Here is a 55,331-nt window from a genome sequence, read left to right as displayed (position 1 = left end):
CCCGTGATGTCGACTGCTATCGCCGGCTCGACGGACTGATGGAACTGCTCAGCCGCCGGTACGCGATGCAACTGATCTGCGTCGTCGCTGCGATCGGCCCGGCCCGCTACGGCGAGCTCGACGGCGCGTTCGAGGACGTGAGCAGGTCGCCGCTCTCGAGTCGACGACCTCGTCGATGCTGGCTCCCTCTCGCGAGCATAGTACGCGGAGATCCCGCCCCGCGTCGAGTACGACCTCACCGACGACGGTGACGAACTTCGCCGTCGGCTACAGTCGCTCCTCGAGTGGGCCGCCGACCGGGAGCAGTAGTCCCGCCTCGAGCCCGGCGGTTCGCACAGAACCCTGGTCGTTTAGTGTGCCCCGCCAGTCGGTGCATCTATGGGGCCCTCACGACCGCGACGGAGCACGGGTGGGGACTCGAGCGACGGCCTCGGAACCGAACCCGACGGCTCCCGTCCCTCCGTCACCAACCTCCTCGCAACGCTGGTTCCGCCGGCGGTCGCGCGACGTGCGATCGCCGTCTCGGTGGCGACCGACCGGGACGTCTACGAGCGCGACGACCCCGTCGAGATCACCGTCGAATTCGAGAACCGGCTCCCGATCCCCGTCGAACTGCCGACGCCCCGGCAACGCCGCTGGGGGTGGACCGTCGACGGTGAACTCGAGGCCAGCGACGAGCGCCGCTACACCCGGGAGCAGCCCGCAACGTTCGACTTCCGCGGTGGCGAGCGAAAGCGAGTGTCGGTGACGTGGAACGGCCGCCTCGAGCGGGTGCGACACGGAGACCGACGCGAGTCGGTCCTCCCGGAACCCGGCGAGTACGAGATCAGGGCGTTCGTCGCCACGCAGGGAACCGATGGCCGGCCCAGCGATTCGACGACCGTCACGCTGCGCTCGTCGATCGACTCGTGAGCGGCGGTGACGCGTCTGGCGTCGCTGTCGACGGGAAATCGGAGCGAGAGCCAACTCCCGTGAGCGGAGGAATCGAGAAGGAACGACGGCGGAGAAACCGCAACCGCGAGTAGTGGTCGCCGACTCGAGGCTTACCCGGTCAGGAAGCCACCAGGTGGAATGCGGGTCGCGGGGCGGCCGTCCTCGTCCGTCGCCTGGTCGTCCCCGAGCGCCGGCGAGTGATCGATCGTTCGTCGTGCTTTTGCGATTCGTTGCGTGCTTGCCGTGACGGTGGCGAGTATTTTACTCATACACGAGTAACAAAGCGCGCCACACGTATAAGTATTTCCGAGATGAAAGATCGTGTTACTTTGACGGCAGCGATATCGACATTCCAACGAAGCGAACGGTGTTGTTGGGCCGTCTAGTACAAAAATACGGCCAATTAGAGGACGGTGGATCTCGCGCATAGAGAGCAACAACCAAATCTACAAAAACAGACACTACCGGCACGCGGTCACCGATGGAGGTGGCAGGCGGCGGCGTGTTTCCCGGAGCCGTGCTCGGACTCGAGTTCGTAGGCCGGCCGCTCGCGGGCACAGATGCTTCGTTCGGCGAAGGCCTCGAGTAGTAACTCGGTCGCGGCTTCCCACCGCTCGACTTCGTCGTCGCGGTCCTCGCCGGCGTCGCGATCGGCGGCGACGAGGTCGATCGCCTCCTCGACGACCGATCCCGGTTCGCCTCGCGGAAGAGTGTCGTCGAAGAACTCGGCTTCGATCCGGGCTGCCGGCATCGGCTCGAACGTTCGGCGCTTGACCGCCCGCATGAACGCCCGCGTCTGTGCCCACTTCTCCTCGGACCAGTCGTACGCGTCGGGTGCGATCAGGCGTGGACACCGCGTCCGGAACCGACAGCCAGAGGGCGGATCGACCGGACTCGGTACCTCGCCCTCGAGGACGCCCCGGGGGCCGCTTTCCCGCGGATCGGGGACGGGGATCGACTCGAGCAAGGCGCGCGTGTAGGGATGCTGTGGGTTCTCGAACAGTTCCTCTTTTTCGGCCAGTTCGACGACGTGGCCGAGATACATCACCGCCACGCGGTCGCTGATGTGGCGGATCACCGAGAGGTCGTGAGCGATGAAGAGGTAGGTGAGGCCGAACTCCTCCTGGAGCTTCTCCATCGTGTTCAACACCTGCGCCTGAATGGAGACGTCCAGCGCCGAGACGGGCTCGTCACAGACGACGAAGTCGGGGTCGACCGACAGCGCCCGCGCGAGGTTGATCCGCTGGCGCTGACCGCCGGAGAAGGCGTGGGGATACCGGTTGTAGTGACGCGGGTCGAGGCCGACCTTCTCGAGGAGCTCTTTCGCCCGGGCACGTCGCCCCTCGTCGTCGAGCATGTCGTGGGCCCGCATCGGCTCCTCGATGATCTGGCCGACCTTCATTCGGGGATCGAGCGAGGACTGTGGGTCCTGGAAGATCATCTGCATGTCCGAGCGCGTCTGCCGAAGCTCCTCGCCGCCCAGATCGGCCAGGTTCTCCCCCTTGAAGTAGATATCTCCGTCCGTGGGCTCGAGCAGGCGCAGGATCGTTCGCCCGAGCGTGCTCTTGCCACAGCCGGACTCGCCGACGAGACCCAGCGTCTCGCCGGGCTGAATCTCGAGGGAGACGTCGTCGACCGCCTTCACCGTCTCGCGGTCGACGCTGACCGGCGGGAACTGGCTCGGCTCGAACTGCACGCCCGCCAACAGCCCCGACTCTTGTGAGAAGTATTTCCTGACGCCGTCGAGTTCGAGCAGCGCTTCTTCCGATTCGTAGCCGCTCTTCTCGTCCATCCGGATGTCACTACTCACGGCCCTCACCTCCGCTCTCGTCGCCGGCGGGGTTCGCCGCGAGTTCGGATCCGGCGTCGGCGGTCCGTCCGCTGTCCGCGGTCTCGACACGTCCCTTGAGGGGCGAGCTCCCCTCGTAGTCGACGTCGAAGGTGTCGTGTTTCACGCAGGCCGCCCGATGGGGCTCGCCGTCGGCGTCGGCGACCGTCTTCGCGTCGGGATGAACCCGTTTGCACACTTCCCGCGCGTCGGGACAGCGCGGGTGGAACCGACAGCCAGAGGGCGGGTCGATCGCCTCGGGCATTACGCCCTCGATCGCCTCGAGTTCCGTGACGGTCCGGTCGGGCCGAGGGATCGAATCGAGCAGGGCATCGGTGTAGGGGTGTTTCGTATCGTAGAACAGTTCGTCCACCGGCGCTTGCTCGACGATCTCGCCGAGATACATGACGTTCACCCGATCGCAGATCTCGGCGACGACGCCCAGATCGTGGGTGACCCAGATGAAACTCGTTCCGTACTTTTCCTGGAGGTCGTCGACGAGATCGAGTATCTGGCCCTCGACGGTGACGTCCAAGGCCGTCGTCGGCTCGTCGGCGATGATGAGACTGGGTTCGCAGGCCAGCGCCATCGCGATGAGCACGCGCTGGCGCATCCCGCCGGAGAACTGGTGGGGGTACTCCTCGTAGCGTTGCTCCGGATCGGGAATGCCCACCTCCCGGAGCATGTCGATCGCCTCCGCGCGGGCTTCGTCCTCCGGGAGCCCCCGGTTGAGTTCGATGAACTCCCGGAGCTGTCCGCCCACCGTGAAGACGGGGTTGAGCGACTCCATCGGATCCTGGAAGATCACCGCGATCTCGTTGCCCCGGATCCGGGTTCGGATCTCCTCGCTTGAGAGGGCGTCCTCGCGCTCGCGGAGTTCGCCGTCCGGCCCCTCCTCGAGGCCGAAGAGGGTCTCCCCCTTGTAGGTTATTTCGCCGGCGACGATCTCGCCGGGATTCTCGACGAGCCCCATGATGCTCATCGAGGCGACCGATTTGCCCGCACCGCTCTCGCCGACGAGGCCGACGATCTCGCCCTCGTAGACGTCGAACGAGATGCCGTCGACGGCGCGTACTGTACCGGCTTCCGTGAAGAACTGCGTCTTGAGGTTCTCGACGCGGAGTAGTGGTTCGGAACTCATTGTTAGTCGTCAATCCGTGGATCGAGGGCGTCTTGCAGGCCGTCACCCAGCAGGTTGAAGCCCATGATGGTGATCATGATCGCCAGTCCTGGCCAGATCGAAAGCCAGAGGTTCGAGTGCATGTAGCCATGCGAAATGTTGAGCATCTGGCCCCAGTCGGGGGTCGGCGGCTGTGCGCCGTAGCCGAGGAAGGAAAGCCCGGCGACGATGAGGATCGTCACGCCGATCTGCAGCGTCGCGTACACCAACACCGGCGCGAAACTGTTCGGAATGACGTGTCGGGCGATGATGTTACGGTCTTTCACGCCGGCTGCCCGCGCCGCCTCGATGTAGTCCATCTCGCGGATGCTCAGGACGCGACTGCGGATGATACGGGCGAAGACCGGCACGAACGTGATCCCGACACCCAGTACCGCATACCAGATGTTCGCACCGCCGACGAAGACGGTGAAGACGATGATGAGGATCAGCGGCGGAATCGAGTAAATCGTCTCGACGACCCGCATCAGTATATCGTCGGTCTTGCCGCCGTAGTAACCGGCGACGGCACCGATGATCGTCCCGCCGGAGAGGCCGACGAACGTCGAGATGAGCCCGACGAACACCGATACCTGCGTCCCGTAGACGATCCTGGTAAAGTAGTCCCGCCCGGTGTGGTCGGTCCCCAGCGGGTGCTCGAGCGTGCCGCCGGCTGGCAGCGGGTTCCACGACTGCTCGGCCAGCGGGAAGTACGGCGGCATGTGTTGGGTCCCCTCACCCGGTGGCGGAATGTACGTGGGGTGATCGAAGAAGGGCAGTAGCCGCGCGAACGCGAAATCTGACAGGAGCCCGAACGTGAGCAGAGAGAGATGGCTGTCGATCAGGGCGTAGAACGCGACGAAGAGTACGAACGCCACGACGTACAATCCCCAGCGGGCCGTCGCATCTTGTTTGACCCGTGCGAGAGTGTAGCGCCAGCCGACGCGGGCCTCTATCTCGCCTTCGTTCGCCGCCGATTCAGTGCCGCTGTCGAGTTGAGATTCACCGACTGCCATGTTTAGTCCCTCTCACCGTAGGTAACTCGTGGATCGACGTATGCATACGAGATGTCGGTAATGATGACGCCGACCACGAACAGAAAGCCGAGCATCATCGTGATACCCATCACGAGCTGGTAGTCGTTCTGTTTAATCGCTTCGATGAACAGTTGTCCCATTCCGTTGATATTGAACACCGTCTCGGTCAGCACCGCGCCCCCAATCGCCGTTGACAGATTGAGGCCAACGATGGTTATTATCGGCAGCTGAGCGACGTTGAACGCGTGCTTCCGAAGAATCGTCCGCTCGGGAACGCCGTAGGCGCGGGCCAGTTTGACGTACTCGCCCTGGAGCGACTCGATCATCTGCGTGCGCTCGACGCGCATGATCGTCGCCATCTGCAACGTCCCCAGCGCGATCATCGGCAACAGCAGGTGTCTGGCCGTCTCGTAGTATAACTCGAGATGGCTATCGATCCCTGGATAGGAACTGGGCGGTCGCCACGGGTAGTACAGCCCGCTCGAGGGCAACCAGCCGAGTTTGACCGCGAAGATGAGGATCAGGACGATCCCGATCCAGAACGACGGGGTGCTGACGCCGACGAGCGCGGTGATTCGCGAGGCGTGATCGGTCGGTTCGTTGCGTCGATTGGCAGCCACGACCCCGAGTGGGATCGCCGTCACCAGCGCGAACGCGTACGCCGATAGGACGAGCAGGAGCGTCGGCCCGAGTCGATCCATCATCAGGGCGGAGACCGGCCGCTGGTAGTGGATACTCTGTCCGAGGTCTCCCTCCAGTAGACCTGCCATGTACGTCACGTACCGTTCGTGTAACGGCCTGTCGAGTCCGTATCGCCGCTCGATTGATCTGACTAGCTCTTCGCTGTGTTCCTGTCCCTGAAGCATGAGGCTGACCGGATCGCCCGGGCCCAGGTTCGCGAGCAGGAACGTGATGACGGAGATCCCGATCAGGACGGGGATCGCCTGCAAGAGTCTGTATACAGTGTATTTGAGTAGTTTCATTGATCCGCGAGTCCGTCTGTTCTCTCGTCGATATCGTACTAATTCACCGTCACTGTAACCGAGTCGGCGGCGACGTTCTTTCCTCGCCGACTCCGTGTCACACTGATTCCGTCGATTTCACTCCACGGATACGTTCGTGTAGTCCGCGACGAGAGTCGGGTTCCTCGTCACCTCCGGGTGAGCCTGAAGATCCTGAACGTAGTCGCGGGATGCCATCGTGTTGTCCTGAGTGAACGCGGGTAACGCGGGCAGTTCCTCGACGATCTCCCGAATGATGGGCTCGTAGAGGTCGTAGCGTTCCTCCTGGTCGGCCGAGTTCCGCGCGTCGGCGATTGCTTCGTGGAAACCGTCGCTGCCCTCGTAGAAGTGCCCCTGATTGAGTTCCTCCTGGCTCTCGTGGAAGAGCGAGTAGAGGTAGAAGTCCGGATCGGGACCGCCGGTCCAGCCCAGCAGGTACATCTGGTAGTCGTCGGCGTTCCCGGTCGTGTACGTATCGACCAGCGTCGCGAAGTCGAGGACCTGGACATCGGCCCCGTAGCCGATCTCGTCCAGCCGGGTGGCGATCCGTTCGGCCAACTGGGCGCGGATCCCCTCCGGCGTGATGATCGTCGGCGTGAAGTCGTCCGGTGCGTGTTCGTCGAGCAGCGACTGTGCCTGATCGGGATCGTACTCCGGCAGCATGTCCTGATACTCGTCCTCCGGGAACTCCCAGACATCGTTGACGACCGGCGGAATCGGGCTGTACATCGGGGAGTTCACGTTCGCCCCGTTGGACTCGATGAAGTCGGACATCGAGAACGAGTGGGCGATGGCCCGTCGCACCTCGGGGTTCGTCGTCGGCCCCTCGTTACAATTAAACGCCATGTACATGAACGTCGGACTCTCCGCCGAGTGGAGATTGACGCCGTCCTCGCTCTCGAGGACGTCCCAGTCGTCGTTGGGAATGCCCGCGATGACATCGGTGTTCGATGCCCGAATGTCGGAGACCCGACCCGCCGGATCCTCGTGCGCCTCGAAGCGGACTCGCTCGAGGTTCGGATCGAGGTCGCCCCAGTAGTCGTCGTATCGCTGGATCTCGACGTACTCGTTCTCCTGGAGTTCGACGAACTCGTACGGACCGGAACCGATTGGGTTCGTGTTAAATTCGTCGCGGTCGTCCGTTCGGACGCTCTTCGGAACGACCGTCACGCCCATCGTCTGTAGTTCGAACGGGCCGTACGGATCTTCCCCGAGGTCGACCTGCAGCTGGTAGTCGTCGATGACCTCGGCGCTCTCGATCATGTCGTACTCGGAGGCGTTCTCGGTCTCTTCCTCGACGGGTGCAGTAAAAGAGTGAGCGACGTCTTCGGCGGTCACGTCGTCGCCGTTGTGGAACTCGGCTGCTTCTTCGATCTCGAAGATGTATCGCGTCCCATCGCGCTCAACGGTCGGCTCGCCCGTCGCGAGGTTTGGCTGGAGAGTGAGTTTGTCGTCGAACTCGTAGAGCCCGTCGAAGACGTGCTGAATTACCTGAAAGCTGTAGGCGTCGTTCGAAATTACCGGGTCGAAGTTCTCCTCTCTGGCCTGTTCCTGCGTAAAGTGGAACGTTTCTCCGTCGCCGTTTCCGGACCCACCGATACACCCTGCGATCGCCGCCGCGGAGACGGCCGCTCCTGAAGCGAGTAGTCGTCGTCTGGTAATGTCATCCGCGCTTCGTGGCATACCATGACAAATGCTTGATGGTAGGTATTATAGCTTTTGGTATATACTGAATTATGATGCCTATATCGATTCGAAGATGTCGAAAAAAGCGTTTGCCGACCATACTTGTCCTCTCGACTCGGCTTTTGCCCATTGATGGAGAGATCTGGCTGGTAATCGGTACCTATCGATCGGCCTGCCCCTCAGTGACTGATTTGGCCGGCTCCCGCATCGGAAGACGCTCGACGGTCACGCGTTCGAACGTCGCCCCGTTCGGTTTCGCCACCGACGTATCGGAGCCGGTGACCGTCACTGCCTACCTAACCGCACGACAACGTTGCGATCCGCGTGTCAATCGTTTCGGTGGCTCCGATCGCTATACGGCCACTCACCGCCGGAGGACGAGCCGTCGCCGCAACCGACCGCAGGGCTTTTTCTGCCGGCCGACACAGTAGCGTAGTATGAACTATCGAGCCGTCGAAACCACGGGTGAGTACGTCGCCCGCCTCGAGACCGGTGCGGACTGGCGAGCCGAGATCGAGTCGCTCGCGGACGCGGTCGAGGCCGACGCCGCATGGTTTACCGCCCTCGGCGCGGTTCAGGACGCCGAATGCTGGTTCTACGATCAGGAGGCCTGCGAGTACTATCCGATCGAGTTCGACGAGCCACTCGAGGTCGCCAGCTGCGTCGGCAACGTTTCGCGGCTCGAGGTCTCCGAGTCACACTCGGAGGACAGCGAGACGGAGTCTCGCCAGTGGGACCGCTTCGCCCATACCCACGCGGTCCTCTCGGACGAGGAGGGAACCGCCTACGCGGGCCACCTGAACGCGGCGACGGTCTGGGCGGGCGAGGTCCACATGCGCGTTTTCGAGGACCCCCTCGAGCGCGAGTACGACGAGACCACCGAACTGGATCTCTGGCTCTAACATGCGCCCGGAAGACGAACAGTACTTCGAGGGGCTCGAGGCGCAACTCGACGAGGCCTTCGACGTCGCCCAACGGGCCAAAGCACGGGGTGGGGATCCCAAACCGGCGGTCGAGATTCCGGTCGCCAAGGACATGGCCGACCGCGTCGAGAACATTCTGGGGATCGACGGCGTCGCCGAGCGGGTCCGCGAACTCGAAGGCCAGATGAGCAGGGAAGAGGCGGCCCTCGAACTCGCGGAGGACTTCGCCGAGGGGCGCGTCGGCGACTACGAGACGAAAGCGGGCAAGGTCGAAGGTGCCGTCCGCACGGCGGTCGCCCTGCTGACCGAGGGCGTCGTCGCCGCACCCATCGAGGGGATCGACAAGGTCGAGATCCTCGAGAACGACGACGGGACGGAGTTCGTCAACGTCTATTATGCCGGCCCGATCCGCTCGGCCGGCGGGACCGCACAGGCCCTCTCCGTACTCGTGGCCGACTACACGCGCGCGCTCGTCGGGATCGAACAGTACAACGCCCGCGGTGAGGAGGTCGAACGCTACGCCGAGGAGATCGCCCTCTACGACAAGGAGACCGGCCTCCAGTACACGCCGAAAGCCAAGGAGGCGAAATTCATCGCCAAACACCTCCCGATCATGTTGGACGGGGAGGCCACCGGCGACGAGGAGGTCTCGGGCTTCCGTGACTTGGAGCGGGTCGACACCAACAGCGCCCGCGGCGGGATGTGTCTCGTCCTCGGGGAGGGGATCGCGCTGAAGGCCCCGAAGATCCAGCGCTACACCCGGAACCTGGACGAGGTCGACTGGCCGTGGCTCCAGGACCTCATCGACGGCAACTACTCCGACGACGAGGGGGAGACCGGCGACGACGGATCCGATGGCGACGCTGACGAGGCAGAGGCGGCCGAGAGCGACGCCGATGCGGAGGCCGACGACGACTCCGCCACTGACGAATCCGAGGGACCGCCCCGCGTCGACACCTCCGAGAAGTTCCTCCGGGACCTGATCGCCGGCCGGCCGGTCTTCTCCCATCCCTGTGCCCACGGTGGCTTTCGGCTGCGCTACGGTCGCGCACGCAATCACGGCTTCGCGACCGCCGGCGTCCACCCCGCCGCGATGCACCTGGTCGACGACTTCCTCGCGACCGGCACCCAGATCAAGACCGAACGCCCCGGCAAGGCCGCCGGCGTCGTCCCCGTCGACTCCATCGAGGGGCCGACGGTCAAACTGGCAAACGGCGACGTCCGCCGGATCGACGACCCCGAGGACGCCCTCGAGATCAGAAACGGCGTCGAGGCGATCCTCGATCTCGGCGAGTACCTGGTCAACTACGGCGAGTTCGTCGAGAACAACCACCCGCTCGCGCCCGCCTCCTACACCTACGAGTGGTGGGTGCAGGATCTCGAGGCCGCCGGCGTGGACGTACAAGCCCTCGAGGACGACCCCCGGATCGACCTCGAGTTCCCCGACCCCGAGGAGGCCGTCGAGTGGGCCGTCGAGTACGACGCCCCCCTCCATCCCGAGTATACCTACCTCTGGCACGATCTCTCCGTCGACGCCTTCTGCGACCTCGCGGCGGCGGTCGCCGAGGGCCGGGTCGAACGCGACGGCGACGGCAGCGTGAACGGGAACGGGGACGACAGCATCCTCGTCCTCGCGTCCGACGACGCCGTCGCCGACGCCCTCGAGACGATCGTCATCGAACACCGCCAGCGTCCCGACGACGACCGCATCGAGATCGACGACTGGCGGCCGTTCGTCCGCTCGGTCGGCTGCGAGCCCCGGCAGGCCGTCGCCGACGGCGCGGCGCTCGAGCCCGACCAGCGTCCCGAAATCGAACTCGAGCGCACCTGGAGCGACGGCGACCTCTCCGAGCGCGCCCGCACGTGGGGTCACGAGACCGAAGGCGACAACGCCATCGAGGCGGTCACCGAGGTCGCGCCGTTCCGGGTCCGCGAGCGCGCGCCGACGCGGATCGGCAACCGCATGGGCCGGCCGGAGAAATCGGAGAGCCGCGATCTGAGCCCGGCGGTCCACACGCTGTTCCCGATCGGCGAAGCCGGCGGCACGCAGCGCAACGTCGCCGACGCCGCCAAACACGCCGAGACGATGTCCGACACCCCCGGCGTCGTCGAACTCGAGGTCGGCCGCCAGCGCTGTGACAGCTGCGGCACCGAGACGTTCAAGAACCGCTGTCCGGACTGCGACGACCGCACCACGCCGGACTACCGCTGTCCCGACTGCGACCAGCGGCTCGAGCCCGACGAGGCCGGCCGCGTCGAGTGCGACCACTGCGAGCGCGAGGGCACCTGCGTCGAGACCCGCGAGATCGACGTCAACGACGAGTTCCGCAGCGCCCTCGAGTCGGTCGGCGAACGCGAGAACGCCTTCGAGATCCTCAAGGGCGTCAAGGGGCTGTCCTCGCAGAACAAGGTCCCCGAACCCATCGAGAAGGGAATCCTGCGGGCCAAACACGACGTCTCCGCGTTCAAGGACGGCACCGTCCGCTACGACATGACCGACCTCCCCGTGACCTCGGTCCGGGCCAGCGAACTCGACGTCGACGTCGGCCAGATCCAGGCGCTGGGCTACGAGGAGGATATCCACGGCGAACCGCTGACCCACGAGGACCAGCTGGTCGAACTCAAAGTCCAGGACATCGTCCTCTCCGACGGTGCGGCCGAGCACATGCTCCAGACGGCCGACTTCATCGACGACCTCTTGGAGCAGTACTACGGGCTCGAGTCCTTTTATGAGTTCGAGGACCGCCAGGACCTGGTCGGCGAACTCGTCTTCGGGATGGCACCCCACACCTCTGCCGCAACTGTCGGGAGAGTGATTGGTTTCACGAGCGCCGCGGTTGGGTACGCTCATCCGTACTTTCATGCGGCTAAACGACGGAACTGCTTCCATCCAGAGACGAAACTCTGGTCCCAGAACCACAACGGTGAATGGGGTTACGAATCGATCGAAACGATCGTCGAAGAGCGCTTGACTGATCCCGAAGAAGACGATTTCGGAACGCTCGTTCAGGACGTCGACGGACTCAGCGTCCCATCAGTCACTGCCGATGGAACGCCCGTCGAACGGTCCGTTGAAACCGTTTCGAAACATCCGGCCCCCGATCATCTCGTTCGGGTCGAAACACGGAGTGGTCGAACGCTAACCGTAACTCAGGATCACACGTTCCGTCGATGGACGCCGACAGGCTTGGAGTCCGTCGACGCTCGCGAACTTTCGGCTGGCGACGAACTCCCGAGTCCGAAATCGATCGACTTCGAGGGGACGACGAAATCGATCGATCTACTGAAAGCGTTTCTCGAGGCGGATGCCATTCCGAACGACTCGCTCGTTATCCGCGGGCTGGGCTCCGAACAAATCAAGGATTTACTCGACGACGCAACGCCGAATCAGGCGTATCTCAAACCCGTTGCGGAACGACTGGAAGTTTCTCAGTCGACGGTCTACAACTGGGTCAGCCGAGACAGTGTTCCAGTCGGTCCGCTTCTCGCTTTCTTCGACGCTGCGGAACTACGTGACCGCATTCCGGACGACGTTACCCTCGGGATGAAACGCGACACCGCAGCCGTCGAACGACAGTTCGAGATCGACGATTCCGTCGCGACGCTGCTCGGATACTACGCTTCCGAAGGTTTCACTCGTCGTGAAGGCGGATCGTTCTATCAGACGACGATCTGTACGCCCGACAGAGCGGCTCGAGACGACATCATCGATGCGTTCACCGACGCACTCTCGATCGACGCGTTCGAAGAGAACGAGTGGAAGGTAACCGTCTCGAGCCGTCTCGTCTCAGCGCTGTTCGCCGACGTGCTCGACCTCGGTGCGACCGCGGAAACGAAGCGGATTCCGGATTCCGTTCTCGATAGCTCTCGCTCCCAGCTGCGCGCGTTCTTGGCCGCGTACTTCAGCGGAGACGGGAGTACGTCGAGCGAACGAATCGAGGTTCGAGCACACACGATCAGTGACGAACTCGCCACTGACCTCGTTGCTGCGTTGAAACGTTTCGGTATCGCAGCGAAAACCTATCGCGAAAGGCGGCGTCCGTCCACCGGAGCCGTTGCTGAGTTCTACGGTGACGACGAACTAGTCCCCGAATTCGGATCGTGGATTCTCAAGATCACGTCCGAGAACGCCGCTCGGTTCGCTGAACGTATCGGGTTCCATCTTGAACGGAAACAGGAGACGATCACCAACGTCCTCGAGACGACCGAACTCCGCTCGCAGCGCCTTTTCGCTGACGGCGGCGATACGTGGCTCGACGAAGTCGTTTCCGTCGAAATCGTCGAGAGTGACATCGAATACACCTACTGTCTCACTGTCGAGGAGACGAATACACTGGTTGCCAACGATCTGTACGTCGGTCAGTGCGACGGCGACGAGGACTGCGTCATGCTCCTCCTCGACGGCTTGCTCAACTTCAGCAAGACGTTCCTGCCGGACCAGCGCGGCGGGAAGATGGACGCACCGCTGGTGATGTCCTCCCGGATCGATCCCTCCGAGATCGACGACGAGGCCCACAATATGGACGTCGTCTCGCAGTATCCCCGCGAGTTCTACCTCGCGACCCGCGAGCAGGCCGATCCCGAGGACGTCGACGTCGAAATCGCCGAAGAGAACCTCGGCACCGACCTCGAGTACACCGGCTTCGACCACACCCACGACACCACCGACATCGCGATGGGCCCCGACCTCTCGGCGTACAAGACGCTGGGGTCGATGATGGACAAGATGGACGCCCAGCTCGAGCTCTCGCGCAAGCTCGAGGCGGTCGACGAGACCGACGTCGCCGAGCGAGTCATCGAGTATCACTTCCTGCCGGACCTCATCGGGAACCTCCGGGCGTTCTCCCGACAGGAGACCCGCTGTCTCGACTGCGGCGAGAAGTTCCGCCGGATGCCCCTGACCGGCGACTGTCGGGAATGCGGCGGGCGAGTCAATCTGACCGTCCACAAAGGGTCCGTGAACAAGTACATGCAGACGGCCATCCAGGTCGCCGAGGAGTACGACTGCCGCGATTACACGAAACAACGCTTGGAAGTCCTCGAGCGCTCCCTCGAGAGTATCTTCGAAAACGACAAGAACAAGCAAAGCGGGATCGAGGATTTCATGTAACGAAATTTTGCTCTGCGTGCGGTCGCGATGCGACCGCGCTCGGCAAAATCTTCAAAAGAGCGCGTAGCGCTCTTTTGGACAGCGAGGGACCGGAGGTCCCTCGAGCAGGCGGCGCTTCGCGCCGCCGACCTCGCGGGATCTTCGATCCCGCTCAGTTTCGATCAAAAGCACCGGAAGACGCGAAGCGTCTTCCGAGTTCTCGTTCACTTCGTTCACGAGAACACTCCTCCTTCTCGCTCGCGCTGCTCGCTCACATCAGTCGTCGGCCCGCTCGCTCAGCCGGTCGCACGGCCTTCGGCCGTTCGACTTCTCGCGGCGCGTAGCGCCGCGCACGGCTTCGCTCGCGGTCGATACCTGGCAAGGGCCTGCCCTTCCCCGGGTCACACGGCTCTCGCGTTGCTCGAGCCGTGCTCTCGGCCGAGTAGAAACTGAGACGAGAGCGGAGAGATTCAATCGCTGCTGACGCGGGTCACGCCGGGCATCCCTGCCTTGGTATACTCCGGCTCCGGGGAATACTGCGGGTCCGGCAGCCACTCCCGGAGACTCTCGTTGAATCGGTCGGGGCGCTCTCGAGGCGTCCAGTGGCCACAATCTTCGATCAGGTCCAGTTCGGCGTCCGGAATGCGTTTTGCTGCTCGTTTCGACCATTCGACGGGGACGAGCGGGTCCTCCGTGCCGTGGACGAGCAGGGTCGGAACGGACAGCGACTCGAGGTCGTCGACGAAGTTCGTCGCGACGCGACCGCTAAACGACAGTTCGTTGTTCTGGAACGCCTCGAACGCCCGGATCGAGCCCGGTTCCATCAGTTTTCGCCGGGCGTCGTCGACGAAGCGGTCGGGCAACGAATCGGCGTCCGCGACGAGGTTGTCGAGGACCATTCGAACGCTCCGCGTCGAGGAACCGGCGGCGATTTTCCCGAACTGGGTCATCCCGGGGACCTGCGACAGGACCTTCCACTGGAGGGCACTGGGGAGTCGCTCTCCGAGCCCGTAGCTGTCGACGAGGGCCAGTCGGTCGACCCGGTCGGGGTTTGCGAGCGTGTACCCGAGTGCGACGCCGCCGCCCATCGAAATGCCGGCCAGCGAGACCCGCTCGAACGGGAGCGTCTCGAGGAACCCCTCGAGGACGTCGACGTACGACTCGAGGGTGTGTGCAACGTCTCCCGTGCTGTTCCCGTATTCGGGCCAGTCGATCGCGTACACGCGGTAGTCGTCCGCGAGGGCGGTGATCGTGTGTCGCCACGAGACGGTCGCGTCGTCGATCCCCGCGCCGTGACAGAGGACGACCGGCGGGCCGTCCGTCCCCGCCCGCCGGTAGGCGATCCGGCAGTCGTCGATGGTGGCGACACCGGTCCCGCTCATGATCGGACCACGGTCTCGGTGGGGCGATCCACTCCCATCGGTCCCGGCCGGCCGACTTCGCTGGGTTTCGTTCCGGCCCCGGCGATCGGCCCCGCCGCTGACCCCTCTGGCTCGAGACCGTGTGCCGTGTTGGCACTGGATGCCGATCCATGGGTGTGACAGACTATCATGGTGCGTGTCTCTATTCGGCAGGCGTATATTGTTTTCTATTACCGTGTGCCTTCTTAACAGACGAAACGCTGCTCGCTGTCACCCGATCGACTGGCAAGTCCACCGGGAGTCGCGGCTCCGGACCGACGCGGCTGGGAAAACGAAACGACGGAATACACCGGGACAGTACGGTATTTCCTCGGTTCGAGGTGGTACGGTTCCCGTTCACGAATCCCTCGCCGGCCTCTTGCACAATGCGTGCTGTGTCTTTATCGCCGTCGCCGGTGTGATTCGGCTATGGTCAAAACTGGTGAGACACCGGCGAAAGAAGGCGACGAGGAGGCCATCGAGGAGGTGGAAAAGCTCAATTTCGGGCAGACGGTCTACGACGAGGACGGCAACGAACTCGGCCGTGTCCGTGGCTTCGAACAGAGCGGGTTCTTCGTCACTACCCGTGAGGGTGCCGAGGCGATGAGCGTCGAACACGCCCGCTCGGGCCACGAGTTCGGCGAAGCCCACCTCATGTGGCGCTGTATGGAGTGTGGTGAGATGGATGCGATCGATAAGGGACTTCCCGACGAGTGCCCGAACTGCGGCACCGAGCGGGAGGATCTGATGTACTGGACCGAAGACTGAATCGGTGCCGACAGTGAGCACGCGATCGCTGGCGAGGTCTATTCATTCTATATAGCACTTGAGGATTTATCACTCGTCACAGCGGGGGTTCGAGTCGGTGGTTCTCATGGCCAAAGAACAGCAACAACTGGGATTTGGAACGCCGGTCGACACCGAGGATGGGACGAAAATCGGCCGAATTCGTGGCGTCGACGAGCACGGGCTCTCTATCACGCTCCGGGATGGAATCGAAGGAATGAGTATCGAGCACGTCCGATCGGGCCAGGCGTTCGGGGAAGCCGAACTGATGTGGCGCTGCTGGGTGTGTGGGGAGATGGGCCGACTCGACCGTGCCATTCCGAACACTTGCCCCTCCTGTGGTGCCGACAGGGAGGACCTGTACTACTGGACTGTGGATTGAGTCCGGGGACAGCCTCCTCTTCCCACCCCGACCGGCACCGTCGCGGTCGCTGCTGGGACCGCGAGGGCGGCCCTCGAGCGCTCGTGGTTCCGTCGCTCGGGGTGCCAGGGTACTACTCGATACTGTACTCGTGGCGAACCGGGGTACTGTAGTGGCAGCCGTCGGAAAGTGCAGTCATGGAGATAGTCGTCTTCGGTGCCGGCAGCCTCGGCAGTCTCGTCGGTGGCCTGCTCGCACGCGAGCACGACGTCACGCTCGTCGCTCGCGAGGCTCACGCCAGCGCCGTCCGCGAGTCGGGACTGCGACTCGAGGGCGTGGCGGACCGCCCATCGAGCGTGTTTCCGGCGGCGACGACCGACGGCACGGGTCTCGAGGCGGATCTCGCCATCGTCACGGTCAAGTCCTTCGACACCCCGGCAGCCGCCGATGCCCTCGCGACGGGGTCGTTCGACGCGGTTCTCTCCCTCCAGAACGGCATGGGAAACGAAGGGACGCTCGCGGCGCGACTCGAGGTGCCGGTGCTCGCGGGAACGGCGACCTACGGCGCGATCCTGCAGGCTCCGGGCGTCGTCGAGCGTACTGGCGTGGGGGAGATCGTCCTCGGTCCTCGAGACGGCGGTTCGTCGGCCGTCGCTGATCGCGTCGGTGAGGCCATCGTGGCTGCCGGCCTCGAGACGACCGTCGCCGACGACATGCCGCGTCGGCTGTGGGAGAAACTCGCTGTTAACGCGGGCATCAACGCGGTGACGGCCCTGACCGCGACCGAAAACGGTGCCGTCCTTGAGGACCCGGCGAACGACCTCGCGCGTGCTGCCACCCGCGAAACGGCACGGGTCGCCCGAGCCGGTCCCGTTTCCCTCTCGAACCGCGAGGCGCTGGCGGCGGTAGAAGCCGTTGCCGAAGCGACGGCTGCGAACACGTCTTCGATGCACCAGGACGTGCTGGCTGAACGGCGAACCGAAATCGACGCGATCAATGGCTACGTCGTCGATCGCGCACTCGAGGCGGGACTCGAGGTCCCGACGAATCGGACACTCACCGCGTTGATCAGGACCTGGGAACGCGGTCGCGGCCTGCGGTGAACGGGCGTCCAGCTATCGCACGGTCCCCCGGCCGATGGTTCGATCCTCCACTGACGGCGAACGACGCGGCTACTGGGGAAAAGCAAAGACGCCAGATCGGCGTTTACGCGACGAACGACGGGTTAGAACGGTGCTTCAGGCCCTTCGTTGGCTTCGCTGCCGTCGTCGTCGACGGTTTCGCCGGGGAAGGAGGGACTCATGCCGCCCATCTCTTCTTCGCCGCCGTCCATGCCGGTCGAGGCGTTGACCGTCTCGATCTCGGGGATCTCCTTGACCATTCGGCTCTTGATCGCCTGAATCGTCATCGGCGAGATCCCACAGCCACTGCAGGCCCCACCGAGGGCGATACTGACTTCGCCGCTCTCGCGATCGATGTCCTGAATCGCCGCGCTGCCGCCGTGCATCTGAATCTGTGGGAAGTTCCGTCGCAGGAAGTTCGTCACGCGTTCCTCGAGGTCGTCCCCGTCGTTCTGGGTCTCGGTGCTCATAGAAATCCCTTGGGTATCAGCCCCCCTAAACCTTCCGTCCTCCATGTTCGACTGCCGACTACCGGGGCGTGAGCGATCGACTCACTGGAACCCGAACACGCGCTGTAGTTCGGTTTCGATCTCCTCGATGTGGGTCTCCAGGATTTCCTCGAACCGGTCTTCGTCGACGAGCACGCCCGAGAGCCGACCGTACGGATCGTCGGGGAGCTCGATGCGGAACTCGCCGTCGCCCTCGTAGAAGGGCTCGCTCTCGTTCAGGACCTGCTGGTCGATCGCGTGGACGAGCTGGGAGTCGTAGCGGTCGTTCATCCGGTTGAACGCGTTCTTGTACGCCTGCTGGAGTTCGGGGAAGTAGTTGGCGTACTTGTCCTCGAACTTCTCGGGATCGAAGTTAGCCATACGCTAGTCCAACGGTAGCGGGGACAAAAGTCAGACGATCGTCCTCCTCCGTCGGGCCCACGTCCGGATCCGACCCCCGATATCCATCAAACATCTAACGTTGTAGGGGATGCCTATATAGGTGCCCGCGCTTGCAAGCGGAACCGACACCCCCGCTGTTGGCGATACCGATGTACATGATCGCAGATCAGGGTCCCATCCCGCGGGAAGCATTGCCGCCGAGATGGGGGCTTGCAGAGAACTGTAACGATCGATTCGTGTACCGATATAGGCAGCCACCGATCGAATTGATTATGGAGTGTATCGCCGCCGACTGTTCCCATCCAGGACTCGGTCTCTGTCAGTGCTGGGAGCTTCGCTACCGCTACTTCTTCTCGGATCGATCGATTACCGAGCCGATCGGCCACGTTTCCACCCAGCGGGCCGCCATCGACGGGTTGCTCGAGTGTATGCATCGCGTCCACGACACGGTCTCGGCGACCGATGGCCCCCTCAAACTCGGGGAGGTACTCGAGAACGTTTCGCTCTCGGATCTCGTTCCGAGCGGCGACTCCGATACACTGGAGTGAGTCGGCTGGGATCCGTTTACGGGTCGGCTACCGGCGGCAGCCTCGTCCTCGAAAACGCGGCGCGGCTCCTCACGTCACGTCAACGCGAGGCGACGGTCACACGCGCCGGGTCAGGTGTGTACGAACCGTCCGCTGACAGTCGCTACAGATCCCGTACAGCCGGGTCGCGCTCGAGAGCACCGGGTACTGTACGTCGAGGTCGGAATAAATAGCCGGGATCAGCGTTCGATGTCGGGTTCCGCCTCGGCCGTATCGGTTTGTTGATTCGGTAAACTGGGCTTGCCGCTCCGTAGTGAGTGCGTCGAGTCGCTCCCGATACGCCTCGAGTTGTTCGTGTTTCGCCCGCAGTGTCTCGAAGTCACACTGTAGGAGGGATCCCGCGGTGGTCGACCGCAGCCAGCCGAGGATGTCGTCGATGTCCTCGATCGCCCCTTCGAGCGTGGCCCGTTCGCTTCGAAGGGTTTCCTCCAGCAGCTCCACCTCCCGCTGTCTGGTCGTTACCTCCTCGAGGACGGCCGTTTTGAGCGCTGGGGTCCAGCCGGTTTCCGTCGTGAGGGCGACGGCGATGTCCTCGGTCAACTCCGCTGCGATCGTCTCGACGAGCGACTCGTCGTCCGCACGGTCGGCGATACTGTGGGGGCGGACCGTTTCTTCGAACGCGGCTCGAACGGTGATACACCGCTCCCCGGACGGGGTGGATCGCTGGGACTGGACCGGTGTCGCCATCGCTGTCGGCGTCGATCCGGTCGGCCGCTGTCGGTGCCCTCCGATGGGACTCTCCGCTGGCACCTCCTGTACGCGCCGCTTGAACGTCTCGAAGGCGTCGCCTCGATCCGCAACCGCGTCCTGTTCCGCCTGGAGACACTCGAGTGCGCGGTGGACCGCAGTCGATCCGGTCATGGCTGTCCCTCCTGTGTACAGACGAGCCCGCCCGTCGGCTCCGCGTCGCTCGTCAGGACGAACTGCCAGTCGCCGTCTCCGAGGGCGGTGACATCGGTCACGCTCAGCCGGTCCGTTGGGGCTGGCGATCGGCGCAGGATGTCGATCCCGATCGGTAGCGTCGGGAACCGCCGCTCGTTACACTCGATAGCGTACCCCCGCAGGGAGACGGTCCAGCGACCCCCGCCGGTCGTCCCGACCGAATCGTGTGCAATGCCGTACTCCCGTATCAACGACAGCGAATCCAGAAATGCGAGACTCTCCGAAACCGGATCCACCGCCGACTCGACCGGCGAGAGGTTCGCTGCTGCCGCCCCCAACAGCCGTGTTCGCTCCGCCGCAGTCAGGTGTGTCTCGAGTTCCGTTGCCATCGTCTCGAGCAACACCAGACAGAGCGTGTTCCGGTCGGTCGTCGCTTCGGCGGCGGCCAGATACGCGTCCATGATGGCTCGCTCGGCTGCCTCGTGGTCGCGGGCCGAGAGCGACTCGAAGACCGCTCCCGAGACGTCGTGGCAGAAACTGATCAGCGGTGTGTCGGTCCCGCGCTGTCGATCTCGAGAGGCCGACGGCTGTCCCGTCGGTTCCGCGATCGGCCGATCCGAATCGGCGGCAGCGCTCGTCTCCGCCCCGCCGGCTGCGTTCGTGGATCGTTCCTGACAGACGACCGGATCGTAGAACGGCAACTGTGGATCGTATCGTCTGAGTGCGGCACGGTACTGTTCGGTTGCGTGTGCGGCGTCTGCTGCGTCCGTCCGGGTCGCGAATCGCTGGCCGGCGACCGGTACCGGCCGTTCACCGGAGCGAGCACAGACCACGTAGTACTCTCCGTCGTTGCTTGCCAGCCGTTCGATGTGATGGCGGATCTCTCGAAGTGTGGTTCCGACCATGGGGTTCCTCCAGTGGAGTAGTCTCAGTCCCGCGGGGCTCACGCGGACGTGGGAAGCGTCGCCGACGGCCACGCTCCCGTCTATCGGCTCGTCCGCCCGCTGTAGGACCGATCGTCCACTCTTTAGGCGAACCTAAAAAGTCATAAACCCATCGAATTTTAGGCGAACCTAATTACCGTCTGCCCCTCGGTTGGCCTTCGTCCCGATCTCCTGTCGCAATTGTCTGCCGTGCTCCGACTCCGATGGTCGCCTCGACGCCCGGTTCGGCGGAGCAGCGGCCCCGGATACGACGTTTTGGTGGCCCCACCGGCTCGCTGGCACGAGGACGGCGGCGTCCGTGATATCCTGCGTTGGATCCGCAACCGACCCAGAGATAAATCTCATAGTGCTATATCAAACCCGCTCCGATCCGTCGTTGGCGGCCGGTAGCACAGTGTTTATGCGCGACAACGAGTTATTGGCGGTAGCGCCCACTGTCCCCGTTCCCTGGATTCCATGACCACTCAGATCCCGTTTGCAATCGACTTTCACGTCCATTCCGACGACTCCTACGATGGGCACGAACCGATCGAACTCATCCTCGAGCACGCCGCCGACATCGGCCTCGATGGGGTGGTCGTCACCGACCACGACGAGATCGACGAGTCCCGTCGGGCCGCCGACCTCGCCCCGGAGTACGGACTCGTCGGTATCCCGGGCGTCGAGGTTTCGACGCGACACGGTCACCTGCTGGCGATCGGGGTCGAAAAGCGGCCCGACCCCGGCCAGCCGTTCATGGAGACCGTCGAGATCGTCCGCGAACTGGGCGGCGTGGCGATCGTTCCACACCCGTTCCAGCGCAGTCGTCACGGGGTTCGAAAACGCTACATCGACGACGCCGACGCGATCGAGACCTACAACTCGATGGTCTTTACCGGCTACCGCAATCGGCGCGCTCGCACGTTCGCTCGGCGACGGGAGTACCCCCAGATCGGAGCCAGCGACGCACACTACCTGCCCAACGTCGGCAAGGCCTACACCGAGGTCCTCGTGACGCCCGACACGGCGAACCCGACGAAAGCCGACATCGACGGCGCGGACCTCGTCGAGGCGATCCTCGAGGGCCGAACCCAGATCCGCGGCAAGCGAACGCCGATCCGCAAGAGCGCGGTGCAGTACGGAAAGGGTGCGGTGCGGAAGACGGCCTACATGTTCACCTCCCGTGCGCCGCTCCTGCCGACGGTGCCGGCCTCGATGGATCGATCGACCTGATTCCGGCCCACTGGCTCGAGTCGATGTGCGTCGGTCGCTTTGCCCACGTCGCTCGGAGGGACTCCGCAGTCCGGGCGTCTCGAGCGCGGGTGGTTCCGACTCAGACCCGCGACTGCGGGTGATTCCGACTCCGACGGCGAGCGTGCTGCTATCGTAGAACGGAGACGTCGCCACGCCCTCCCCAACCGACTCACTCGCTGTGCTCGTTCGTCCCTCGCGCGACCGTCGAGTCGCGGTTCGCCGATCGGCGAACCGCTGACTCAGCGCGCGCCACCGCACGTCGGTTCATCGATCGCCGAGCGATAGTGAGCGGTCGTCTCCGTCGTCAGGATAGTTGCTCGCCGACGATGTCGTCGGCGTGCTCGACGAACGCTTCTTCGCTACCGTTCGGAACCGTCGCCCCCGCTGCGACGTCGTGGCCGCCGCCGTCGCCGCCGACGGCCTGGGAGGCGTCGCTCATCACGGTCGAGAGGTCGAGGCCCTGCCGGACGAGCGAGTGGGTGCCCCGCGCGGAGACCTTGACCTCCTCGTCGTTCTTTTCGGCGAAGGCGATGATGGGTTTCGAGCGGCTGATCCCGTCGTTGCCCATCGCCATTCCCGCGACGATACCGACGATGGTTTCGCGGATCTCGTCGCTCGCGTGGAACCACTGCACGTGCTCTTCTTGGGTCGTTCCCGCTCGAGTCACGAGGTCGATGCCGTTCGAGAGGTTGCGCCGGTGTTCGCGCAGGAGCTGTCGCGCGCGCTCGAGCGCGCCGTCCCGATCGCCGAGACAGACGCCCAGCCCGACGTCGGCCCGCTCGTAGCGGGCGGTCGCGTTCAACAGGGTCGAGAACTCGCTCGCGTCCCGGAGTTCGGTGCCGACGGGTTCCTCGCTGAGGACGTAGGCCGTACTCACGAGTCCGTCGATCTTCGTCGCGGGAACGCCACTCGAGACGGCCCGTCGGACGAGCGCGCTGGCGACCGTCTGTTTCTCGTCGTTCGTCAGTCCGGCCCAGCGCCGCCACTCCCCGTCGCGTTTCAACTCGAGGTCGAGTCCGTCGAGGAATCGGAGCGCGCCGTTCTCGTCGTTCGAGATGCCGGGGATGTGGACGTCGGTGGCGTACTCGAGGAGTTTGGGGAGCGGCCGGGTCTGTTTGCCATAGAGCGCGAGGTCCTTGCCCGTTTCGAGGACGCCGGCCGCGACGCCCTCCTCGACGATCCCCTCGTTCGCGCCGTGGAGTTCGCCGCCGGCGGCCTGCATGTCGCCGACGGCCCCGACGACGGCGAGGGCGGCGAGATCGCGGTTGTCGGCGCGGGCGTTCGCGGCCCCCGACGCGGTGGCGGTCCCTCCGTCGGCCGCAACCGACGGCTCCGGATCGGTGTCGGACACGTCGGCCAGCGCCCGCGCGAGGACGTAACTCGCGCCGGCACCCGAGAGTTCGGACGCGCCGTTGATGCCAACCAGAAGCGGGTTGAGGTGGAACTCGGTGTCCCGGTCGGCGGGCTGGTGGTGGTCGGCGATGACGGGCGTGAACTCGCCCGCGTCCTCGTAGTCGCCGATGCTGTCGAGTTGGCCGCTCCCGAAGTCGGTAAAGAGAACGGTCTCGTAGGCGGTCGCCGCAATCGCGGCGATCGCCTCCTCGTCGAGTTGCTTCTCGAAGACCGTCTCGAAGGGGATCCCGGCTCGTTCGAGGGCTTGCGCGGCGATCGCGGCGCTCGTGAGTCCGTCGGCGTCGATGTGTGAGGCGAGCAGCACGCGATCGGCCTCGCACAGCCGCTCGGCGCACGCTACCGCACGATCCTCGAGTTCGGGAACCGGCCCTGCCATCGAGGAATCCTGGGGCGGCTTCGGGGATAAAGGTGCGGTCACGCGGATCGGAACGAGTGCTACCGCTTTCGACGGACGGTCCCCGTCCGACCCGCCAAACCAGTCAGTAAAGCTAAGAGATAGCGACAGAGAGCATCGGTATGGAGATTCTGGTCGCTGGCGGCACCGGGTTCGTCGGCCGGGCGCTGTGTCCCGTCTTAGTCGATCGCGGGCACAGGGTCACCGCGGCGTCGCGAACGCCCGACGCGGACGGCCTTCCAGCCGCCGTCGAGACCGTCGCCGCCGACGTGACCGATCCCGACCTCGAGTCGATCGTCGACGGACACGACGCGGTCGTGAACCTCGTGGCGCTGCCCTCGCACGTGCAGCCGCGAGGACGGAGTCACGAGGCGGTTCACTTCGACGGCACCCGGCACCTCGTGGCGGCCAGCGAGCGGGCCGGGGTCGATCGATTCGTCCAGTTGAGCGGCCTGGGCGTCGAATCGGGCGTCGAGACGGCCTACTTTCGGGCGAAGCGACGGGCCGAGCGCGTCGTTCGCGACGCCGACCTCGAGTGGGTCATCTACCGGCCGTCGGTCGTGTTCGGCGACGGCTGTGCATTCGTTCCGTTCGTCGAACGGACGGTCCCGCCGCTGCTCACCCCGCTCCCGGGCGGCGGCCGGACCCGGCTCCAGCCGGTCTGGGTCGAGGACCTCGCGCCGATGCTCGCGGACGGACTCGAGGACGATCGCCACGTCGGGAACTGCTACGAGATCGGCGGTCCCGAACGGCTCACGCTCGCGGAGACGGTCACGCTGATACGGGGCGGCGGCGTCGTCGTTCCGATTCCGATGGCGCTGGCAGCCGTCCTGGCGACGGTGATCGATCCGCTCCCCTGGATCCCGTTCGGTCGCGACCAGTACCGCGTGCTCGAGGTGGACAACACCACGGCGGACAACGACGTCACGGCGTTTGGCGCTGACCCGGAGTCGCTCCAAACGCTGTCGACGTACCTGGCGACAGACGGCGACTGACCCATGACCGGACTATTCGAGCGCGAGGTCGGACCGGCGTGGCGGACGCTTCATCCCCGCGTCCGGGAGCGATACGGTCTCACGGCCGGCGAGGGACACGAAGCGGTGGGTGTCGGACGGATGACCGACCTCGCTCGACACCCCCTCGCGGTGCCGGCGCTCTGGCTCGGGACGCTCGACGACTTTCTCTTTCCCGAAGGCGGGACCGACGTCCCGTTTACGATCGTCACGGAGCCGTTCGTCGACTGCGACGGCAACGAGGCGCTCACCCTCCGTCGACGCTTCGAGACGTCGCCGCCGCGGACGTTCGTGGATACCCTACGGTGGAACCCCGCTCGAGGGTGTCTCACCGACCTGTTCGGCCACCGCGGACACGTCGCCGCCGACGTTCACGTCGATGCCGAAGACGGGGCGCTGGCGCTCTCGATCGGTACCCAGTGGCTTCGGATTGGGGGTCGGTACCTCGCGCTGCCGTCCCCGCTGTCGGTCGATGGCCGTCTCCGTGACTGGTACGACGACGAGGCCGACCGCTTTCGCGTCGCGGCGTCGATCACGAATCCGCTCCTCGGGAGGGTCTTCGGGTACGACGGTGCGTTCGAAAACGAGCTCCGACCGTCCGACGGCGACGCGACGGCGCGACCGGCTCTCGGCGGTATCGCCCTGCCGGGTGAGACCGCGTGACCGACCTCGAGCCGGCGACCCCTCGAGCCGGCGGCCCACCGGGGAGTCACCTTCCCGGCGTCGCCGGTCGGCGCGTGACCGATCTGAGTGCGGCAGCGGGCGGCGTCGTCTGGCTGGGAGTCGTCGCCGGCACGGCCGGCGGCGTGCTCTCCCTTTCCCCGCCGGCGCTGTACGTGGGGCTCGCCGCGCTCGTCCTCGTTCCCCTCGGACTCGGCGTCCTCGAGTCGCCTCGAGACGCGACTCCCCCGAGTGCACCCTATCGGGGTGCCGCCGTCGGACAGTTTCCGGCCGCCCTGGCGCTCGTCGTCGCCCTCACCGCGCCACAGGGGTCGCTCGCCGCGGTCGCACTCACCGTCCCGTGGCTCGGCGTCACCGGCACAATCGCGCTGTGTGGACTCGGCCGCCTCGTCGACCGCGGCGGCGGTCCGCTGCCCGACCTCGCGATCGACGCCGGTCTGCTGTACGTGCCGGTCGCCGCCGCGTTTCTCTGCTTGCACGCCGCGGGCGTCAGCCTCCGGTTCGCCCCGATCATCGTCCTCCTGACGGGGGTCCACTTCCACTACGCCGGGTTCGCGTTGCCGCTCGTCGTCGGCCTGACGGGGCGACATCTGGCGGGAGCGGACGGGCGGTTCCCGGCGACGGTCGCGGGACGAGCGACGGCCGGAACGACGGTCGTCGTCGTCGCCGGCATCCTCCTGATCGCGATCGGAATCACGTTCTCCCCCCTGATCGAGGTCGTCGCCGTCGTCGCCTTCACCGCCGGCGTGGTGGGGTTCGCCCTGCGAACGCTGCGTGATGTCGTCCCCACGGTGGCGCGACTCCCGGGACTGTTGCTCGCCGTCGCCGCGCTATCGCTGTGCTGGACGATGGCGCTGGCACTCGCCTTCGCGTACGCTTCGCTTCCCGGGACGGCGGTGCTCGTCACGATTCCCGAGATGATCCGCTGGCACGGGAGCGTCAACGCGTTCGGATTCGCACTGCCCGCCCTGCTCGCGTTCCGACTGCTCGAGGCGTGAGTCGCGGTGGTCGATGCGCGAGTCGTGGCGGTGCCGATTCCGGTTGTCGCTCGTCGACGACGGCCGGTGCAGCGATGACGGCGTTGTCGGTTTCGAACCGCCAGTGGGCCTCGCCCGTCTCCGGATCGAGCGCGTGGACGATACCGGCGGCGTCACCGACGTAGAGCACGCCGTCGGCGAGGGTCGGGGAGCCGTTGATCCGGCCGCGGAGCGTCGTTCGCCACCGCCGCTCGCCGGTTTCGACGTCGACCGCGTGGACGCGCATCCGCCAGTTGCCGAAGTAGACGGTGCCGTTGCGAACCGCCGGCGAGGAGGCGATGCCCCCGTCGGTCTCGTACCGCCAGCGTTCGTCGCCGTTTCGCCGGTCGACCGCGTAACATCGCCCGTCCGTCGAGCCGAACACGACGCGGTCGTCGTGGACCGCCGGCCGGCTCAGAACCCGCTCGTCGGTTCCGACACGCCACTGTCTCGCCCCATCGCGGAGATCGAGCGCGGAGAGCATGCCGTCGGTGCTTCCGACGTACCCCCGACCCTCGACCGTCGCCAGTTTCGATTTCACTTTCCCGCCGATTTCGACCGTCCACTCGACCTCGTCGGTGGCACTCGAGATGGCGTACAGCCTGCCGTCGTTGCTCCCGACGTAGACGCGGTCGCTCGCGGTCGTCGGCGGCGCGTAGATCCCGCCACTCGTCTCGACTGTCCACCGCTGGTTCCCGTCGGGCCCGATCGCGTACACACGGTGGTCGACGCCGCCGACGTACAGGGTGTCGCCGTCGATCGTCGGTGCGGACCAGACTTCGTCCCCGGTCTCGAATCGCCACCGTTCCGTGCCCTGCGCCGTCTCGAGCGCGTAGACGTGCCGATCGAGGCTGCCGACGTGGACACGGCCGTTCGCAACGGCGGGAGTCGTTGGGAGTCGACCACCGGTTTCGAACGACCACAGCTCCCGTTCGGGTTCCAGTCGTTCGCCGTCGTCGTCGCCGGTAGTGCCGAGACACCCGGCCGCGCCGCTCAAACCGATGACGATCGTGCCGAGGACGGTACGACGACCGGTCACGAATGCCGACCGATCCGTCGGCAGTAAATAAAACCTTCTCGATCGACGATTTTTCCCGGGTCGGGTGGCCCCGTGAGGGTTGGTTACCCGCTCTGACCCGGGATCGCCGCGACCGTCTCGTGAGCGAGTGCATCGAACGTGGCTTCCTCGGGCACCACGTCGACGTCGATTCCGAGCGATGCGGCAGTCTCGGCCGTCGGCTCGCCGATCGCGCCGACGGTCGCGTCCGCGAGCCCATTGAGTGCGTCCTCGCGGATCCCTCCTTGGGCGGCGGCTTCGAGGAAGTGCTCGACGGTCAGCGACGAGGTGAAACAGGCGGCGTCGAGCCCGCCTTCGGCGGCCAGTTCGGCCGACCGGCCGCTCTCCTCGGGGCGAACGAGCCGATACAGGATCGTCTCGTGGACGTACGCGCCCGCTTCCTCGAGGCCCTCGAGCAACACCGGGCTGCCGTGATCGCTCCGGGCGACCTCGACGCGTGCGCCGTCGACCCGGCTCTCTACGGCCGCGACGAGCCCGCTCGAGGTGAACTCGTTGGGGACGAGGTCGACCGCGTACCCCTCCTCGCGGAGCGCGTCGGCCGTCGCCGGGCCGATCGCACAGACGATCTCGTCGCCCGGCTCCCAGCCCGCCTCGGAGACGAGTTCCGCACCGGTCTTGCTGGTGAAGACGACGTAGTCGGCGTCGGTTCGAGGGATCGTCCCGGTCGCTTCGACCGCGAGCATCGGGTCGGGGACCGGCTGGGCTCCGAGACGCTCGAGTACGTCGACGGCTCGCTCGAGGCGGTCGTCGTCGGGGCGGAAGACGGCCACTGTGGGGGTGTCGCTCATCGCTTATCCCTCGCGTTCGTCCTCGTCGGCCGTGCCGTACTCGTTCTGGAGGAATTCGACGACCGACTCGCGGGTCCCCGCCACGTCGCCGATCACCGTCACTGCCGGGGGGTCGATCCCCACCTCGTCGCGGGCGTTGACGATGGTCTCGAGGGTTCCCGTCGCGACCTGCTGGCCGGGCCAGGTACCTCGCTCGACCAGCGCGACCGGCGTCTCGGGAGCCATCCCGGCCTCGAGCAGCGCTTTCGTGTAGTCCGGCAGTCGACCGACCCCCATCAGGACGACGATGGTGCCGCCGGTCGCGGCCAGGGCGTCCCAGTCGACCGCCGATTCTTCCTTCGTGGGGTCCTCGTGGCCCGTCACGAAGGAAACCGAGGAGGCGTGATCGCGGTGCGTGACCGGAATCCCGGCCACCGCGGGTGCGGCGATCGCCGACGTGACCGCTGGGACGACCTCGAACGGAACCTCGTGAGCCGCGAGGTACTCCGCTTCCTCGCCGCCGCGACCGAATACGAAGGAGTCCCCGCCCTTGAGCCGGACGACGGCGTTCCCCTCACGGGCGAGTTCGACCAGCCGCTCGTTGATCTCCGACTGGGGCGTGCGCTCGCCGCCGGCGCGCTTGCCGACGTCCTCGCGGCGGTCCTCGGGGAGGGTCTCGATGATCTCGGGACCGGGAAGCTTGTCGTGGAGGACGACGTCCGCGGCCTCGAGCAGCCGTTTCGCCTTGACCGTCAGGAGGTCGGGATCGCCGGGGCCGCTGCCGACGAGGTAGACGGTACCGGGTTCGGCGTCGGTATCGGATACTGACATTCGTTACTCGCTAGCTACTTCCCCTCGGGTATATTTTCCTCGGAGACGTCGTCCGCGTCCCCGTCGGCGTCCTTGCGGGCCGCCTGGATCAGCGCGTCGGCACCGCGGTCCGCGAGATCGCGCGCGAACTCGCGGGCCGCTTCCGCGTGCGTCTCGACCGGCAGATCCCGACTGCCCGTGACCGACTCCTCGCCGTCGCGGTCGAAGACGCTCACGTTCGTGTGGACGTACTCGCCCTGGACGACCGCGTAAATCCCGACCGGAGCGATACAGCCCCCGCCCAGTTCCGCGAGCACGGTCCGTTCGACGGTCGTCTCGACGCGGCTCCGCGGGTGATCGATGTGCGTCTGAATGTCGCGGGCCGTCTCCCCGTCGGGCGCGGTCACCGCGAGCGCTCCCTGTCCCGGGGCGGGAACGAACGTCGACGTCGGGAGCTCCTGATAGTCGACGTAGTGGGCGAGCCCGCTGCGCTCGAGACCCGCGCCCGCCAGCACGATCGCGTCGTACTCGGTCTCGACCTCGCGGCCGAGCGCGCCCTTCTCGAGTTCCGAGAGGTCGTCGAACCAGTCGTCGACGCTGCGGTCGTACTCGGGCTCGAAGTCGTCGTTGCCAGTGTTCCCCTTGCGCTCCTTGTCGGCTTCCGTCCGCTCCTGGTGTTCTTCCTGCATCGCGGGGGCGAGCAACTTCTCGATGCGCGTATCGACGTTCCCGCGCAGGGGCTCGACGGTGAGGTCCGGCCGCTCGGACAGCAGTTGCGCGCGCCGGCGGAGACTCGAGGTGCCGACGGTCGCACCCGAGGGCAACTCCTCGAGCGTCGCGCCGTCGGGCGTGACCAGGACGTCGCCCGGCCGGCCCCGCTCGGGAACGGCGGCGGTCACGAGTTCCGCGGGCTGTTCGGTCGGCATGTCCTTCATCGAGTGGATCGCGCCGTCGAGGTCCCCCTCGAGGACGCGCTCGTCCAGTTCGCGGACGAACGCGCCGGTCTTCCCGAGTCGGTGGATCAACTCGTCTCTGATCTGGTCCCCCGTCGTCTCCACGGTGACGAGTTCGACCTCGTACCGGCGTTCCTCCAGGGCCTCCGCTACCAGTGAGGCCTGTCGCCGGGCGAGTGTGGACCCCCTCGTCGCCAGTCGCAGCGTCCCGCGCGTTCTCATAGCCACCAGTCGGACCCTCGAGTATGAAAAGCGCACGCTTGTCCGACGCGAGCGACGCGTGAGCCGCCGACATCGTGTTGGGCTGTCACGAACCCGTTTCGGGGGCGGATCGGATCGAGTCCGACGAGGAGTCTGCTTGATGTTCACACACAATATTTTTGCAAAACGGATTCGGGATGCTACTTATATTACTTGAGTCGGATAGATCCGACCGAATGGCGGACACTCTCTACGCACGACTCGGTGGCGAAGACGCGATCACGGCGGTCGTCGACGAGTTCTACGATCGCATCATGGCGGACGAACAGGTCGCAGGCTACTTCGACGACGTCGACATGCAGAAACAGCGCGCACATCAGGCCCAGTTCATCAGTTCGGTCACCGGTGGCCCCGTCGAGTACGCCGGCGGGGAGATGGAAGCCGTCCACGCGGACATGGGCATTACGCCGGCGGACTTTCAGGCCATCGCGACCCACCTCGACGACGCGCTCGCGGAATTCGACGTCGGCGAGGACGATCGCGAGGCGGTCCTCGAGGAGATCGCGAGCTATCAGGACGCGATCGTTACGGCAGCCGATTGAGCGCGCCCGAGCGGATCAGTCGGTAGCGACCGGGGATCGGACGGCCACTCCCGCTCCGTGAAACGTGTCGGCGGACACCCCGACGGCCACGGACGGTCCCCCGTTCCTACGAGTGTTCTTCGACTAACCGTTTCCACGAACGTGTTCGCTCACTTTTCCATATCGTAGGAATACGTCCGACGTTTGACGGGGCCTTCCGTTCGAGTGGGGGCTGTCATGCAACTATCCAGGAAACAACTCGCCACGTTCCTCGCGGCGATTTTCGTCCTCAACCTCGTCGTCATGGGTGGCGGGGCGTGGCTGTCGTACGCGAACGAACCGGAGATTCCCGACACGATCGTCGGGCCGGACGGCGACACCGTCGCGACGAGCGACGACGTCCAGTCCGGGAAGACGGTGTTCCAGGAGAACGGCCTGATGAATCAGGGCTCGATTCTGGGCCACGGCAGTTACTACGACACCGACTACACCGCCAACGCGCTCGAGTTGAAGACCGAGCACATGCGCGAGTACTACGCCCAAGAGCGCCACGGCGAGGCGTACACAGCCCTCGACGCCTCGGCTCAGGCCGGGGTCGACCAGCAAGTTCGCACCGAACTCCAGTCGAGTCGGTACGAACCCGAACGGGTCGAGTACTCCGCTGCGGAGGTCTACGCTCACCAGCAGGTCCGCGAGGAGTACGTCGAACGCTACCACGAGGGCGACCGCGAGCGCGGGATCCCCGAGGGGCAGGTGCCAAGCGCCGAGGAGGCCGAGGAGTTCGCCGACTTCGCGCTGTGGACCGCCTGGATCTCCCACACCGATCGCCCGGACTCGGAGGCGTCGTTCACCAACGACTGGCCGTACTCGCCCGCCGCGGGCAACGCGGCCGGCGGTCCGGTGATGACCTGGAGCGTCATCGCGATGGTGTTGCTCGTCGCCGGTGCGGGGGCGGCGATCTGGCTCTACCAGAGCGTCGACCTCCCCGAGCCCGAAGCCGACGGCGTCTCGATCCCCCACCCGAACGAGATCGAGCTGACGCCGAGCCAGCTGTTGAGCACTCGATTCGTCCTCATCGGTGCGCTCCTCTTTGCCGCCCAGACGTTCCTCGGCGGCCTGCTGGCACACTACTACGTCGAACGGGACGGCTTCTTCGGCCTCAGCGAACTCATCGGGTTCGACATCCTCCAGTGGCTTCCCTGGTCGATCGCCCGGACCTGGCACGTCGATCTCGGCGTGCTCTGGATCGCCACGATGTGGCTCGGCGCGGGCCTGTTCCTCGCCCCGCTGCTGACCGGCCGCGAACCGCCGAAACAGGCACGCTACGTGAAGGTCCTCGTCGGTGCGTTGCTCGTCGTCGCGGTCGGCGGGCTGGCCGGCATCTGGCTCGGCATCAACAACGTCTTCGGCGATCAGCTCTGGTGGCTGCTGGGCAACGAAGGGCTGGAATACCTCGAGATCGGTCGCGTCTGGCAGTTCGGCCTGCTGGCCGGCTTCCTCGGCTGGACCGCCCTCGTGGCCCGCGGATTCAAACCGTTGCTCGACCGCGAGCCCCGCTACGGGCTCGCCCACATGATCGTCTACGCGGGCGGTTCGATCGGGCTGTTGTTCATCGCGGGCTTCCTCTACACGCCCCAGACCAACATCGTGACGACCGAGTTCTGGCGCTGGTGGGTCGTCCACATGTGGGTCGAGGGCGTCTTCGAGTTCTTCATCGTCGTCGTCATCGCGCTGACCCTCGTCTCGATGAACCTCCTCTCGAAGAAATCCGCCGAGAAGGCCGTCATCTTCCAGGCCGCCCTCGTCATGGGCAGTGGCATCATCGGCGTCTCCCACCACTACTGGTGGGTCGGCCTCCCCGAGGCCTGGCTCCCGATCGGGAGCGTCTTCTCGACGCTCGAGTTCATCCCGCTCCTCTTTATCCTCTACGAGGCGCTGGGCCAGTACCGCGCGATGGACACCGCGGGCACGGACTTCCCCTACCGGATGGCCTTCTACTTCATCGTCGCCTCGAGCGTCTGGAACTTCTTCGGGGCCGGCGTGATCGGCTTCTTCATCAACCTCCCGCTGATCAGCTACTACCAGACTGGCACCTACCTCACCGTCGCCCACGCCCACGGCGCGATGTTCGGTGCCTTCGGCCTGCTCGCGATGGGGATGGCCGTCTACATCCTCCGGCTCACCACCCGCACCGAGCGGTGGACCAGCCGGCGGCTGCGCTGGTCGTTCTGGTGTTGTAACCTCGGGCTGGCGCTGATGATCTTCCTCTCACTGCTCCCCATCGGCTTCCTCCAGCTCGAGACCGCGTTCACGCAGGGGTACGCCGCGGCTCGCAGCCTCGAGTTCTACAGCGGCGGGCTGATCCAGACGCTGTTCTGGCTCCGCATGCCCGGTGATACGCTGTTGATCCTCGGGGCAGTCCTGTTCGCCTGGGACGTCGCCGCGAAGTTGCTCTTCCAGCGAAAGGCGACTGCCGGCGAAACGAGCGGTCACGTCATCGCCGACCGGATCTTCGGCGACCGCGACGTCGTCGACCCGGTCAGCGACGACGACTGATTCCCTGTCCGCGTTTCTCGACGCTGCGAACGACCCGCGACGGAACGGCTCGGACGCAGTGGCCAGAAACGCTAACCGATTCGAACGGAGTTACCAGGTATGCGATGGCTCGAGAACACCAGTCTCCTCTCGAAAAACCGGATTCCACGGTACTTACTCGGATTCGGAACGGGGCTGGCGTTCGTTTTACTCTGCGAAATCGTTCTGGTGTTCTCGGCCGATCCGCGATCCGTCGACAAAGCGTCGTTTCTGGCAGGGGCCGTCACTACCGTTCCCTTTCTCGTCGGAATCGCGTACGCCGGCTATTGGCTCCGTTCGTCCGCGCTCTCGACCTCCCGGTATCCGCGTATCGCGGGGTGGTGTCTCGGCGGGTTGGCGGCCTTTCTGTTCATCAATCTCGTGTTGATCGTCACTATGCCGGTCGAATCCTGGACCATCGCTGCGTCGTGGATTCGGTGGGCCGTCGCCTTCGGTGCCGGAATCGGATTGCTCATCGGCTGTCTCGAAGGGCGTGCCATCGAGCGCGCCCTGACCGCCGAACGCGCTGCGCTCCGGACGGAACACCTCGAGGAGCAACGGGATTACCTCGACTATCTCAACGGGATCCTCCGCCACGAGGTGTTGAACACCGCGACGGTCATCAACGGCTACGCATCGCAGGTACTCGAAGAGGAGTCGACGCTGGACGACTGCAGTCGGGAGTGGCTCGAAATCGTCATCGACCACTCGGAGGACATGTCGACGGTGATCGACGACGTCCGCGTGCTCCTCCAGACCAGGGACGGGACGCCCCGACTCGAGCCGGTAAACGCCACGCGAGTGCTGGCCGCCGAGCTTCGCAACCTGGAGAACGAACGGGACGGGGTCGAGGTGGTGACGTCGATTCCGCCGGACGTCTTCGTTCTCGCTGACGACTTGCTCCCCCGCGTATTCGGCAACCTGCTCTCGAACGCGGTCGAGCACAACGACGCGGTGACGCCACGCATCACGGTCACGGTAGAGCCCGGGCCCGATACCGTCCGCTTCGAAATCGCGGACAACGGCTCCGGAATCCCCGAGTCGGAGATCGACTCCCTCTTCGACCGCGTCGAAAGCCGTGGAAGCACCCACGGACTGGGGCTCTACCTGGTCGACCAACTGGTCGCCCGCTACGACGGGACCGTCGAACTCGCCGAAACCGGCCCCGATGGCAGCCGTTTCGTCATCGACCTCCCGGTAGCCTCCCTCGGACGGGACGACGGGTCATCCGACGAGCGCCCGAGGGTAGCGCTCGCGTCGGAGTGAGGTCCCCTTCCAGGGGCAGCCACGCCTCGACTACAGCGCTTCCTTGTACGCCTCGAGCGTCTTCTCGACGTCTTCCTCGGTGTGGCCGTAGCTGACGAACTGACACTCGAACTGGTTCTGTGAGAGGAAGACGTCCTGATCCTTCATCCGCCCCCAGAAGATGCGCCGCCAGCGTTCGGTCTCGGCGTTTTTGACGTCGGCGGCGTTTTTCGGACAGTAGTCGTAGCGCGGACAGGTCGCGTTCTGCCGGCAGCCGGCCTCGCACTGTTCCTCGAGGGAGTCCGGGCCCTGCTCGCGGTCGTCACCGCTCGCGTCTTCCGGCGTGCGTTGCACGCCGCTTGGCCCCTCTCGAGTGAAGATCACTTTGAACATGCTGTCGGTGCCGGTGACGGTGTAGCTGGGGGCCTGATCGGCGAGGATATCCGTCAGCCCGCTTCGGAGTCGCTCGCCGAGTCCGTTGACGTGGTCGTAGACGTCGTTTGCGGCGGCGAACTGCAGGGTCTCGAGGCCGGCGGCCATCGTGACGGGGTGGCCCGAGAAGGTCCCGGCCTGGAAGACGTCGCCGGAGGGCGTGAAGTGCTCGACGATTTCGGCGCGACCGCCGATCGCGCCGACGGGGAAGCCCCCACCGATGATCTTTCCGAAGGTCGTCAGATCGGGGGTGACGCCGAACTCGCTTTGGGCACAGCCCAGCCCGCCGACGCGGAAGCCGGTGATCACTTCGTCGAAGATCAGCAGGGAGCCGTGCTCGTCGGTGATCTCCCGGAGGAACTCGTGGTAGCCGTCTTCGGGGTAGACGATGCCGTAGTTGCCCAGAATGGGTTCGGTGAGGACGGCCGCGATGTCGTCGCCGTGTTCGTCGAACACCTCGCGAATCGCGTCCTCGTCGTTGAACGGCACGGGGAGGGTGTGTTCGGCGAACGACTGCGGGATGCCGGCCGAGGACGGTCGGGGGTTCTCGGCGTCGCCCTCGACCAGCGTCGACTCCTGTGCACCGTGGTAGCCACCCTGCATGACGACGACCTTGTTCCGGCCGGTGTAGCCGCGTGCGAGCCGGACGGCCGAGACCGTCGCCTCGGTACCGGAGTTGACGAACCGGATCTTCTCGACGCTGGGAACGTGGCGGACGACGAACTCGGCGAGATCGACTTCGACCGGCGTGGGCGTGCCGTACATCGGCCCTTCGCTGGCTTTCTGCTGGATGCTGGCCTGCACCGGTTCGGGCAGGTCGTGGCCCAACAACAGCGGGCCAAGGCCCATGACCCAGTCGATGTAGCGATTCCCGTCCGCGTCGATGACGTGGCCACCCTCGCCCTTGCGGACGAAGAACGGATAGGGCTCGATCGCCGCGCGAACTGCGGAGTTGACGCCGCCGGGCATCACCGACAGCGCCCGGTCGTACAGCTCCTGTGAGTTGTCCTCGGTCATACCCGTCACTTCGAATTCGGACGGCAAAGTAGTACCGAGGTTCGACTCCGAACCGCACCGCAGCAGCCGAACGTGTGCGTCTCGAGCGTGCTCTCAGTCCCGTCTGTACCGAACACGAGATGCGGAGAACGGCGACGAAACACGTGGAACCCAGCGAGCGGTATCCGATCGAAACCGTAGCGAACTGCACTGGGCGTCGGCCGCGAACCAACGGGCCACAGCCGACGAGACGCCCGATTCGGGCGTCGAACTGCGGAGTGTCAGAGGCCGATCGCGAACGCGGGTCGCGTGAGTTAGCTCAACACCGCGGTCCGTCGGCCGGTGGACCGCGTCGGTCGACCGCGTGGGCCGAGCTTAGACGGCGTCGGGACCGGTTTTGCCGGTGCGGATCTGCGTCGCGCCCTCGACGGGCATGACGAAGATCTTGCCGTCGCCGGGTTCGCCGGTTTCGGCACCCTCGCGGATCGCGTCGACGACCTCCTGGGCCGGGATGTCCGCGACGACGCACTCGATTTTGACCTTCTGGTGGAGATCGACCGTGTACTCCTCGCCGCGCCACTGTCCCTTTTTCGCGGGCTGGGAGCCGCGACCGGAGACGTTGGTGACGGTCAGCGACGGCGCGCCGGCTTCGGCCAGCGACTGCTTGATCGCACCGAGGCGGTCGGGACGGACGATCGCGGTGACCATCTTGATCTCGCCGTCGTTCGGTTTACCGCCGTCGGTACGAATGATCTCGTCGGTGCTGCCACCGTCGGTGGCGACGTCTGGCTTCCCGAACTCGGGGTAGGTGTCGACGCCGTGTTCGGAGACGTCGAGGCCGTCGCGTTCGTGTTCCGGCGTGACGCGGGCCTGTCCGATCGCCTTGAGCGCTCCCCAGACGACGGCGGTCGCACCGATCGTCCAGGCGGCGATGACGACGACGCCGATGACCTGAGCGACGAACACGTCCACGCGAGTTCCGCTAACCCCGCTCATGTATTCGGGCGAGGCCACGATCGGGAGCAGTAGCGTCCCGAGGACCCCGGCCGACCCGTGGACGGGGAAAACCGCACAGACGTCGTCGATCTTCAGGTAGTTCTCGACGAGCCCGAAGACGATCGGGAGCTGTGCACCGGCGAGGCCGCCGACGAGGAACGCGCCCCACCAGGTGGATGCGTGCGGAATCGCGGTGATACCGACGAGGCCGGCCAGCAGGCCGTTCGCGACGTACAGCGTGTCGACTTTCCCGGTCTTGAGCCACGCGACGAGCCCAGCGCCCATCGCACCGCAGGCCATCGCGACCGTCGTGGTCATGGCGACGCGACCGAGCTGATCGCCGACGAACGCACCGTCACTGAAGATCGCCGAGGTACCGACGTTGAAGCCGTACCAGCCAAACGCCAGAATGAGCGTTCCGAGGACGGCAAACGTCAGCGAGTGACCGGGGATGACGTTCGCGGACCCGTCCTCGTTGTAGCGGTCGAGGCGCGGTCCGAGCATCCAGGCGGCAGTGAGTCCGGCGATGCCGCCCATGCCGTGGACGATCATCCCGCCGGCGAAGTCATCGAACAGGACGCCGTTGTACGAGAGGAGTCCACCTGCCCAGGTGAGTCCGGTGACGACCGGGTAGATGACCGCAGCCAGCAGGAACGTGTAGGTGACGTACGCGCGAAGCTTCGCGCGGCCGGCAACGGCTCCCGAAACGATGGTCGCCGCCGTCATGGCGAAGACCGCGCCGTACAACCAGCCGATCCAGCTGCTCGGGTCACCCATAAACGCCGGTTCGAACCCACCGCCGGCGACGACTCCCTCGATGCCGATGCCGATGAGGAAGAACACCGTCACGCCGACGCTCCAGGTCAACAGGTTCTTCGTCAACTGGTTCGCCACGTTCTTCGAGCGTACCTGCCCCGCCTCGAGCATGGCGAAGCCGGCGTGCATGAAGAAGATGAGGAACGTGACGACCAGGATCCACGTGTTGTTGATCGCCTCGATCATCATCTCGGTGTCGGCCTGCAGGAGCGTCGGGTCCATCAGGCGCTCACCTCCCCGTTCCACATACTGCTGCTCTCATCAACCAAACGATCGTCTTTTTCCAGTGCAATATCGTTCATGTTCGTCCTCCTAATCACGTTCGAGTCGATTGTCCTTGTTGCATTTAAGGATTAGCGTTGACAAACGAGTAAAATATGGCTGTAATAGGTCGGTCCGTCCAATGCTAAAGCAGGTTTAATGTGTATAAGGGCGTTGAAAATCACGTCTTTTTCGAACGACGGTTATATTTTACCCGTTTGTCAACCAGGAGCGAGTGTCGAACGGCTCGGAATCGATCAGTTTCCCCTCGAGTCGTCGCCTGAACGGGCCGTCTCGGCGCGACTGCGCTCGCGCGCGGCAGATCTTGCCACCCCGTCACGCGGGTCGGGGACGATATTGACGTTCGTCTAATCGACCGTTCCCAGCGGCAGAAAGTGGTCGGTTTCGATCCGGTGGTTCCTACGAGGGAACCGGCAGCGGTCGGTGTCGTCGCTACAGCCGCTGTGCAACGTCTTCGGCGAAGTACGTCACGATGAGATCCGCACCTGCTCGCTTGATCGACAGCAGCGACTCGAGGGCGACGTCGGCTAACTCCAGCCACCCCTTCTCGGCGGCGGCGTGGAGCATCGCGTACTCTCCGGAGACGTTGTAGGCGGCGACGGGATGATCGAACTCTCGGCGGACGTTGCTGATGACGTCGAGATACGCCAGGGCGGGTTTGACCATCATCACGTCCGCGCCCTGTTCGGCGTCGAGACGAACCTCGCGCATGGCCTCTCGCGAATTCGCGGGATCCATCTGGTAGTGCCGGCGGTTACCGAACGAGGGCGCGCCGTCGGCGGCGTCCCGGAAGGGGCCGTAGAACGCGCTCTCGTATTTCGCCGCGTAGCTCATGATCGGCACGTGTTCGAAGCCCGCGTCGTCCAGCGCCGATCGGATGACTCCGACCATGCCGTCCATCATCCCGCTCGGCGCGACCATGTCCGCACCCGCACGAGCGTGCGAGGTACTGATCTTCTCGAGTGCCGCGAGCGTCGCGTCGTTGTCGACGGTCGTCGTCGGCTCGCAGGCTGGCCCGTCCGCAGCGATCCTGTCCTCGCCGCGCAGTTCTTCCTCGAGCGGGCCGCAGTGGCCGTGGTCGGTGTACTCACAGAGGCAGACGTCCGTGATGACGTAGGCGTCGGTCTCGGCGCTGATCCGGCGGAGTGCCTCCTGAACGACGCCGTCTTCGGCCCAGGCGCGGGTGCCTTCGGAATCTTTCGATTCCGGAATTCCGAAGAGCATGACCGCCTCGACGCCCGTCTCGAGGATCTCCTCGACGCGGGCGACCGCTTCGTCGATCGGCACTCGATCGTGACCGGGCATCGACTCGATCGGCGTGCGCTCGTCGGTCGTGGCGTCGACGAACACCGGTGCGATGAGATCGGCTGGCTCGAGGCTCGTCTCGCTGACGAGGCCGCGAACCCGGTCCTGTCGAAGCCGTCGGGGCCGGTGGGTGAGATCCATACCGGTGCATTCGCCGGGAGCCGCAAAAGCACCTCGCTCGCGGGATCGTCGGTTCCAGGGTCGCTATCGAAGTCGGCCCTTGATGTCCGAGACCGTCGGCAGCCGCCGCTGGAGCCGCGTCAGCGTGAACATCCCGCGGGCGTACCACGACGTCGGTACGCCCGGCGGGGCGTCGAGCGGTCCGATTCGGGAGGTCGCGACCGTCCGGGACTCGAGATAGCGCTCGATACCCTCCGGACCGTGTCGGCGGCCGAGTCCGGAGTCGCCGAACCCGCCCATCGGCGCATCGACGGCCGCCCAGCCGGAGATGTACGCGTCGTTGACGCAGACGGTCCCACAGTCGATTTCGCGTGCGACGGCGACGCCGCGCTCCCGGTTGCCCGTCCAGACGCTCGCGTTCAGGCCGTACTCGGAGTCGTTCGCCCGCTCGATCGCCGTCCCGACGTCGGGAACCGATTCGACGGCGACGACCGGACCGAACGTCTCCTCGCAGGCGGCCGTCGCATCCGGGTCGAGGTCCGTCAGGATCGTCGGCTCGTAATAGAACGGCCCGACGTCCGGCCGGTGGGTACCGCCCGTCCGTACCGACGCGCCCCGTTCTCGCGCGTCGTCGACGTGGGTCTCGACGCGCTCGAGTTGATCGCCGTCGATCAGCGACCCGACGTCGGCCTCGAAATCGAAGCCGGTGCCCAGCGAAAGCCGCTCCGTCGCCGCGACGAACGCGTCGAGGAACGCGTCGCGTATCGACTCGGCGACGTAGATTCGTTCGGCGGCGAGACACAACTGGCCGGCGTTCGTGAAACAAGCCTGGACGGCACCGCGGGCGGCCGTTTCGACGTCGGCGTCGTCGAGGACCACCAGCGGGTTCTTCCCGCCGAGTTCGAGGGAGCAATCGATCAGGTTTCGACCAGCCTGTTCGGCGACGAGTCTGCCCGTCTCGGTGCTCCCGGTAAACGAGACGTAGTCGACCCGATCGATCAGCGCCGGGCCGACGACCGGTCCCTGACCGGTGACGACCTCGACGCAGCCGTCGGGAAGGCCGGCGCGCTCGAGCAACTCCGCGAGCGCGAGTGCGGTGTAGGGCGTCTTGTCGTCGGGTTTGAGCACGGCGGCGTTGCCGGCGACCAGCGCCGGGAGGAGGTCGGTCACCGAGAGCGTGAGCGGGTAGTTCCACGGCGAGATCGCGCCCACGACACCGACGGGCTCGTACGTCACGCGGGCGGTCGTCGCCAGCGGGAACACGCCCTGTCGCCGCTCCTCGGCGAGCGCCACAGCGCCGTGTTCGGCGTAGTACGAACTCGTCACCGCGACGTCGACGACTTCCTCGACGGCGTGGCGGCGTGATTTCCCCGTCTCGAGTTGCAGGAGGTCGAGCAGTTCCTCGCGGTGTGCGAGCACGAGGTCGCCGAACCGATCGAGGATTTCGCCGCGCTCGTCGACCGGCGTGTCGGCCCACGACGGCTGAGCCGTTCGGGCACGGTCGATGGCCCGCTCCACGTCGGCTTCGGTGCAGTCGGGAATCGATCCGATCCTGGTATCGGTCGCCGGCGCTCGAACGTCGATCGTGTCGGTGCCGTCGGTCTCGACGCGGTCGGCAAGCGTCTCGAGGCGTCCAGCGGAGAGGTTCGTCTCGGCGAACGCCCTCGGTCGCGATTCCGTCTCGAATGACATTCTGTCACATCTGTCTTGGCCCGTCCTGATACAGCTTTGCGTCGCGGAGCGCCGTCCGTCGGTCGCTCTCCGCCGACCGGTTCGACTTCGGTGGCCGTCCCGCCCGTGAGCGCTCGTCTTCGCCGCGCCGGCGGTAACTGCGTGTTCACGCCGATCGACTGCCCCGCGAACCCCTCGACGACCGGCTCGTGGAACGCGACGCGGACCGAACGACGGGCGAGTGAGTCGTTCACGGCCGTCCCGAGCCCGCGGGTTCCCGTGGCGCAGCGAGTACGCACTTTTAAGTACGCGTCTCTCATTTAATCTGCTAGCAATGGCCATAGACCCACAGTTCCACGAGAACCGCGAACAGGTCGACGAACACGAGGGCCACTCGGTCTGGGGGCCGGTCGACGAACCCGAAGAGCTCGGGATCCACGGCACGCACGTCGCCGTCGACTTCGACCTCTGTATCGCGGACGGTGCCTGCCTCGAGGACTGCCCGGTCGACGTCTTCGAGTGGGTCGACACGCCGGACCACCCCGAAAGCGAACGGAAAGCCGATCCCGCGAACGAGGCCCAGTGTATCGATTGTATGCTCTGTGTCGACGTCTGTCCGGTCGACGCCATCGACGTCGACGCCGGCAGAACGGCATAAAAGGGCGGCGCGCGGTCTTATTCGGCGCGGTCCACGTCGACTTTCTCCTTCAGGCTCTCGAGCCCGTCGGCTTCGGCGAGCTCCTGGAGGCGCTCGCGGAAGTGCTCCTCGCAGAGGCCAACTTTGAGCCCGTCGGACTCCGCCGCGAAGGCGGCCTCGCGGTCACAATAGTGGCAGTTCATACCCCTCCGTTGGGACCACGATGCATTGAACCCTCCGCTAGCGGCCAGGATTCAGATCACTCAGCCATCATCTCGTGGGTCGGCTGGTTGCCGGACGACCTCCAGAAACGACCGTGGCCGGGAAGACGCCGCGGCTCAGCACCCGTCAGGCCAACTCGAGGCGTTCGTAGTCCCTCCGGGAGAGCCCTTCGATCCCGAGCTGGTCCTCGTGAGCGTCGCTGCCGCCGGTCGCGAGCAGGCCGTGGCGTTCGATCGCGCGTTCGACGGGGGCCCGGTCGACGTCGCGTTCGTAGGGGTACTGGAGTTCCACCGCGTCGAGTTCGGCCGCCGCCGCGAGCGCGCGTTCGGGATCGGGATAGCGGAGCGGATGGGCCAGGGAGACGAGCCGACACGACTCGGCGAGGGCCGCCCGTCCGCGCTCGAACGACGGCACCTCCCGTGGCACGTAACACGGGCAGCCGGAGCCGATGAGGTGGTCGAACGCGCCCTGATAGTCGTACTCAGCTTCGGGGTGCGCGTCGATCGCTCGCGCGATGTGGGGACGCCCGAACCCGGCATCGATCGACACGTCGAGATCGATCCCGAGCCGCGATTCGACGCAGTCGACGATCGCCCGGCCGCGCTCGATGCGGTTCGCCTGAATCCCCTCGAGAATCGACTCGAGTTCCGCGCTCGGCTCGACCCCGTAGCCCAACAGATCGATCCGCTGGCTGCCGTCGGCTCCCCGCCCACCGCTCGCCTCGTCGCTGTCGATCTCGACGCGGAGCTCGAGCCCGTGGATGATGGTCAGCCCCTCGCGCTCGACGACCGGACCGTCGAAGGGCTGTAGCCGGTCGTGATCCGTCACTGCGACGACCGCGACGCCGTCGCGACGTGCGGCCTCGGGCACCGCCTCGAGTTCGAGGCTCCCGTCCGACCGCGTCGTATGGACGTGCAAGTCCGCATAAGGCATACGATACCCGAACCGTCCCGCTCCTAAAGGCGTTTCTCCGTCCGCGTTTCGGCGTCTCTAGGGTTATATTAGGTGTACTAGGTATCCAGTGCTACTAGGAAACATAGATGGACAATGTTTATAATTATCGTTCACGGAGGACCAGGTGTAATGCTGCTCAACGGCACCGGCGACGTCATCGACGACTACGAGTACCCCGCCACGACCGAGGAACTGATCGACGACCACGGGGACCGTACCCTCGAACTCCCCAACGGGTCCGAGACGGTCGGCGATGTACTCGCCCGCCTCGAGTCCGAAACCTTCGAAACCGCAGAAGACGCACGCTTTGCCGTCTACTCCGCCGTCAGCGACAAGGCCATCGGCCGCGTCGGCTACAGCGACCGCGACCCGACCCCGGTCGGCAGTCCCTACTCGCCCGACGCGGTTTCCTTCTAGGAACGAAGTTTTTTACTCTCGGGTCGGCCTCCGGCCGACCGCTCGAGCAAAAAAATTCGATTAAAAAAGGCCGAGCGCGTCGCTTCGCTCACGGGTCGTCCCTCCCCGTTCGCTTTTCCGAGGGCTTCGCTTCGCTCAGCCCTCGCACCGCTCGCGCTCGGTACAACTACTTGCACTCGACCACAGGAGGGGGCGTCACCGCTGGCATCCGCGAGCAACCGGATGCGCGACGCGAAGCGCCGCGAGTCAGGGAGCGAGCGGGCCGACGACTGATGTGAGCGAGCAGCGCGAGCGAGAAGGAGGAGTGTTCTCGTGAACGAAGTGAACGAGAGCTCGGAAGACGCGAAGCGTCTTCCGGTGCTTTTATACTAAATTTTGCCGAGGGCGCGGCTTCGCCGCGCCCGTGGTTCGAAAGGCGCTCCGCGCCTTTCGTCATCAAGCGAAACCGAAGGTTTCGCGGACAACGAGGGACCTCCGGTCCCTCGATCAGTCGGCGCGAAGCGCCGACGACCTCGCGAATTCTGGCGGGATATCCATCCCGCTGACCTCGCGGGAGCTTCGCTCCCGCTTAGCTTCGATTCGCTCAGTCACGAGAGAGCGGAACTCTCTCGAACGACAGAGCAAAATTCAGTTGAACGTGTCGATGACCGGAATGCCGACCGTCTCGAAGTCGGTCATCGCCTCGAGTTTGTCGCTGACGTCCTCGAGGCCGATCGTCTCCGAGACGACGGCTTCGGGCTCGAGTTTGCCGGTCGCGACCATGCGGAAGATCTCGTCGTAGCGGGTCGGGGGCATTCCCAGCGAGCCGATGAACTCGATCTCTTGCATGACCATCGCGTCGGTCGGCAGGTGGACCATCCCCTGTTCGTCCTGGGTCGTGAGCCCGACCTGGATGTGCTGGCCGCGGGTGCCGAGGCTCAGCACGGAGTTCTGACTGGTGGTTTCGATCCCGAGCGCGTCCATCGCGATGCCGGCCCCACCGTTCGTGATCGCCTGGACCTCGCCGGGAACGTCGTCGATCTCCTCGGCGTTGACCGTCTCGACGGCACCGAGCTCTTCGGCCTTCTCGAGTTTTTCGTCTTTCAGATCGACCGCGACGACGTTGCCTCCCAGCGCGTCGGCGATGTGGACCGCCGAGAGGCCGACGCCCCCGCAGCCGTGGATCGCCACCCAGTCGCCAGCACCGACGTCAGCGCGATGGGCCAGCGCGTGAAACGACGTCATGAAGCGACAGCCGAGTCCGGCCATGTCGACCGACGAGACGCCGTCGGGGAGTTTCACGAGGTTGTGATCGGCGACGGGGACGTGGAGTTGCTCGGCGAAGGCACCCTGTACCTCCTCGATGAATCCCAGCGGCATCACGTTCTCGCAGGTGTTCGAGTGGCCCCGCCGGCACTGCGGGCAGACCCCGTCGCCGAGGTTGAACGGTACTGCGACGTGATCGCCCTCGGCAATCCCTTCTACTTCCTCACCGACGGCGACGACGCGTCCGGCGGGCTCGTGGCCGAGAATCTGACCCGGCTGGGTCTCCAGACCGAGCCACCCCCAGTCGCCCTGCCAGCCGTGCCAGTCGCTCCGGCAGACGCCACAGGCTTCGACGTCGACGACCGCACCGTTCGGTGTCGGCTCGGGTGCGTCGACATCGTCGATCGAGAGCGGTTCGCCGTGTTCCTCGAGAACTGCTGCGCGCATGCGTAGGCTGACCATACCATACTACAAATAGTTCACACACCGTTGCAGCAGCTGATAGCGTCCCGAAACAAGACGTTGCCCGCCGCCGCGTTCCTCGAGAGTCAGTCCAGAAACGTCATCGCATCGGCCAACTCGAGTGGGACTCGTCCCTTCCGGTAGCCCTCGACGTGGCCGTTCGGTCGGGTGCGATAGACGACGGCGGGGCGGTGGCGCACGTCGGGTTGTTCGCCGCGGACGGCCGCCCAGGAGTCGTCTCGGAAACTCGAACAGTCGACGAACAGGACGGCACCGCCGCCGTGTTCGGCCAGTTGGCCGTTGGTCTTGGTCTCGGCGGTGTCGCGGACGGCGGCGACGGGGCCGGACGCGGCGCGATTTCCCGGAGGTTGTGGCCGCGTGACTTCGACGAGAGCGTTGGTACTCCCGGTTTCGGCCCGGAAGTCCAGCGAGTGACCGGTGGTCACTTCGATCTCCGGGACGACGTCGTAGCCCGCGTCCGTGAGGATCTTCGCGGCGATGAACTCGGCCATCGCGGCGCTCATTCGGACGCGGTCGACGTGATCGCTGGTCCCGAGTTTGCCCGACATAACGTGGCGGTAGTCGTCTAAAACGCCGGTCGCCAGGAACTCCTCGAAGAAACGGGTCGTTTCCCGGCGACCGGCGTCGGGAAAGCCGGCGGCGTGCTCGCGGAAGAACGCCCGGGTCGACTCCCGCCCGTCTTTCGACATGAACACGGGCAGGAAGAACCACGAGAGATGTGGATAATCGGCGAGCCAGGGGTCTTCCTCGTGGAGCGTCGCCATCAGTTCCCGTTTGGCCCACCGCGAGACGTGGTGGGGGACCGTTTGCCACCCGAACTTGTCGGTCTTCCACAGTGCGGACGGCGTTTCGGTGTTGCCCATCCAGTAGGCGTCCGAGTCGGTGCGCGCAAAGAGGGCAATATCGCCGTTTTGCATCTCGAAGCGATGGGCCTCCCAGTCGCCGCCGATCTTGAACCACGGTGTGACGGCTTGGGCACCGATATTAGACTGAAGCGGCTGGAGAATATCGTGTCGTACTCGCCCGTCGCTCCAGGACTGGGGCGAGTACCGAAAGCGAAGCGGCCGTGCCACGATCGTCTCTACGAGATGGGGGGGCATATATCGTTCGCTGCCGGGGGCTCCGAGTTCGGTTCCGTTCGTTCGGTCGTCGATTGCCGGGGTCGCACCCAGTGTGTGTGATCGACCGTTACATTAATTACTGGCACCGCCGTACCATGTCTATAGCTACCATGTCAATGGGTGCCTATGACGAAGACGAACACGAGCGCCGCGAAAAACAGGCCTCGAGGGTTGACGCCGACTTCGACGACGAGCGGACGATCTACCACGGCGAAGTCGAGTACGATTCGGGCGATTCTGCGGAGGAACTTCTCGACAAATTCGAGCAGATCAAGTCGAATTAACGGCGATCGACGACTTCTGACGTTTTCACTCGTCGTCCCTGAACCCCGATCGAGAGCGTCGCAACGACCAGAACCGCGGCGGCGTGGCCCCCGAGTGCGACGAGCAACGCGGCGTGATCGATCACTAACGGTACCAGGAGGAGCTGTACTGCCGCGAAGCCGATGTTTATCGCGTCGATACGCCGGTACTGTCGCGTCGGTCCCGGATCGAACTGGTAGACGATCGACCGCCACAGTCCGACGACGCTCGCCCACCAGCAGGTTCCGATCCGATAGACGACGTCCCAGAGCACGAGCAACGCGAGTCCGACCGCGAGTGCCGGGGGCTCGGCTCCGAACAGTTCCATCAGCAGTGACTGTCCGGGGTCGCTTCCCCGCGGATCGATCACGAACAGGTAGGTGACGAGCGTCACGAACGCCAGCACGCCGAGGACGACGTCGATACTCGAGCCGAAGAGCAACTTCCGATAGCCGTCGGGCGTCGGGAGGTCGCGAACGCCCCGGCTGAACCGGAGCATGAGCCAGCTTCCGACCGTCGCGACCACGACGGCGACCGTTCCGGGGACGACCGCAGCCCAGAGGTCGTAGACGGCTGCGACGGCGAGGATCGCGCCCTCGAAACCGAGGAACTGGACGCCGATCGCCGTCCGTCCCGAAACGTTCAGTCCCGGGACCGTCCCGAGGAGACTCTCGTAGACCCACGTTTCGCCGTACTCCGGCGACTGGGTCATTCGCCGCCTCGGTCCGACGGCGTCGCCGGTTCGGCACGATCGGACTCGGAGTCGGCCTCGAGACCGAGGGCTCGCCGGACCGCCACGTCGAACGGCGTCGGCTCGATATCGACGAGGCGCTGGAGTCGATCGTCCGTGACGACGACGCGATTGCGGACCCCGTCGATCAGCGGATAGGCGAGCCGGTTCGGGACGTCGGTGACGAGTCCGACCCAGTGTGCCGAAAGCCGCGGGCTCAGGACCGGGACGGGGAGGATGAGCGGTCGACGGCCGGTGATGATCTCGCCGGTCTCGAGCAACATCTCCCGGTACGTAATGACGTCGGGCCCACCGATCTCGTAGGTCTCGCCGGCCGTCTCCGGCCGCTCGAGGACCGCCAGACAGTACGTGACTACGTCGTCGATCGCGATCGGCTGGCAGTCGGTGTCGACCCACTGTGGCGTTATCATCACCGGAAGCCGCGTCGCGAGCTGGCGCACCAACCGAAAGCTCGCGCTGCCGTCGCCGATGATGATCGCGGCTCTGAGGACGGTCACGTCGGCGGTTCCCTCCCGGAGTATCGATTCGACCTCCCGGCGGGAGGCGAGATGACTCGAGAGGGAGTCGCCATCGCTGCCGAGCCCGCTCAGATAGATCACCCGCTCGAGGCCCGCGTCGCTCGCGGCCCGTTCGAAGTTCCGCGCCCCCCGCCGATCCCGCTCGGCGAAGTCCCCGCTTGCGCCCATCGCGTGGATCAGATAGTAAGCGACGTCGACGTCCGCCAGTCCGTCCTCGAAGCTCCCCGGCTCGAGGACGTCCCCTTCGACGACGGTGACGTCGTCCGGTGCCTCGTAGCTGTCGGCGTCTCTGACGAGGACCGTCACGTCGTGGGCCGTCTCCGTGTGGAGGTCCGTCACGAGTCGACCCCCCACGAATCCCGTTGCTCCCGTTACGAGTACGCGCATACCGTCCGTTCGGGTCGAACGATCTTAACAGTCAGCCGGATCGAGGGGTCGATCGGTGCCGTCACTCGAGGGCGTCCCAGCCCGGCGTTTCGGGTGCACCCCGATCCGTTTCGACGGCATCGGCGACGGTCGGCGAGGGGACGGCCCCGTCGGCCTCCCGATGGCGTCGATACCACTCGCGGATCGCCGGCCCGACCCACGACTCGCGTTCGGTCGTCACGTCGTCGGCTCCCTCGAGTGCCCGTTCTCTCCCCCACTCGTAGTGGTGGTCGGAGATCGCCAGCGTTCCGGGACTCGAGGCAACGGCGATCGCGATCGTCTCGGCGCGATCCCGTCGCGTGAGCGTGCCGGTCGCGGCCCGGTCGACGATCCCGTCCAGATCGCCCGGTCGCGGATGACAGAAGAGTTTCGCGCCGATCGCCTGCGAGCCGAGCAACAGGCCGTCGGGATCGTCGTGACCTGCCTCGAGCAGGCGGTCGCCACCGAACGCCGACTCGACGCGTTCGCATTCGGTCTCCTGCTCGAGTGCGAGGTTGTGTTCCGGATACGCGCGACACTCGTCGGGGTACAGGTCGCCCTCGTGGATCCGACACTGCAACGTCGTCGGATCGAGAAAGACGCAGGTCGGCAGCCACGTCGGTTCCTCGCGGCCGAACGGAGCGATGGGTTTCGGCGGCTTCCGGAGGCCCACGAAAAACGCCGGTCGGTCCGCGATGGCAGCGACGGTGTAGCCGTCGATTTCGACGCCTTCGCTCGTATCGCGGGCGTGCCAGAACCGCGGCGTCAGCGCGTCGGCCAGTCCCGCCTCGAGGAACGCCCGCACCTCCTCGCGGGTCAGCGGGACGAAGGTTCGGTCGTCGTCGAGCGGCTTCCGGGAAGCCCCCTGGCCTCCCTCTCGCCGGACGAACGGGTCGTGCGACCGCCGGCGGTCGGTTTCGTGGCCGTCCCCGCCGTCGGCGTCTCGAGTAGCGATCGACGCCGCGTCGTCCGCGATCAGTGACTGCCAGTCCATGCAACACCCCGCACAGCCCTCGCAGTGCACCTTCATGTTCGTCAGTATGACACGATCCGACATAACCGCTGTGCGGGCACTGGCCGTCGAAGGGCCACGCGGAACGAGCCACCACACCGGGAGAACGACTTTGACCGTCGGGCACCCACTCCCGCATATGTCCAAAGCCTCCTGTGACGGCTGTGGCCGAACGGTCACGGTTTCCGGCGGGATCGCCAACCTCTGGTCGTTCGGTACCGACGCCGGCACCGTCGGGACCGGGATCACCCTGGAACTCGAGGACGGAACCTCCCACCTGCTGTGTTACCCGTGTCTCGAGGTGGTTCCCGACTACCCGACCGCCGAAGACATCGAGCGGTTGGAGCAGGTCGACGAGGAGACCTCACGGGTTGGTACGCAGCGCACCGAGTGAGACGGTTTGCTCTCCCTGGGACCGCAGGGCGGTCCCGGTCCCATCGGCACTGACGGACAGGAGACCGTCTGAGCGGAAGGGGTGGGATTCGAACGCCACGAGGCGAAATGCCGCCGCGGAACCGGATGGAACCACGGTGCTCTGCCGCTGAGCGACCCTTCCTCGGTCGGTTCGACGGCGAGGTTCGTCTTTGTAATCAGTCGACTACCTACCCGTCGACCCCGATAGGATGTCGATACCGATCGGTAGCCGCCGGTTTCGCCCCCGAAACGAGGGGACGCGGCACCGTCGAGTTGCAGCGGGCGCGATGGTCCGCAGGGTTTAGGATGCGGCCGCGCCGTGAGTCGAACGGTGAATCTCGAGCGGATCTTCGAGGAGTTCCCCGCGCCGAGCTATCGCGGGACCCAACAGCAGGCCCTCCGTGACGTTCGCGACGCGTTCGCGGCCGGCAACGACGTCGTGCTCGTGCGTGCGCCGACGGGCAGTGGCAAGTCCCTGCTGGCCAGGGCCATCGCGGGCTGTGCTCGCCGCGCCGATGCGGGCGATCCCAGCGACGCGACGGGGGCGTACTATACGACGCCGCAGGTCTCCCAGCTGGACGACGTGGCGGCCGACGACCTGCTGGCCGACCTCAACGTCATCCGGGGGAAGTCCAACTACACCTGCATCCTGCCCGATGAACGCGAGACGCCGGTCAATCAGGCCCCCTGCGTGCGAGAGCGGGGGTACGACTGCTCGGTCAAACACCGGTGTCCGTACTTCTCCGATCGGGCGATCGCCTCGAACCGGGAAATCGCGGCGATGACGCTCGCGTACTTCATGCAGACCGCCGGCAGCGAGGTCTTCCGCAAACGCGACGTCGTGGTCGTCGACGAGGCCCACGGCCTCGCCGAGTGGGCCGAGATGTACGCGACCATTCAACTCGGCCCGCGAACCGTGCCGTTCTGGGACGACCTTCGCGTTCCCGAGGTGGACGGCGTCGAGCGGGCCGTACGCTACGCCGAGAGCCTCGCACAGACGTGTACGCGCCGCAAGGACGATCTGCTCGCACAGGACTCGCTCTCTCCCGCCGACGTGCGCGAACGCGACCGCTTACAGGAACTCATCGGGGAACTCGAGTGGTTCGTCTCCGATTACCGCGACCCGGGGAGCCCGACGACGTGGCTGGTCGATCAGTCCGAGCCGCGGTCCCGCGATGCCGGCGGCACTGGAGACGACGGCGACGACCCCCAGGGCGGTCCGCTGACGATCAAACCGATGAACCCCGAGAAGTACCTCCAGCACACCGTCTGGGACCGTGGTAACAAGTTCGCGCTCCTCTCGGCGACGATCCTCAACAAGGAGGCGTTCTGCCGGCAGGTCGGGCTCGAACCCGACAGCGTCGCCTTGGTCGACGTCGATCACACCTTCCCCGTCGAGAACCGGCCGCTGTACGACGTTACGCAGGGGAAGATGACCTACGAGGAGCGCGACGAAACGACGCCGAAGATCGCCCGGACGATCGTCCGGCTGATGCAACACCACCCCGACGAGAAGGGGCTGATACACGCCCACTCCTACGACATTCAGGACCGGCTGGCCGACCTCCTGACCGACTTCGGCGTCGGCGATCGGATCCGAACGCACGACCGCGACGGCCGCGACGCCGCACTCGAGGCCTGGAAGGCCGCCGACGACCCCGACGTCTTCCTCTCGGTGAAGATGGAGGAAGCCCTGGACCTCAAAGGCGACCTCTGTCGCTGGCAAGTGCTCTGTAAAGCGCCGTTTCTCAACACCGGCGACTCGCGGGTGGCCCACCGTCTCGAGGAGGGACAGTGGGCCTGGTACTACCGGACCACGCTCCGGACCGTCATGCAGGCCTGCGGGCGGGTCGTCCGCGCCCCCGACGACTACGGAGCGACGTATCTGGCGGACTCGAGTCTGGTGGATTGTTTCGAGCGCGCCCGGACTGACATGCCCGACTGGTTCGCAGCACAGGTCGACCGGATGGAACGGCCGGACCTGCCGTCGTTCGAGCCCCGAGCCGCACTCGGTGCGTCGGGGACCAGTCACCGGGCCAGTTCCGGGTCCGGAACGGCGTCGCGTCAGGGCCGAGCCAGCGAGACGGGTGCCGACGATGGCCGGCGGACCGACCGTTCGTCGTCGCGATCGAGCCGGTCCGGGCGATCCTCCCGCTCGAGTCCGCTCGCGGACGTCTGGGACACGGACGGGTGAGACGGTCCGCTACTAGAAGATCGCCGTCGCACCCCAGGCGACCATCGAGGACACCATGAGGAAGGCGAAGACGATAGCGATGATCTGACTTCTGTTCATACACGACGGGAGTTGCTCCGCGAGTATCAATGCCACGACACCGGCTTCGGGACGCGATCGCGTCGCGACGGGGCGTCTTACCCGAACCGCGCATCGACCACGACGTGTGCGACGCCCGCACTGTGGCTTTTCACCCGCCGCTTCTCGAGGACCTCGAGGTCGCGTCCGGCCGCGTGGGCCGCCGACTCGAGTCGCTCGAGGGGCCGGTCCCACAGCTGCGCTTCCGGGGTCGCCTCGTGGTAGTGGACGACGCCGCCGGGGACGAGCGCTGCGAGGGCGTCCGGGAGGTATTCGTGTGCTTCGTCGGCTCGCGTTCCGTGTGCCCCCTCGTCGCCGGTGTCGCCGTCCGAACTGCCGTAATACCCCATGACGACTCGATCGGCGTCGAGTTCGCTCGCGAGGTCGCGACAGTCGGTCATGTAGGCGTCGACGCGGTCGCCGACGTCGTTGAGCACGGCGTTCTCGAGCAGATACCGAAACGCGGTCGGGTTGATCTCCGTCGCCGTCACGTGTGCACCGGCCCGGGCCAGCGGCAGGGTGAAGTAGCCGATGCCGGCGAACATGTCGAACACGCGCTCGTCGGCGCTCCCGAGCGTTCCCATTCGGGCGCGCTCGGCCTGGTTGCCGGCCGAGAACATCACTTTCGCGGGATCGAGGCCGTATCGGGTTCCGTGCTCGGTGTGGATCGTCTCCGTATCGCTCTCTCCGGCGAGCAGTCGGGTGCGGGGCTCGCGGTAGGTCCCGGCGGCCCCGTCGTTGGCGATCCCCTCGTCGGCCAGCACGCTGTTGGCCTCGCCGTGGAGTTCGAGCAGGGCCTCACCCAGTTCCGCCTCGTCGGGACAGCCCGCGGGCACCGTCACGAGGATCACCGACCCGATCACCGCCCACGAGCCGGGTGCCGACTCGAGGTCCGCGTCGCTCCAGCCCCGCTCGGCAAGCAGGTCCTCGAGATCCGGGCTTCGGGGCTCGGGCTCGAGTTGTTTGACGACCTCGGAGACCGCCGTCTCGCTCGGCGGCTCGGTGACCGGGAGCGCGACCCGTTCCGGTCCGTCCTCGCGGGCCTTCGACCCGTCCGCGGGATTCGCTCCCCGTGAGCCCTGGGCCTCGCGGACGCGCCGCGAGTCGTCGTAGACGCCCTCGGCACGCAGCGACTCGATCGCCGTCTCCGCGCGTGATTTGGCGACGAGCACCGCGAGGGGCGCGTCCGCCGTCGCCGGTTCGAGGACGTCCTCGACCGCCCGCTCGAGGTCGTCGGACTCCCCGTCCCCCGGCTGGTCGTCGCTGTCCTCGTCAGTCATCGCTCTCGTCGGGCAAGACGTGCACTCCGGCGCGGCTCTTCAGGACGGGCACGGTCTCGGCCTCGGGGTCGAAGTAGTCCGGCCGCGAGACGGTCTTCGCGCGGAACGTCTCGGGGTCGAGTAGCTGCACGGCGTTTTCGTCCTCGACGGTGACGACCGTCGCCTCGGTCGCGTCCTCGAGGTTGCCCAGTTTCCGCGCCTCGGGCGAGTTGCCCTCCTCGTAGCTCGCCTCGTAGCGTTCCCCGGTCGTCACGCGGACCCCTTTGAGGTTACCGCGGGCGCTGCGAACGAGGACGGGGCCGCCGTCGTCGTCGGCGAGGTCGATCACGTCGCCGGGCGTGTACGGCGGCAGGCGAACGGCGAAGGTGACCCGATAGACCTCGTTGCCGTCCTCGTCCTCCGTGACGAGTGTTTCGGCGTCGTTGACGGTCCCCCCGAACTCCTCGATCATCTTGTTCGAGATCTTCTTGCCGATCTTGTTGGTCGAGACCTTGATGTTCAGGCCGTCGTCGGTTTCGCCGACTTCGGTGACGAAGGCGTTGCGGTCGCCCGTGGCTTCCATGTCCGCCACGATCCGATTCGCGATCTCTTTCGCTCGCTCGGTTTCTTCCGTGGTCGGCGTTCGATCCTCGGCGCGGATCTGGACGATGCTGGCGTAGTAGTCGCCGGCGATCCGCCCGCACCGAGTACAGGTCTGGCGGGCGATCTTGACCGGGACCGTCACCTGTTCCTCGACGGGAGTCCCGCGGACGACGCCCGTGAAGAAACAGTGCATCCGGATCGTGTTCTGGTCGACCTGTTCGGGATCGATCTGCCAGGCGACGTCCTCGACGTCGACGTGGACGCCCAGCGACTCGCTGACCTCCTCGATGGCGATGTCGGTGTAGTCCTCCGCACCGACGTCGACCCACCGGTTCCCCCGGTAGACCGCGCCACACCGGGCACAGACGCGAACGTCGATCCGATCGGGCGCGTCGACGAAGTCGAAATCCTCGAAGTAACAGGAATCACAGAGTTCGACCTCCGCGCCGGGGCGCAACGGATCGTTCGCGTCGCTCGCCGATCGCTCGGGGACGGGGTCCCCACACCGGGGACAGAACGCACGCGACTCACTCATTGGCCCCGTTTGGGATCTCACGGAGTTAAGCGACCCGTTCCACGACCCACGGGTCGGATTGCCGGTCGCGACGTCCGCGGACCCGCCCCGTTTCGAGCGTGGCCGCGGCCAGCCGACCCGGACCGGTACCCCCCGGCGGCGATCGTTCTCGGAAAGCAGTCGGGGACGGAGAGAGTCCACTACGGCTGACATCGACGTTTTATCGCCACACCTGATACTCGTCATAAATGGGGACCGAAGACGAACGATTGGACGAGCCGATCGACATCCTGCTGGTCGAACCTAACCCCGGCGACAGTCGGCTCTTCGAGGAGAATTTTACGGATGCGAAGCTGTTGAACACGATTCACGTCGTCTCCGATGGGGAATCGGCGCTCGATTTCGTCCACCAGCGAAACGAGTTCGCGAACGAACCGCGTCCGGATATCGTCCTCCTCGAGCCGCAGTTGCCCGGCAAAAGCGGGGTCGACGTCCTCTCGGAGCTGAAAAACGAACCATCGCTGGACGGGATTCCGGTCGTGGTGCTCACGAGTTCCGACGCGGGCGAACGGATCGTCCAATCCCACGGCCTCGAGGTGGACACGTACATGCGCAAGCCGGTCGAACCGAAAGAGTTCGTCGAGTTCGTCCAGTCGATCGAGGCGTTCTGGATCACGATCGTCCAGCGAGAATCCCAGTGACTGCCCACCCGATTTCGGTCGGGGCGCACTGGATCGGCTCGACTCGGCATCGGACGGCGCGCTTATATCCGAGCCGTGGGACACGACCGACAATGCTCGAGGCAGTTCGCGACCGTGCTCGTCCCTACTTCGATGACGCATCGCCGGCCCACGACTGGCACCACGTCCAGCGGGTCGAAACGCTCGCCGAGACGCTCGTCGATAGACATCCGGAATCGACCGACGAACGAGTCGTCCGACTCGCCGTTGCCCTCCAC

At 65.6% G+C, this 55,331-nt stretch carries 53 protein-coding genes and 1 tRNA gene (2 of these 54 running past the window's edge); 22 read left to right on the top strand and 32 right to left on the bottom strand.

Features of this window, described 5'->3' with window-relative positions:
* Nucleotides 1–71, bottom strand: the beginning of a protein-coding gene (locus J0X27_RS08890; protein WP_207268799.1) for a hypothetical protein. 268 nt of this gene lie to the left of the window's left edge; only the first 71 of its 339 coding nucleotides appear in the window; its start codon is at nt 69–71; its stop codon lies off the left edge, out of view.
* 139 nt (nt 72–210) lie between these two features.
* Between J0X27_RS08890 and J0X27_RS18225 the strand changes: the two genes are divergently transcribed.
* Together J0X27_RS18225 and J0X27_RS08880 are read left to right on the top strand one after the other, a co-directional pair.
* On the top strand, nt 211–309 hold the full coding sequence (locus J0X27_RS18225) for a winged helix-turn-helix transcriptional regulator (RefSeq protein ID WP_207272061.1): 99 nt from the start codon (nt 211–213) through the stop codon (nt 307–309).
* Nucleotides 310–378: 69 nt separating this feature from the next.
* The gene (locus tag J0X27_RS08880; RefSeq protein ID WP_207268798.1) at nt 379–912 is read left to right on the top strand and encodes a DUF7974 family protein; all 534 of its coding nucleotides are present in this window, start codon (nt 379–381) and stop codon (nt 910–912) included.
* 131 nt (nt 913–1,043) lie between these two features.
* On the opposite strand, the gene J0X27_RS08875 is transcribed toward J0X27_RS08880, so the two are convergent.
* From J0X27_RS08875 to J0X27_RS08850, 6 genes are all read right to left on the bottom strand, one after another.
* Nucleotides 1,044–1,202 (bottom strand): hypothetical protein, encoded by a 159-nt coding sequence (locus tag J0X27_RS08875; protein ID WP_207268797.1) that lies wholly within the window; start codon nt 1,200–1,202, stop codon nt 1,044–1,046.
* A 206-nt stretch (nt 1,203–1,408) separates the two neighbouring features.
* Entirely contained in the window at nt 1,409–2,725 is a 1,317-nt protein-coding gene (locus J0X27_RS08870; RefSeq protein ID WP_207272060.1) for an ABC transporter ATP-binding protein, read from the bottom strand.
* A gap of 10 nt (nt 2,726–2,735) precedes the next feature.
* Nucleotides 2,736–3,902 (bottom strand): ABC transporter ATP-binding protein, encoded by a 1,167-nt coding sequence (locus tag J0X27_RS08865; RefSeq protein WP_207268796.1) that lies wholly within the window; start codon nt 3,900–3,902, stop codon nt 2,736–2,738.
* 2 nt (nt 3,903–3,904) lie between these two features.
* Nucleotides 3,905–4,936, bottom strand: a complete 1,032-nt coding sequence (locus J0X27_RS08860) for an ABC transporter permease (RefSeq protein WP_207268795.1) — start codon at nt 4,934–4,936, stop codon at nt 3,905–3,907.
* A gap of 2 nt (nt 4,937–4,938) precedes the next feature.
* Nucleotides 4,939–5,940 (bottom strand): ABC transporter permease, encoded by a 1,002-nt coding sequence (locus J0X27_RS08855; protein ID WP_207268794.1) that lies wholly within the window; start codon nt 5,938–5,940, stop codon nt 4,939–4,941.
* Nucleotides 5,941–6,057: 117 nt separating this feature from the next.
* Nucleotides 6,058–7,641, bottom strand: coding sequence for an ABC transporter substrate-binding protein (locus J0X27_RS08850; RefSeq protein ID WP_207271985.1), 1,584 nt, complete (start codon nt 7,639–7,641; stop codon nt 6,058–6,060).
* Nucleotides 7,642–8,081: 440 nt separating this feature from the next.
* Between J0X27_RS08850 and J0X27_RS08845 the strand changes: the two genes are divergently transcribed.
* Both J0X27_RS08845 and polC read left to right on the top strand, forming a co-directional pair.
* Nucleotides 8,082–8,546 (top strand): PPC domain-containing DNA-binding protein, encoded by a 465-nt coding sequence (locus J0X27_RS08845; protein ID WP_207271984.1) that lies wholly within the window; start codon nt 8,082–8,084, stop codon nt 8,544–8,546.
* Between the two features lies 1 nt (nt 8,547).
* The gene (polC, locus tag J0X27_RS08840) at nt 8,548–13,677 is read left to right on the top strand and encodes a DNA polymerase II large subunit (RefSeq protein ID WP_207271983.1); all 5,130 of its coding nucleotides are present in this window, start codon (nt 8,548–8,550) and stop codon (nt 13,675–13,677) included.
* Between the two features lie 449 nt (nt 13,678–14,126).
* Here the strand turns inward: polC and J0X27_RS08835 are convergent, their stop codons facing one another.
* Complete coding sequence (locus tag J0X27_RS08835; protein ID WP_207271982.1) at nt 14,127–15,038, bottom strand: alpha/beta fold hydrolase; 912 nt, start codon at nt 15,036–15,038, stop codon at nt 14,127–14,129.
* 447 nt (nt 15,039–15,485) lie between these two features.
* On the opposite strand from J0X27_RS08835, the gene J0X27_RS08830 reads away from it, so the two are divergent.
* The 3 genes from J0X27_RS08830 (at nt 15,486) to J0X27_RS08820 (ending at nt 17,306) form a co-directional block, all read left to right on the top strand.
* Nucleotides 15,486–15,824 (top strand): DUF7130 family rubredoxin-like protein, encoded by a 339-nt coding sequence (locus tag J0X27_RS08830; protein WP_097380962.1) that lies wholly within the window; start codon nt 15,486–15,488, stop codon nt 15,822–15,824.
* Nucleotides 15,825–15,930: 106 nt separating this feature from the next.
* Entirely contained in the window at nt 15,931–16,224 is a 294-nt protein-coding gene (locus J0X27_RS08825) for a DUF7130 family rubredoxin-like protein (RefSeq protein WP_207271981.1), read from the top strand.
* Between the two features lie 176 nt (nt 16,225–16,400).
* Nucleotides 16,401–17,306 carry a ketopantoate reductase family protein gene (locus tag J0X27_RS08820; RefSeq protein ID WP_207271980.1) on the top strand — a complete coding sequence of 302 codons (906 nt, stop codon included), beginning with the start codon at nt 16,401–16,403 and terminating at the stop codon, nt 17,304–17,306.
* Between the two features lie 122 nt (nt 17,307–17,428).
* Here J0X27_RS08820 and J0X27_RS08815 read toward each other — a convergent pair whose 3' ends face one another.
* Nucleotides 17,429–17,794 carry a NifU family protein gene (locus J0X27_RS08815; protein WP_097380965.1) on the bottom strand — a complete coding sequence of 122 codons (366 nt, stop codon included), beginning with the start codon at nt 17,792–17,794 and terminating at the stop codon, nt 17,429–17,431.
* Between the two features lie 81 nt (nt 17,795–17,875).
* Complete coding sequence (locus J0X27_RS08810; protein ID WP_207271979.1) at nt 17,876–18,193, bottom strand: DUF5783 family protein; 318 nt, start codon at nt 18,191–18,193, stop codon at nt 17,876–17,878.
* Between the two features lie 176 nt (nt 18,194–18,369).
* Here J0X27_RS08810 and J0X27_RS08805 point away from each other — a divergent pair, with 176 nt between their 5' ends.
* Entirely contained in the window at nt 18,370–18,762 is a 393-nt protein-coding gene (locus J0X27_RS08805; RefSeq protein ID WP_207271978.1) for a hypothetical protein, read from the top strand.
* Nucleotides 18,763–18,858: 96 nt separating this feature from the next.
* On the opposite strand, the gene J0X27_RS08800 is transcribed toward J0X27_RS08805, so the two are convergent.
* Together J0X27_RS08800 and J0X27_RS08795 are read right to left on the bottom strand one after the other, a co-directional pair.
* The gene (locus J0X27_RS08800; protein ID WP_207271977.1) at nt 18,859–19,662 is read right to left on the bottom strand and encodes a DUF7260 family protein; all 804 of its coding nucleotides are present in this window, start codon (nt 19,660–19,662) and stop codon (nt 18,859–18,861) included.
* Nucleotides 19,659–20,588, bottom strand: coding sequence for a DUF7551 domain-containing protein (locus tag J0X27_RS08795; RefSeq protein WP_207271976.1), 930 nt, complete (start codon nt 20,586–20,588; stop codon nt 19,659–19,661). Before J0X27_RS08795 ends, J0X27_RS08800 begins: the two co-directional genes overlap by 4 nt.
* A gap of 495 nt (nt 20,589–21,083) precedes the next feature.
* Here J0X27_RS08795 and J0X27_RS08790 point away from each other — a divergent pair, with 495 nt between their 5' ends.
* The gene (locus tag J0X27_RS08790; protein ID WP_207271975.1) at nt 21,084–21,839 is read left to right on the top strand and encodes a PHP-associated domain-containing protein; all 756 of its coding nucleotides are present in this window, start codon (nt 21,084–21,086) and stop codon (nt 21,837–21,839) included.
* Nucleotides 21,840–22,164: 325 nt separating this feature from the next.
* On the opposite strand, the gene recJ is transcribed toward J0X27_RS08790, so the two are convergent.
* Nucleotides 22,165–23,649 carry a RecJ family nuclease gene (gene recJ / locus J0X27_RS08785; RefSeq protein ID WP_207271974.1) on the bottom strand — a complete coding sequence of 495 codons (1,485 nt, stop codon included), beginning with the start codon at nt 23,647–23,649 and terminating at the stop codon, nt 22,165–22,167.
* 140 nt (nt 23,650–23,789) lie between these two features.
* On the opposite strand from recJ, the gene J0X27_RS08780 reads away from it, so the two are divergent.
* The 3 genes from J0X27_RS08780 to J0X27_RS08770 are packed head-to-tail and all read left to right on the top strand — an operon-like array spanning nt 23,790 to nt 26,359.
* Complete coding sequence (locus tag J0X27_RS08780; protein WP_207271973.1) at nt 23,790–24,662, top strand: complex I NDUFA9 subunit family protein; 873 nt, start codon at nt 23,790–23,792, stop codon at nt 24,660–24,662.
* A gap of 3 nt (nt 24,663–24,665) precedes the next feature.
* Nucleotides 24,666–25,343, top strand: coding sequence for a DUF4166 domain-containing protein (locus J0X27_RS08775; protein ID WP_207271972.1), 678 nt, complete (start codon nt 24,666–24,668; stop codon nt 25,341–25,343).
* Nucleotides 25,340–26,359 (top strand): YndJ family transporter, encoded by a 1,020-nt coding sequence (locus J0X27_RS08770; protein ID WP_207271971.1) that lies wholly within the window; start codon nt 25,340–25,342, stop codon nt 26,357–26,359. The genes J0X27_RS08775 and J0X27_RS08770 overlap by 4 nt, the downstream gene beginning before the upstream one ends.
* Here the strand turns inward: J0X27_RS08770 and J0X27_RS08765 are convergent.
* The 4 genes from J0X27_RS08765 to hemC all read right to left on the bottom strand — a co-directional run bounded on the left by J0X27_RS08765 (nt 26,301) and on the right by hemC (nt 30,207).
* On the bottom strand, nt 26,301–27,416 hold the full coding sequence (locus J0X27_RS08765; RefSeq protein ID WP_207271970.1) for an outer membrane protein assembly factor BamB family protein: 1,116 nt from the start codon (nt 27,414–27,416) through the stop codon (nt 26,301–26,303). The two genes, J0X27_RS08770 and J0X27_RS08765, sit on opposite strands and share 59 nt — an antisense overlap.
* An 83-nt stretch (nt 27,417–27,499) precedes the next feature.
* On the bottom strand, nt 27,500–28,243 hold the full coding sequence (locus J0X27_RS08760) for a uroporphyrinogen-III synthase (protein WP_207271969.1): 744 nt from the start codon (nt 28,241–28,243) through the stop codon (nt 27,500–27,502).
* A 3-nt stretch (nt 28,244–28,246) separates the two neighbouring features.
* Nucleotides 28,247–29,053, bottom strand: coding sequence for a uroporphyrinogen-III C-methyltransferase (gene cobA / locus J0X27_RS08755; protein WP_207271968.1), 807 nt, complete (start codon nt 29,051–29,053; stop codon nt 28,247–28,249).
* 14 nt (nt 29,054–29,067) lie between these two features.
* Complete coding sequence (gene hemC / locus J0X27_RS08750; RefSeq protein WP_207271967.1) at nt 29,068–30,207, bottom strand: hydroxymethylbilane synthase; 1,140 nt, start codon at nt 30,205–30,207, stop codon at nt 29,068–29,070.
* A 215-nt stretch (nt 30,208–30,422) separates the two neighbouring features.
* Between hemC and J0X27_RS08745 the strand changes: the two genes are divergently transcribed.
* The 3 genes from J0X27_RS08745 (at nt 30,423) to J0X27_RS08735 (ending at nt 34,607) form a co-directional block, all read left to right on the top strand.
* Entirely contained in the window at nt 30,423–30,788 is a 366-nt protein-coding gene (locus J0X27_RS08745) for a group I truncated hemoglobin (protein WP_207271966.1), read from the top strand.
* A gap of 216 nt (nt 30,789–31,004) precedes the next feature.
* Nucleotides 31,005–33,323, top strand: a complete 2,319-nt coding sequence (locus J0X27_RS08740; protein ID WP_207271965.1) for a nitric-oxide reductase large subunit — start codon at nt 31,005–31,007, stop codon at nt 33,321–33,323.
* 99 nt (nt 33,324–33,422) lie between these two features.
* Nucleotides 33,423–34,607 carry a sensor histidine kinase gene (locus J0X27_RS08735; RefSeq protein ID WP_207271964.1) on the top strand — a complete coding sequence of 395 codons (1,185 nt, stop codon included), beginning with the start codon at nt 33,423–33,425 and terminating at the stop codon, nt 34,605–34,607.
* A gap of 30 nt (nt 34,608–34,637) precedes the next feature.
* Here the strand turns inward: J0X27_RS08735 and hemL are convergent, their stop codons facing one another.
* The 4 genes from hemL to J0X27_RS08715 all read right to left on the bottom strand — a co-directional run bounded on the left by hemL (nt 34,638) and on the right by J0X27_RS08715 (nt 41,225).
* The gene (hemL, locus tag J0X27_RS08730; protein ID WP_207271963.1) at nt 34,638–36,035 is read right to left on the bottom strand and encodes a glutamate-1-semialdehyde 2,1-aminomutase; all 1,398 of its coding nucleotides are present in this window, start codon (nt 36,033–36,035) and stop codon (nt 34,638–34,640) included.
* A 354-nt stretch (nt 36,036–36,389) separates the two neighbouring features.
* Nucleotides 36,390–38,048, bottom strand: a complete 1,659-nt coding sequence (locus tag J0X27_RS08725; RefSeq protein ID WP_207271962.1) for an ammonium transporter — start codon at nt 38,046–38,048, stop codon at nt 36,390–36,392.
* 492 nt (nt 38,049–38,540) lie between these two features.
* Nucleotides 38,541–39,554 (bottom strand): porphobilinogen synthase, encoded by a 1,014-nt coding sequence (hemB, locus tag J0X27_RS08720; RefSeq protein WP_207271961.1) that lies wholly within the window; start codon nt 39,552–39,554, stop codon nt 38,541–38,543.
* 63 nt (nt 39,555–39,617) lie between these two features.
* Nucleotides 39,618–41,225, bottom strand: a complete 1,608-nt coding sequence (locus J0X27_RS08715) for a succinic semialdehyde dehydrogenase (protein ID WP_207271960.1) — start codon at nt 41,223–41,225, stop codon at nt 39,618–39,620.
* Nucleotides 41,226–41,538: 313 nt separating this feature from the next.
* Between J0X27_RS08715 and J0X27_RS08710 the strand changes: the two genes are divergently transcribed.
* Nucleotides 41,539–41,862, top strand: coding sequence for a 4Fe-4S dicluster domain-containing protein (locus J0X27_RS08710; protein ID WP_090617821.1), 324 nt, complete (start codon nt 41,539–41,541; stop codon nt 41,860–41,862).
* Between the two features lie 17 nt (nt 41,863–41,879).
* On the opposite strand, the gene J0X27_RS08705 is transcribed toward J0X27_RS08710, so the two are convergent.
* Nucleotides 41,880–42,044 (bottom strand): DUF6757 family protein, encoded by a 165-nt coding sequence (locus J0X27_RS08705; RefSeq protein ID WP_006183007.1) that lies wholly within the window; start codon nt 42,042–42,044, stop codon nt 41,880–41,882.
* 145 nt (nt 42,045–42,189) lie between these two features.
* Nucleotides 42,190–42,996 carry a PHP domain-containing protein gene (locus J0X27_RS08700; protein ID WP_207271959.1) on the bottom strand — a complete coding sequence of 269 codons (807 nt, stop codon included), beginning with the start codon at nt 42,994–42,996 and terminating at the stop codon, nt 42,190–42,192.
* A gap of 150 nt (nt 42,997–43,146) precedes the next feature.
* Between J0X27_RS08700 and J0X27_RS08695 the strand changes: the two genes are divergently transcribed.
* Nucleotides 43,147–43,434 carry a DUF5789 family protein gene (locus tag J0X27_RS08695; protein ID WP_207271958.1) on the top strand — a complete coding sequence of 96 codons (288 nt, stop codon included), beginning with the start codon at nt 43,147–43,149 and terminating at the stop codon, nt 43,432–43,434.
* A gap of 627 nt (nt 43,435–44,061) precedes the next feature.
* Here the strand turns inward: J0X27_RS08695 and J0X27_RS08690 are convergent.
* Together J0X27_RS08690 and J0X27_RS08685 are read right to left on the bottom strand one after the other, a co-directional pair.
* On the bottom strand, nt 44,062–45,126 hold the full coding sequence (locus tag J0X27_RS08690) for a zinc-dependent alcohol dehydrogenase family protein (protein ID WP_207271957.1): 1,065 nt from the start codon (nt 45,124–45,126) through the stop codon (nt 44,062–44,064).
* A gap of 101 nt (nt 45,127–45,227) precedes the next feature.
* The gene (locus J0X27_RS08685) at nt 45,228–46,235 is read right to left on the bottom strand and encodes a DUF5784 family protein (protein WP_207271956.1); all 1,008 of its coding nucleotides are present in this window, start codon (nt 46,233–46,235) and stop codon (nt 45,228–45,230) included.
* A gap of 158 nt (nt 46,236–46,393) precedes the next feature.
* Between J0X27_RS08685 and J0X27_RS08680 the strand changes: the two genes are divergently transcribed.
* Nucleotides 46,394–46,567 (top strand): DUF5786 family protein, encoded by a 174-nt coding sequence (locus J0X27_RS08680; protein WP_224214711.1) that lies wholly within the window; start codon nt 46,394–46,396, stop codon nt 46,565–46,567.
* Here the strand turns inward: J0X27_RS08680 and J0X27_RS08675 are convergent.
* The 3 genes from J0X27_RS08675 to J0X27_RS08665 all read right to left on the bottom strand — a co-directional run bounded on the left by J0X27_RS08675 (nt 46,564) and on the right by J0X27_RS08665 (nt 49,290).
* Complete coding sequence (locus J0X27_RS08675) at nt 46,564–47,298, bottom strand: DUF7530 family protein (RefSeq protein ID WP_207271955.1); 735 nt, start codon at nt 47,296–47,298, stop codon at nt 46,564–46,566. The two genes, J0X27_RS08680 and J0X27_RS08675, sit on opposite strands and share 4 nt — an antisense overlap.
* Nucleotides 47,295–48,242, bottom strand: a complete 948-nt coding sequence (locus tag J0X27_RS08670; protein ID WP_207271954.1) for an NAD(P)H-binding protein — start codon at nt 48,240–48,242, stop codon at nt 47,295–47,297. Before J0X27_RS08670 ends, J0X27_RS08675 begins: the two co-directional genes overlap by 4 nt.
* Nucleotides 48,243–48,303: 61 nt before the next feature.
* Nucleotides 48,304–49,290, bottom strand: a complete 987-nt coding sequence (locus J0X27_RS08665) for a YkgJ family cysteine cluster protein (RefSeq protein ID WP_207271953.1) — start codon at nt 49,288–49,290, stop codon at nt 48,304–48,306.
* Between the two features lie 121 nt (nt 49,291–49,411).
* Between J0X27_RS08665 and J0X27_RS08660 the strand changes: the two genes are divergently transcribed.
* On the top strand, nt 49,412–49,666 hold the full coding sequence (locus J0X27_RS08660) for a DUF7561 family protein (protein WP_097380992.1): 255 nt from the start codon (nt 49,412–49,414) through the stop codon (nt 49,664–49,666).
* A 73-nt stretch (nt 49,667–49,739) separates the two neighbouring features.
* Here J0X27_RS08660 and J0X27_RS08655 read toward each other — a convergent pair.
* Nucleotides 49,740–49,828: transfer RNA gene (locus J0X27_RS08655), tRNA-Gly, on the bottom strand.
* Between the two features lie 189 nt (nt 49,829–50,017).
* Between J0X27_RS08655 and J0X27_RS08650 the strand changes: the two genes are divergently transcribed.
* Nucleotides 50,018–51,880: a helicase C-terminal domain-containing protein gene (locus J0X27_RS08650; protein ID WP_207271952.1), complete on the top strand. Its 1,863-nt coding sequence runs from the start codon at nt 50,018–50,020 to the stop codon at nt 51,878–51,880.
* Nucleotides 51,881–51,892: 12 nt separating this feature from the next.
* Here the strand turns inward: J0X27_RS08650 and J0X27_RS18075 are convergent, their stop codons facing one another.
* From J0X27_RS18075 to J0X27_RS08640, 3 genes are read right to left on the bottom strand one after another with little or no spacing between them, the layout of a single operon-like run.
* Complete coding sequence (locus J0X27_RS18075) at nt 51,893–52,015, bottom strand: hypothetical protein (protein WP_277410063.1); 123 nt, start codon at nt 52,013–52,015, stop codon at nt 51,893–51,895.
* 41 nt (nt 52,016–52,056) lie between these two features.
* Nucleotides 52,057–53,277, bottom strand: coding sequence for a class I SAM-dependent methyltransferase (locus J0X27_RS08645; protein WP_207271951.1), 1,221 nt, complete (start codon nt 53,275–53,277; stop codon nt 52,057–52,059).
* Nucleotides 53,270–54,394, bottom strand: a complete 1,125-nt coding sequence (locus J0X27_RS08640) for a 60S ribosomal export protein NMD3 (protein WP_207271950.1) — start codon at nt 54,392–54,394, stop codon at nt 53,270–53,272. Before J0X27_RS08640 ends, J0X27_RS08645 begins: the two co-directional genes overlap by 8 nt.
* A 227-nt stretch (nt 54,395–54,621) precedes the next feature.
* On the opposite strand from J0X27_RS08640, the gene J0X27_RS08635 reads away from it, so the two are divergent.
* Entirely contained in the window at nt 54,622–55,074 is a 453-nt protein-coding gene (locus J0X27_RS08635) for a response regulator (RefSeq protein WP_207271949.1), read from the top strand.
* Nucleotides 55,075–55,166: 92 nt separating this feature from the next.
* A protein-coding gene (locus J0X27_RS08630) for an HD domain-containing protein (RefSeq protein WP_207271948.1) crosses the window boundary here: on the top strand, nt 55,167–55,331 show its start. 468 nt of this gene lie beyond the right edge of the window; the window shows 165 of its 633 coding nt (coding positions 1–165); the start codon lies at nt 55,167–55,169; the stop codon falls past the right edge of the window.

The organism is Natrinema longum (assembly GCF_017352095.1).
Taxonomy (GTDB): Archaea; Halobacteriota; Halobacteria; order Halobacteriales; family Natrialbaceae; genus Natrinema; species Natrinema longum.
The sequence above is the reverse complement of the archived record's forward strand: the minus strand, read 5'-3'. Positions and strand labels throughout refer to the sequence as shown.

Excerpts from the sequence above, each read along its gene's own strand:
- J0X27_RS08795 (WP_207271976.1), bottom strand. The coding sequence starts at position 20,588 with ATGGTCGGAACCACACTTCGAGAGATCCGCCATCACATCGAACGGCTG.
- J0X27_RS08860 (WP_207268795.1), bottom strand. The coding sequence starts at position 4,936 with ATGGCAGTCGGTGAATCTCAACTCGACAGCGGCACTGAATCGGCGGCG.
- J0X27_RS08635 (WP_207271949.1), top strand. The coding sequence starts at position 54,622 with ATGGGGACCGAAGACGAACGATTGGACGAGCCGATCGACATCCTGCTG.
- J0X27_RS08855 (WP_207268794.1), bottom strand. The coding sequence starts at position 5,940 with ATGAAACTACTCAAATACACTGTATACAGACTCTTGCAGGCGATCCCC.
- J0X27_RS08810 (WP_207271979.1), bottom strand. The coding sequence starts at position 18,193 with ATGGCTAACTTCGATCCCGAGAAGTTCGAGGACAAGTACGCCAACTAC.
- cobA (WP_207271968.1), bottom strand. The coding sequence starts at position 29,053 with ATGTCAGTATCCGATACCGACGCCGAACCCGGTACCGTCTACCTCGTC.
- J0X27_RS08680 (WP_224214711.1), top strand. The coding sequence starts at position 46,394 with ATGTCAATGGGTGCCTATGACGAAGACGAACACGAGCGCCGCGAAAAA.
- J0X27_RS08695 (WP_207271958.1), top strand. The coding sequence starts at position 43,147 with ATGCTGCTCAACGGCACCGGCGACGTCATCGACGACTACGAGTACCCC.
- J0X27_RS08705 (WP_006183007.1), bottom strand. The coding sequence starts at position 42,044 with ATGAACTGCCACTATTGTGACCGCGAGGCCGCCTTCGCGGCGGAGTCC.
- polC (WP_207271983.1), top strand. The coding sequence starts at position 8,548 with ATGCGCCCGGAAGACGAACAGTACTTCGAGGGGCTCGAGGCGCAACTC.
- J0X27_RS08845 (WP_207271984.1), top strand. The coding sequence starts at position 8,082 with ATGAACTATCGAGCCGTCGAAACCACGGGTGAGTACGTCGCCCGCCTC.
- J0X27_RS08735 (WP_207271964.1), top strand. The coding sequence starts at position 33,423 with ATGCGATGGCTCGAGAACACCAGTCTCCTCTCGAAAAACCGGATTCCA.
- J0X27_RS08780 (WP_207271973.1), top strand. The coding sequence starts at position 23,790 with ATGGAGATTCTGGTCGCTGGCGGCACCGGGTTCGTCGGCCGGGCGCTG.
- J0X27_RS08820 (WP_207271980.1), top strand. The coding sequence starts at position 16,401 with ATGGAGATAGTCGTCTTCGGTGCCGGCAGCCTCGGCAGTCTCGTCGGT.
- J0X27_RS08690 (WP_207271957.1), bottom strand. The coding sequence starts at position 45,126 with ATGCGCGCAGCAGTTCTCGAGGAACACGGCGAACCGCTCTCGATCGAC.
- J0X27_RS08760 (WP_207271969.1), bottom strand. The coding sequence starts at position 28,243 with ATGAGCGACACCCCCACAGTGGCCGTCTTCCGCCCCGACGACGACCGC.
- J0X27_RS08790 (WP_207271975.1), top strand. The coding sequence starts at position 21,084 with ATGACCACTCAGATCCCGTTTGCAATCGACTTTCACGTCCATTCCGAC.
- J0X27_RS08830 (WP_097380962.1), top strand. The coding sequence starts at position 15,486 with ATGGTCAAAACTGGTGAGACACCGGCGAAAGAAGGCGACGAGGAGGCC.
- J0X27_RS08715 (WP_207271960.1), bottom strand. The coding sequence starts at position 41,225 with ATGTCATTCGAGACGGAATCGCGACCGAGGGCGTTCGCCGAGACGAAC.
- J0X27_RS08660 (WP_097380992.1), top strand. The coding sequence starts at position 49,412 with ATGTCCAAAGCCTCCTGTGACGGCTGTGGCCGAACGGTCACGGTTTCC.
- J0X27_RS08865 (WP_207268796.1), bottom strand. The coding sequence starts at position 3,902 with ATGAGTTCCGAACCACTACTCCGCGTCGAGAACCTCAAGACGCAGTTC.
- J0X27_RS08800 (WP_207271977.1), bottom strand. The coding sequence starts at position 19,662 with ATGACCGGATCGACTGCGGTCCACCGCGCACTCGAGTGTCTCCAGGCG.
- J0X27_RS08670 (WP_207271954.1), bottom strand. The coding sequence starts at position 48,242 with ATGCGCGTACTCGTAACGGGAGCAACGGGATTCGTGGGGGGTCGACTC.
- J0X27_RS08700 (WP_207271959.1), bottom strand. The coding sequence starts at position 42,996 with ATGCCTTATGCGGACTTGCACGTCCATACGACGCGGTCGGACGGGAGC.
- J0X27_RS08745 (WP_207271966.1), top strand. The coding sequence starts at position 30,423 with ATGGCGGACACTCTCTACGCACGACTCGGTGGCGAAGACGCGATCACG.
- J0X27_RS08835 (WP_207271982.1), bottom strand. The coding sequence starts at position 15,038 with ATGAGCGGGACCGGTGTCGCCACCATCGACGACTGCCGGATCGCCTAC.
- J0X27_RS08640 (WP_207271950.1), bottom strand. The coding sequence starts at position 54,394 with ATGAGTGAGTCGCGTGCGTTCTGTCCCCGGTGTGGGGACCCCGTCCCC.
- hemB (WP_207271961.1), bottom strand. The coding sequence starts at position 39,554 with ATGGATCTCACCCACCGGCCCCGACGGCTTCGACAGGACCGGGTTCGC.
- J0X27_RS08725 (WP_207271962.1), bottom strand. The coding sequence starts at position 38,048 with ATGGACCCGACGCTCCTGCAGGCCGACACCGAGATGATGATCGAGGCG.
- J0X27_RS08740 (WP_207271965.1), top strand. The coding sequence starts at position 31,005 with ATGCAACTATCCAGGAAACAACTCGCCACGTTCCTCGCGGCGATTTTC.
- J0X27_RS08850 (WP_207271985.1), bottom strand. The coding sequence starts at position 7,641 with ATGCCACGAAGCGCGGATGACATTACCAGACGACGACTACTCGCTTCA.
- J0X27_RS08675 (WP_207271955.1), bottom strand. The coding sequence starts at position 47,298 with ATGACCCAGTCGCCGGAGTACGGCGAAACGTGGGTCTACGAGAGTCTC.
- J0X27_RS08805 (WP_207271978.1), top strand. The coding sequence starts at position 18,370 with ATGATCGCAGATCAGGGTCCCATCCCGCGGGAAGCATTGCCGCCGAGA.
- J0X27_RS08665 (WP_207271953.1), bottom strand. The coding sequence starts at position 49,290 with ATGAAGGTGCACTGCGAGGGCTGTGCGGGGTGTTGCATGGACTGGCAG.
- hemL (WP_207271963.1), bottom strand. The coding sequence starts at position 36,035 with ATGACCGAGGACAACTCACAGGAGCTGTACGACCGGGCGCTGTCGGTG.
- J0X27_RS08815 (WP_097380965.1), bottom strand. The coding sequence starts at position 17,794 with ATGAGCACCGAGACCCAGAACGACGGGGACGACCTCGAGGAACGCGTG.
- J0X27_RS08645 (WP_207271951.1), bottom strand. The coding sequence starts at position 53,277 with ATGACTGACGAGGACAGCGACGACCAGCCGGGGGACGGGGAGTCCGAC.
- J0X27_RS08880 (WP_207268798.1), top strand. The coding sequence starts at position 379 with ATGGGGCCCTCACGACCGCGACGGAGCACGGGTGGGGACTCGAGCGAC.
- J0X27_RS08870 (WP_207272060.1), bottom strand. The coding sequence starts at position 2,725 with ATGGACGAGAAGAGCGGCTACGAATCGGAAGAAGCGCTGCTCGAACTC.
- recJ (WP_207271974.1), bottom strand. The coding sequence starts at position 23,649 with ATGGCAGGGCCGGTTCCCGAACTCGAGGATCGTGCGGTAGCGTGCGCC.
- J0X27_RS08825 (WP_207271981.1), top strand. The coding sequence starts at position 15,931 with ATGGCCAAAGAACAGCAACAACTGGGATTTGGAACGCCGGTCGACACC.
- J0X27_RS08710 (WP_090617821.1), top strand. The coding sequence starts at position 41,539 with ATGGCCATAGACCCACAGTTCCACGAGAACCGCGAACAGGTCGACGAA.
- J0X27_RS08775 (WP_207271972.1), top strand. The coding sequence starts at position 24,666 with ATGACCGGACTATTCGAGCGCGAGGTCGGACCGGCGTGGCGGACGCTT.
- J0X27_RS08875 (WP_207268797.1), bottom strand. The coding sequence starts at position 1,202 with ATGAGTAAAATACTCGCCACCGTCACGGCAAGCACGCAACGAATCGCA.
- hemC (WP_207271967.1), bottom strand. The coding sequence starts at position 30,207 with ATGAGAACGCGCGGGACGCTGCGACTGGCGACGAGGGGGTCCACACTC.